The sequence below is a fragment of the Hymenobacter aerophilus DSM 13606 genome, from assembly GCF_000382225.1.
GTDB classification, from domain to species: domain Bacteria; phylum Bacteroidota; class Bacteroidia; order Cytophagales; family Hymenobacteraceae; genus Hymenobacter; species Hymenobacter aerophilus.
Genome location: NZ_KB907820.1, coordinates 1 through 57,671, shown reverse-complemented (window position 1 = coordinate 57,671; position 57,671 = coordinate 1). Strand labels below are relative to the sequence as shown.

General features: G+C 62.9%; 48 protein-coding genes (1 of these 48 running past the window's edge). 23 read left to right on the top strand and 25 right to left on the bottom strand.

Features of this window, described 5'->3' with window-relative positions; genetic code table 11:
• The 7 genes from H145_RS0114535 to H145_RS0114505 all read right to left on the bottom strand — a co-directional run.
• Positions 1–2,226: the 5' portion of a TonB-dependent receptor domain-containing protein gene (locus tag H145_RS0114535; RefSeq protein WP_019948893.1), read on the bottom strand. It extends 300 nt beyond the left edge of the window; 2,226 of the gene's 2,526 nt are visible here — the first part of the coding sequence; it begins with the start codon at positions 2,224–2,226; its stop codon lies off the left edge, out of view.
• 111 nt (positions 2,227–2,337) lie between these two features.
• Positions 2,338–4,380 (bottom strand): S9 family peptidase, encoded by a 2,043-nt coding sequence (locus H145_RS0114530; RefSeq protein ID WP_019948892.1) that lies wholly within the window; start codon positions 4,378–4,380, stop codon positions 2,338–2,340.
• 92 nt (positions 4,381–4,472) lie between these two features.
• Positions 4,473–4,652: an ATP-binding protein gene (locus tag H145_RS0114525; protein WP_019948891.1), complete on the bottom strand. Its 180-nt coding sequence runs from the start codon at positions 4,650–4,652 to the stop codon at positions 4,473–4,475.
• A gap of 192 nt (positions 4,653–4,844) precedes the next feature.
• Positions 4,845–6,017, bottom strand: coding sequence for a hypothetical protein (locus tag H145_RS0114520; protein ID WP_019948890.1), 1,173 nt, complete (start codon positions 6,015–6,017; stop codon positions 4,845–4,847).
• Positions 6,018–6,591: 574 nt separating this feature from the next.
• Positions 6,592–8,427, bottom strand: a complete 1,836-nt coding sequence (locus H145_RS0114515; RefSeq protein ID WP_019948889.1) for a tetratricopeptide repeat-containing sensor histidine kinase — start codon at positions 8,425–8,427, stop codon at positions 6,592–6,594.
• 131 nt (positions 8,428–8,558) lie between these two features.
• Positions 8,559–11,267: a valine--tRNA ligase gene (locus H145_RS0114510; RefSeq protein WP_019948888.1), complete on the bottom strand. Its 2,709-nt coding sequence runs from the start codon at positions 11,265–11,267 to the stop codon at positions 8,559–8,561.
• 233 nt (positions 11,268–11,500) lie between these two features.
• The gene (locus tag H145_RS0114505; protein WP_019948887.1) at positions 11,501–11,851 is read right to left on the bottom strand and encodes a 4Fe-4S binding protein; all 351 of its coding nucleotides are present in this window, start codon (positions 11,849–11,851) and stop codon (positions 11,501–11,503) included.
• Between the two features lie 198 nt (positions 11,852–12,049).
• Between H145_RS0114505 and H145_RS0114500 the strand changes: the two genes are divergently transcribed.
• On the top strand, positions 12,050–13,078 hold the full coding sequence (locus tag H145_RS0114500) for an acyl-CoA reductase (protein WP_019948886.1): 1,029 nt from the start codon (positions 12,050–12,052) through the stop codon (positions 13,076–13,078).
• Positions 13,079–13,200: 122 nt separating this feature from the next.
• Here H145_RS0114500 and H145_RS0114495 read toward each other — a convergent pair whose 3' ends face one another.
• From H145_RS0114495 to H145_RS23765, 7 genes are all read right to left on the bottom strand, one after another.
• Positions 13,201–14,073, bottom strand: a complete 873-nt coding sequence (locus H145_RS0114495; RefSeq protein ID WP_019948885.1) for a nucleoside phosphorylase — start codon at positions 14,071–14,073, stop codon at positions 13,201–13,203.
• Between the two features lie 101 nt (positions 14,074–14,174).
• Complete coding sequence (gene trhO / locus H145_RS0114490) at positions 14,175–15,143, bottom strand: oxygen-dependent tRNA uridine(34) hydroxylase TrhO (protein WP_019948884.1); 969 nt, start codon at positions 15,141–15,143, stop codon at positions 14,175–14,177.
• Positions 15,144–15,235: 92 nt separating this feature from the next.
• Positions 15,236–15,871, bottom strand: a complete 636-nt coding sequence (locus H145_RS0114485) for a NeuD/PglB/VioB family sugar acetyltransferase (RefSeq protein WP_019948883.1) — start codon at positions 15,869–15,871, stop codon at positions 15,236–15,238.
• 91 nt (positions 15,872–15,962) lie between these two features.
• Positions 15,963–17,216, bottom strand: a complete 1,254-nt coding sequence (locus H145_RS0114480; protein WP_019948882.1) for a hypothetical protein — start codon at positions 17,214–17,216, stop codon at positions 15,963–15,965.
• Positions 17,217–17,314: 98 nt separating this feature from the next.
• Complete coding sequence (locus H145_RS0114475) at positions 17,315–18,592, bottom strand: DUF2851 family protein (protein ID WP_019948881.1); 1,278 nt, start codon at positions 18,590–18,592, stop codon at positions 17,315–17,317.
• A 130-nt stretch (positions 18,593–18,722) separates the two neighbouring features.
• Complete coding sequence (locus H145_RS0114470; protein WP_019948880.1) at positions 18,723–19,367, bottom strand: LolA family protein; 645 nt, start codon at positions 19,365–19,367, stop codon at positions 18,723–18,725.
• A gap of 126 nt (positions 19,368–19,493) precedes the next feature.
• Positions 19,494–22,451, bottom strand: coding sequence for an FtsK/SpoIIIE family DNA translocase (locus H145_RS23765; RefSeq protein ID WP_019948879.1), 2,958 nt, complete (start codon positions 22,449–22,451; stop codon positions 19,494–19,496).
• A 347-nt stretch (positions 22,452–22,798) separates the two neighbouring features.
• Between H145_RS23765 and H145_RS22900 the strand changes: the two genes are divergently transcribed.
• Positions 22,799–23,212, top strand: a complete 414-nt coding sequence (locus tag H145_RS22900) for an STAS/SEC14 domain-containing protein (protein ID WP_157541612.1) — start codon at positions 22,799–22,801, stop codon at positions 23,210–23,212.
• 153 nt (positions 23,213–23,365) lie between these two features.
• Here H145_RS22900 and xerD read toward each other — a convergent pair whose 3' ends face one another.
• Positions 23,366–24,268 (bottom strand): site-specific tyrosine recombinase XerD, encoded by a 903-nt coding sequence (gene xerD, locus H145_RS0114455; RefSeq protein ID WP_019948877.1) that lies wholly within the window; start codon positions 24,266–24,268, stop codon positions 23,366–23,368.
• Positions 24,269–24,461: 193 nt separating this feature from the next.
• On the opposite strand from xerD, the gene aroQ reads away from it, so the two are divergent.
• The 3 genes from aroQ (at position 24,462) to H145_RS0114440 (ending at position 26,884) form a co-directional block, all read left to right on the top strand.
• On the top strand, positions 24,462–24,908 hold the full coding sequence (aroQ, locus tag H145_RS0114450; protein ID WP_019948876.1) for a type II 3-dehydroquinate dehydratase: 447 nt from the start codon (positions 24,462–24,464) through the stop codon (positions 24,906–24,908).
• A 199-nt stretch (positions 24,909–25,107) separates the two neighbouring features.
• Positions 25,108–26,175 (top strand): aminotransferase class V-fold PLP-dependent enzyme, encoded by a 1,068-nt coding sequence (locus H145_RS0114445; protein WP_019948875.1) that lies wholly within the window; start codon positions 25,108–25,110, stop codon positions 26,173–26,175.
• 148 nt (positions 26,176–26,323) lie between these two features.
• Positions 26,324–26,884 carry a MarC family protein gene (locus H145_RS0114440; RefSeq protein WP_019948874.1) on the top strand — a complete coding sequence of 187 codons (561 nt, stop codon included), beginning with the start codon at positions 26,324–26,326 and terminating at the stop codon, positions 26,882–26,884.
• 196 nt (positions 26,885–27,080) lie between these two features.
• Here the strand turns inward: H145_RS0114440 and H145_RS0114435 are convergent, their stop codons facing one another.
• Positions 27,081–28,268, bottom strand: coding sequence for a cation:proton antiporter domain-containing protein (locus H145_RS0114435; RefSeq protein WP_019948873.1), 1,188 nt, complete (start codon positions 28,266–28,268; stop codon positions 27,081–27,083).
• A 173-nt stretch (positions 28,269–28,441) separates the two neighbouring features.
• Between H145_RS0114435 and H145_RS0114430 the strand changes: the two genes are divergently transcribed.
• Positions 28,442–29,677 (top strand): BaiN/RdsA family NAD(P)/FAD-dependent oxidoreductase, encoded by a 1,236-nt coding sequence (locus H145_RS0114430; RefSeq protein ID WP_026351536.1) that lies wholly within the window; start codon positions 28,442–28,444, stop codon positions 29,675–29,677.
• A 136-nt stretch (positions 29,678–29,813) separates the two neighbouring features.
• Here the strand turns inward: H145_RS0114430 and H145_RS0114425 are convergent, their stop codons facing one another.
• Complete coding sequence (locus H145_RS0114425; protein ID WP_019948871.1) at positions 29,814–30,068, bottom strand: hypothetical protein; 255 nt, start codon at positions 30,066–30,068, stop codon at positions 29,814–29,816.
• Positions 30,069–30,293: 225 nt separating this feature from the next.
• Here H145_RS0114425 and H145_RS22895 point away from each other — a divergent pair, with 225 nt between their 5' ends.
• The 5 genes from H145_RS22895 to H145_RS0114400 all read left to right on the top strand — a co-directional run bounded on the left by H145_RS22895 (position 30,294) and on the right by H145_RS0114400 (position 33,909).
• Positions 30,294–31,748 carry a diadenylate cyclase gene (locus tag H145_RS22895; RefSeq protein WP_019948870.1) on the top strand — a complete coding sequence of 485 codons (1,455 nt, stop codon included), beginning with the start codon at positions 30,294–30,296 and terminating at the stop codon, positions 31,746–31,748.
• Between the two features lie 69 nt (positions 31,749–31,817).
• On the top strand, positions 31,818–32,303 hold the full coding sequence (locus H145_RS0114415) for a DUF4112 domain-containing protein (RefSeq protein WP_019948869.1): 486 nt from the start codon (positions 31,818–31,820) through the stop codon (positions 32,301–32,303).
• Positions 32,304–32,348: 45 nt separating this feature from the next.
• Entirely contained in the window at positions 32,349–32,789 is a 441-nt protein-coding gene (locus tag H145_RS0114410) for a hypothetical protein (protein ID WP_157541610.1), read from the top strand.
• An 11-nt stretch (positions 32,790–32,800) separates the two neighbouring features.
• Positions 32,801–33,484 carry an SCO family protein gene (locus tag H145_RS0114405; protein ID WP_019948867.1) on the top strand — a complete coding sequence of 228 codons (684 nt, stop codon included), beginning with the start codon at positions 32,801–32,803 and terminating at the stop codon, positions 33,482–33,484.
• Entirely contained in the window at positions 33,481–33,909 is a 429-nt protein-coding gene (locus H145_RS0114400) for a c-type cytochrome (RefSeq protein WP_157541608.1), read from the top strand. Before H145_RS0114405 ends, H145_RS0114400 begins: the two co-directional genes overlap by 4 nt.
• Before the next feature lie 189 nt (positions 33,910–34,098).
• On the opposite strand, the gene H145_RS0114395 is transcribed toward H145_RS0114400, so the two are convergent.
• A complete protein-coding gene (locus H145_RS0114395; RefSeq protein WP_019948865.1) occupies positions 34,099–35,499 on the bottom strand; it encodes an alpha/beta hydrolase family protein in 1,401 nt (466 codons plus the stop codon).
• Between the two features lie 252 nt (positions 35,500–35,751).
• Here H145_RS0114395 and H145_RS22890 point away from each other — a divergent pair, with 252 nt between their 5' ends.
• The 3 genes from H145_RS22890 to H145_RS0114380 all read left to right on the top strand — a co-directional run bounded on the left by H145_RS22890 (position 35,752) and on the right by H145_RS0114380 (position 38,634).
• The gene (locus H145_RS22890; protein WP_019948864.1) at positions 35,752–36,795 is read left to right on the top strand and encodes a sensor histidine kinase; all 1,044 of its coding nucleotides are present in this window, start codon (positions 35,752–35,754) and stop codon (positions 36,793–36,795) included.
• Complete coding sequence (locus tag H145_RS0114385; protein WP_019948863.1) at positions 36,792–37,538, top strand: LytR/AlgR family response regulator transcription factor; 747 nt, start codon at positions 36,792–36,794, stop codon at positions 37,536–37,538. The genes H145_RS22890 and H145_RS0114385 overlap by 4 nt, the downstream gene beginning before the upstream one ends.
• Positions 37,539–37,641: 103 nt before the next feature.
• Entirely contained in the window at positions 37,642–38,634 is a 993-nt protein-coding gene (locus H145_RS0114380; protein ID WP_019948862.1) for an enhanced serine sensitivity protein SseB, read from the top strand.
• A gap of 94 nt (positions 38,635–38,728) precedes the next feature.
• Here the strand turns inward: H145_RS0114380 and H145_RS21415 are convergent, their stop codons facing one another.
• Positions 38,729–39,256, bottom strand: coding sequence for a DUF2062 domain-containing protein (locus tag H145_RS21415; protein WP_169513197.1), 528 nt, complete (start codon positions 39,254–39,256; stop codon positions 38,729–38,731).
• Between the two features lie 525 nt (positions 39,257–39,781).
• Between H145_RS21415 and H145_RS0114370 the strand changes: the two genes are divergently transcribed.
• The 7 genes from H145_RS0114370 to H145_RS0114340 all read left to right on the top strand — a co-directional run bounded on the left by H145_RS0114370 (position 39,782) and on the right by H145_RS0114340 (position 48,111).
• Entirely contained in the window at positions 39,782–40,741 is a 960-nt protein-coding gene (locus H145_RS0114370; RefSeq protein ID WP_083937799.1) for a YihY/virulence factor BrkB family protein, read from the top strand.
• Positions 40,742–40,984: 243 nt separating this feature from the next.
• On the top strand, positions 40,985–42,403 hold the full coding sequence (locus H145_RS0114365; RefSeq protein WP_019948859.1) for a DEAD/DEAH box helicase: 1,419 nt from the start codon (positions 40,985–40,987) through the stop codon (positions 42,401–42,403).
• A gap of 256 nt (positions 42,404–42,659) precedes the next feature.
• Positions 42,660–43,964 (top strand): sugar MFS transporter, encoded by a 1,305-nt coding sequence (locus tag H145_RS0114360; RefSeq protein ID WP_019948858.1) that lies wholly within the window; start codon positions 42,660–42,662, stop codon positions 43,962–43,964.
• A complete protein-coding gene (locus tag H145_RS0114355) occupies positions 43,895–44,290 on the top strand; it encodes a low molecular weight protein tyrosine phosphatase family protein (protein ID WP_019948857.1) in 396 nt (131 codons plus the stop codon). The genes H145_RS0114360 and H145_RS0114355 overlap by 70 nt, the downstream gene beginning before the upstream one ends.
• Before the next feature lie 70 nt (positions 44,291–44,360).
• The gene (locus H145_RS0114350; protein WP_019948856.1) at positions 44,361–45,302 is read left to right on the top strand and encodes a M90 family metallopeptidase; all 942 of its coding nucleotides are present in this window, start codon (positions 44,361–44,363) and stop codon (positions 45,300–45,302) included.
• A gap of 66 nt (positions 45,303–45,368) precedes the next feature.
• Positions 45,369–47,213 (top strand): M2 family metallopeptidase, encoded by a 1,845-nt coding sequence (locus H145_RS0114345; protein WP_019948855.1) that lies wholly within the window; start codon positions 45,369–45,371, stop codon positions 47,211–47,213.
• Between the two features lie 43 nt (positions 47,214–47,256).
• A complete protein-coding gene (locus H145_RS0114340) occupies positions 47,257–48,111 on the top strand; it encodes an alpha/beta hydrolase (protein WP_026351532.1) in 855 nt (284 codons plus the stop codon).
• Between the two features lie 92 nt (positions 48,112–48,203).
• On the opposite strand, the gene H145_RS21410 is transcribed toward H145_RS0114340, so the two are convergent.
• The 4 genes from H145_RS21410 to recQ form a co-directional block, all read right to left on the bottom strand.
• Entirely contained in the window at positions 48,204–48,923 is a 720-nt protein-coding gene (locus tag H145_RS21410) for a GAF domain-containing protein (protein ID WP_019948853.1), read from the bottom strand.
• Between the two features lie 9 nt (positions 48,924–48,932).
• The gene (locus tag H145_RS0114330; protein WP_019948852.1) at positions 48,933–49,652 is read right to left on the bottom strand and encodes a pirin family protein; all 720 of its coding nucleotides are present in this window, start codon (positions 49,650–49,652) and stop codon (positions 48,933–48,935) included.
• A gap of 205 nt (positions 49,653–49,857) precedes the next feature.
• Positions 49,858–50,673, bottom strand: coding sequence for a LexA family transcriptional regulator (locus tag H145_RS0114325; RefSeq protein ID WP_019948851.1), 816 nt, complete (start codon positions 50,671–50,673; stop codon positions 49,858–49,860).
• A 308-nt stretch (positions 50,674–50,981) separates the two neighbouring features.
• A complete protein-coding gene (gene recQ, locus H145_RS0114320; RefSeq protein WP_019948850.1) occupies positions 50,982–53,243 on the bottom strand; it encodes a DNA helicase RecQ in 2,262 nt (753 codons plus the stop codon).
• 156 nt (positions 53,244–53,399) lie between these two features.
• On the opposite strand from recQ, the gene H145_RS0114315 reads away from it, so the two are divergent.
• Positions 53,400–53,744, top strand: coding sequence for a four-helix bundle copper-binding protein (locus H145_RS0114315; protein ID WP_019948849.1), 345 nt, complete (start codon positions 53,400–53,402; stop codon positions 53,742–53,744).
• Between the two features lie 131 nt (positions 53,745–53,875).
• On the opposite strand, the gene H145_RS0114310 is transcribed toward H145_RS0114315, so the two are convergent.
• The gene (locus H145_RS0114310; protein WP_019948848.1) at positions 53,876–55,744 is read right to left on the bottom strand and encodes a glycoside hydrolase family 13 protein; all 1,869 of its coding nucleotides are present in this window, start codon (positions 55,742–55,744) and stop codon (positions 53,876–53,878) included.
• A gap of 175 nt (positions 55,745–55,919) precedes the next feature.
• Positions 55,920–57,098 carry a THUMP domain-containing class I SAM-dependent RNA methyltransferase gene (locus H145_RS0114305; RefSeq protein WP_019948847.1) on the bottom strand — a complete coding sequence of 393 codons (1,179 nt, stop codon included), beginning with the start codon at positions 57,096–57,098 and terminating at the stop codon, positions 55,920–55,922.
• A gap of 311 nt (positions 57,099–57,409) precedes the next feature.
• Here H145_RS0114305 and H145_RS24190 point away from each other — a divergent pair.
• Positions 57,410–57,671, top strand: a 262-nt coding sequence (locus tag H145_RS24190) for an IS1-like element transposase (protein ID WP_033426122.1), incomplete at its 3' end; no start/stop codon positions are given.

Here is a 57,671-nt window from a genome sequence, read left to right as displayed (position 1 = left end):
CTGAGTGCCCTGCAGCTGCACCTGCCGCCCGCGGTAGAAGGCGAAGCTCTGGAAGCCCCAGCCGCTGTCGAAGGTGTAGCTGGCAATCAGGCGGCCGCTGGCTACCACGCCGGTATTGCGGGCCGCCAGCTCGGGGTTGGGCGAGTTGTTGTCGAGCACCGCATAGTACACGTCGGTGCCGCCGCTGAGCGTGAACTTCTTGTTGATGTTGACGTTGGCGCTCAGGCTGCCGCCATAGGCGTTTTCGGTGCCGATGTTGGCGTACGTGGTTTTAACGGTATCGAGGTTGGTGCTGCGTACCGACTGGATGGAGCCGGTGGTGTTGCGCGCGAAAACTGAAAAGTTAAGCGAGGTCTGCTTGATGAAGGTGTTATAAGCAAGCTCGTAGTTGTTGGTTTTCTCCGGCTTCAACTGGGGGTTACCAACCGTTACAAGCAGCGGGTTGGAAGCCTGGCGGTTGGGGTTGAGAAACTGGAGCGACGGCCGCTGAATCCGGCGGTTGTAGGCCGCCTTCACTAGGTTGCCGTTGGCCAGCTTGCGCGAGAGGTTCAGGCTGGGCACCAGCACACTGTACGAGGGGATAGAGGCTTCCTCGCCTTTTGCGAAGTTGGCATTGATGGTGGTGTACTCGTAGCGGACGCCGGGCTTGAAGGTGTAGTTTTTCAGCAGCGTGGCCGTGTAAGCGGCGTAAGCAGCGGCCACGTTCTGGTCGTAAGTGAAGACGTTCGAAAGCCCCCGGCCCGCCTGGGGCACCCCGTTTTCCAGCGTGGTATAGTCACTGTTCACGCGCCGGATGATGTCCTTGGCCCCGAATTCCAGCACCTGGTTTTCCTTGATGGGCGTTATGTAGTCAGCCTGCAGCGTGTACTCTTCGTTGTAGCTGTCGTTGATGTTGCGCAGGAAGTCGCCCGCCCCCTGTCCCTCCCGGATGGCGTTGGTGAAGTTGTTGGTGCGCACGTTGCGGCTGTACTGGCCCAGCACGCTGAACTCCTGGCGCGGCTTCTCGAAGGTGCGCGTGTAGCTGAGCGAGGCATCCAGTGTAATCGAGTTATCGAGCACCTTCACGTCGCGCAGGCTAGTAGTCGGGGTGCGGGCAGCGTCGAAAAACGTGGTCGTCGAGCGCAAATCGTCCTGGTAGCTGGTGCCGTCGCGCTGGCCAACCTGCACCGAGGCGGCCAGAAAGTTGTACTTGTTGATGTCGTAGTCCCAGCCCAGCGAGTAGCGTGCGAACACCCCGCTCTGGCGCGTATCGGCCTGCTGCACCGAGCGGCTGACGGCCGTGCGGTTGGCGGGGTCGTTGTTGGCGGGCAGCTCGTAGCTGAGCTGCTCGTTATCGAAGCGGCCGGGCGTGTTGTACTGACCGCGCCCCCCGGCATTGAACGAGAAGCCCATTTTGCCGGTGCGGTAGGCCGCGCTCAGGCCCAGGTTGCTGCTGCGCGAGCCGGCGCTGATGCGCGTATCGAGCGTGAAGCCGCGCAGGTTGTTTTGCTTGGTGACGATGTTGATGATGCCACCCGAGCCTTCGGCATCGTACTTGGCCGAGGGCGAGGTAATCACCTCCACGCTCTTAATCTGGTCGGCCGGAATCTGCTTGAGCGCGTCGGCGATGCTGCTGGCCGAGATGGTGCTGGGGCGGTTGTTGATGAGCACCCGGATGTTGCTGGAGCCGCGCAGGCTCACGTTGCCGTCGAGGTCGACGCTGAGCAGGGGCACGCGGCGCAGCACGTCGGTGGCGTCGCCGCCGCGGGTGGTTTCGTCCTTTTCGGCGTTGTACACCGTGCGGTCTACTTTCTCCTCAATCAGGGCGCGCTGGCCTTCCACCACCACTTCCTTCAGGGCCTGGGCCGTGCTTTCGATGCCGATGCTGCCCAGGTTGAGCACGTTGCCCGCCTCGGTAATCACCACGCCGGGCTTCTCAAAATTCTTGTAGCCGATGAAGCTGACCTGCAGCGTGTAAGTGCCGGCCCGCAGCCGCGGAATGCTGAATTTGCCGTTCTCATCGGCCGAAGTGCCATCGGCGGGCTTGCCGGTGGCGGGGCTCAGCAGCACCACCGTGGCGTAGGGCACGGGCTGTTTGGTGCCGGCGTCGAGGATGGTGCCGGTCACGCGGCCGTTGCCGGGCTCGGCCTGCATCTGGCCGGCGGGCCGGCCGGAGCCGGCGGGGGCCTGGGCTAGCCCCGTAACTGCCGAACCGCTCAGGGCCAGCAGCAATGCGTACTTCTTCATTCTGGAATTTAAATACGACCACCGCAAAATCCGGAGGCCTGAGACACAGACGCAACTTTGCGCCGCAAGTGGCACGCGCAAGCAAAAGTCAGCAAGAAAAAGCCCCCGCTCCTACCGCTCGCCCAGCAGCATGAGCAAAAAGGCGTAGTGGCGGGCTGTGTCGCGCAGGCTCTGGAAGCGGCCCGAGGCGCCGCCGTGGCCCGCGCTCAGGTCGGTGTGCAACAGCAACAGGTTGTGGTCGGTTTTGGTGGCCCGCAGCTTGGCTACCCACTTGGCGGGCTCGAAATACTGCACCTGCGAGTCGTGCAGGCCAGTGGTTACGAGCAGGTTGGGGTAGGCCTGAGCGCGCACGTTGTCGTAGGGCGAATACGAGAGCATGTAGTTGTAGAACTCCTGCTGGTTGGGGTTACCCCACTCGTCGTACTCGCCGGTGGTCAGCGGAATGGTTTCATCGAGCATGGTCGTCACCACGTCCACGAAGGGCACGGCGGCCACCACGCCTTTGTACAGCTCGGGCGCTTGGTTGAGCACGGCGCCCATCAGCAGGCCCCCGGCCGAGCCGCCCATGGCAAACAGCCGGTCGGCCGAGGTGTAGCGCTGGGCAATCAGGAACTTCGAGCAGTCGGTGAAATCGGTGAAGGTGTTCATCTTCTCCAGCTTCTTGCCGCCCTCGTACCACTGCCGGCCCAGCTCCTGCCCGCCCCGGATGTGGCAAATCACGTAGGCAAAGCCTCGGTCAAGCAGGCTCAGGCGGGTCGTGCTGAAGGTGGCGTCCATCGAGAGGCCGTACGAGCCGTAGGCGTACTGCAGCAGCGGCGCCTGCCCGTTTTTCTCGAAGCCTTTGCGGTACACAATCGACAGCGGAATCAGCGTGCCGTCGGCGGCCGGGGCGTATTGGCGCTCGGTTACGTAGTTTTCCTTGCTAAAGCCGCCCAGCACCGCCTGCTCCTTAAGCAGGGTTTTGGCGTGGGTGGCCATATCGTAATCGTACACCGAAGCGGGCGTGGTGAGCGAAGAGTAGGCGTAGCGCAGCACCGGCGTATCGAACTCGGGGTTGATGCTGATGGCGGCCGTGTAGGTGGGCTCGCCAAACGGCAGGTAGTGCTCCTGCCCATCGGCCCAGCGCATCACGCGCAGCCGAAGCAGCCCCTCCTGCCGCTCGCCCAGCACCAGGTACTCCCGAAACAGCTCCATGTTCTCCAGAAACACGTCGTCACGGTGCGGCACCACCACTTGCCAGGCCGATTTGGCCGTGTCATCAACGGGCGTTTTCAGCAACTGGAAATTAGGCGCGTGGTCGTTGGAAAGCACGTAGAAATCGGGCCCGAAGTGCTCGACTTCGTAGAGGTGGTCGTCCTCGCGGGCCAGCAATACCTGCAGCTCCGCCCGCGGCGCATCGGCCCGCAGGTAGCGCACCTCCGCCGACATGGTGCTCCCGATGCTCAAAAACACGTACTCGCGCGATTTGGAGCGGTGCACGTGCAGGTAAAAGGCCGCGTCGGTTTCCTCGTACACCAACTCGTCGGTGGCTTGGTCGGTGCCCAGCGTGTGGCGCCAGAGCTGGTAGTCGAGCAGCGTGTCGGGGTCTTTGCGGGTGTAGAAAACGGTCTGGTTGTCGGTAGCCCACACGGCGTTGCCGCTGGTATTGGCCAGGGCCTCGGGGTAGAGCTGGCCGGTTTGCAGGTTGCGGAAGCGCAGCGTGTACAGGCGCCGGCTCACGGTGTCCTCCGAGTAAGCCAGCGTTTGGTTGTCATCGCTCACCTCCAGGCCCCCGATGTGGTAGTAGTCGTGGCCCTCGCTGAGCGCGTTGCCATCAAGCAGCACTTCTTCCTCGGCTTCCAGACTGCCCGGCTTGCGGCAGTACACCGGGTATTCGCCGCCCTCCACAAAGCGCACGTAGTAGAAATAGCCATTGTCGCGGTAGGGCACCGACTCGTCCTGCTCCCGAATCCGGCCCTTCATCTCCTGAAACAGCCGCTCCTCCAGGTCTTTGGCCGGAGCCATCTGCGCATCGAAGTAAGCGTTTTCGGCCTTCAGATAGTCGAGCACCTCGGGGTTGTCGCGCTCATTGAGCCAGTAGTAATTGTCGGTGCGGGTGCCGAAGGGCGACACGAGGGCGTGGGCCTTAACGGCCGCAATAGGAGGCTGAGACATATGCAGGAAAGTCGGTTGTGATGAAGTACCCGGCCGCCCCTGGGGCAGCGCAAGGTGCCGGTCCGCAGTAAACTGCCGGGGCCGTCCGCAAGTTACGCCGCCGGCGTGGCGGCTGGCGCTTCCAGCGGTACGCGCAGCGTGAGCGTGGTGCCGCGGCCGGGCTCCGAATCAAGCTGCAGGTCGGCATTGAGGTAGCGGGCCCGCAGGCGGATGTTGTGCATGCCCAGGCCCTCAATTCGCTTCAGACCGAAGCTGCCGACGTCGCTCTCCACTATCAGCGTCAGGTCAGTTCTGTAACTTCGGCGTGGCACAGCATATTCTGCACGGCCTTCTGCTGAATGCGGGACACAAGGGTCTAAATTACCATTATTGGCCCTTTCCCCGGCAGGTCCGCCGTATGCAGGCGCATTTGCGGCCCACCCCGGATGTAGCAGATACGCAGGCAAATACCCGGTCCACCAAGCTCAGACGGACCGACGAAAACGTAAAGTTTGTATTGGTACCGGACTCGCTTGGGCGGTAGCCGCCAGATGCTGCTCGAAGGCAAGGGCCAGATAGTAGATAACGAAAGGGGTTACGAAATTGAAATAACTAATATCAAACGCCGACTCGTGAATAATGCTGTGAAAACCATTTTTCTGCCATGAAAACAAAAAAGCGAGCAGTACGGGAAGCAGAATCAATACAATACAACGCCGCGTTAGCATAAGTAGCGGTATATTTCTCTGGGAGAAAAACAAAGGCAGCAGCATCGTACCCGCGCTGACCAGCAGAGGCAACTGCCGGTTTTGCAACGTAAACGGATTGTTTTCCTTGAAAACGGCCAGGCTCGGGCAGTTTTTAAATACCACCAGCGTGAGCACAGTAATAACGCCCAAAGATGCAGTGATAAATGACAGTTTTTTGCGCAATGGTAGCTGCACAAAATCCTGAAATAAAAAAATTGCCAATGGAATAAACGAAATCAGCCGTGTGTAGAATATAAAGCCTGCAAGCCCTCCCACCAGAAATGACCGCTGCGCTATATGCCCGGCATTCTTTTTTTGCCATAACACGATGAAACCCAGCAGAACTATAAAATTACTCAGTAGGTCGCTCTTAGTCGCTACCTCCCACAGCCAGGCGCTCGAACCTGCCAGCAGCAACAACCCCAGGAGCCGGGCCTGATACGTTTCCAGGCTTTGAAGCAGAATATAGACAAAGAACGCAAAAGAAAACAATTGCAGGAAACCAACATCGCCCAACAAATAGCCCGGCAGTCCAAGCAACAAAAGCGCGGGTAAATTTGAGCTCCGCCCATTTAAATGATCTGTTGCCGAGTAAGGATACTCACCGTGCAACAGCGCCGCCAGCGAAACATCCATGGCCGACCAACGGTCTACATTCAAACTATTACCATCAACGGCAAGATTGATTAACAGGATTACTATAAAAACTAATACGGCAATCAAAAAGAAAGATACTTTTGGAAATTTTATCTTTTTTAAGAGGTATGGCAAAGCGCCTGTTACGCAACTATAAATTACCAAGACATAAAAAATATAAATACTTTCATAACGAAGTCCGTACTTATACAAGAATAGTGTATTTATCAGCAAATAAATTACTAAGAATGAGCAGAAAAACAATAATTTCATACGGTGGATCAGGGAATTAAATCATCGTTAAGACAACTATAGCGGTTTCGTGAAAGGTGTAACCCATCTGATGTATAGACGCGGATTTGCGTCTTGTTGGCCGCACTGCCTACACAGTTTCGTTAGATAATGAGACGTGAATACATGATGCTACTTCGGGTACCTACGGTTCGCGAAACCGCTACATGCACGCAAATTCAACAAGAAGACACAAAATGTTCTGTCTTTACGGCTTACCTACTGCGTACGCAACTGCCATATAACTAGCTCAAGTTGGGAACTACAGACTAAGGCGGGGGACAGTCAAAGATAGTAACGCGAAGCACTGCTTGGCGACCAGCGTGCAAAGCCAGATGGAGCCATGGTATCGTAGCCGACGTTTTCTGCGTCAAGGCGGCTGGCAACGGCCGGGTTTTCGCGCTCGTTGAGCCAGTAGTAATTATCGGTTCGGGTGCCGATGGGCGCGACGAAGGCATGGGCTTTGATGGCCGCAATGAGAGCAACAGAAATAGCAGAGAATCGGGGTGAGCCGTGGCAGCCGGCAGAATAGCTAGGCGTCGCGCCGGCCCGCAAGTTACGCCGCCGGCGTGGCGGCCGGGGTTTCCAGCGGTACGCGCAGCGTGAGCGTGGTGCCGCGGCCGGGCTCCGAATCGAGCTGCAGGTCGGCATTGAGGTAGCGGGCACGCAGGCGGATGTTGTGCATGCCCAGGCCCTCGGTTTTGTTCGCGAAGCCCCGGCCGTTGTCCTCCACCATCACCGTGAGGTCGGTGGCCGTGCCCAGCAGCTGCACCGTAAGCTCGGTGGCGTGGGCATGGCGCAACACGTTCTGCACAGCTTCCTGCAGAATGCGGTACACCAGCGCCTGCGCCGCCCCCGGCAGGCCCGGCGCGGGCAACCCCACCGTATGCAACTCCACGGCCAGCCCGGGCGCCGAGTAGCGCAGGCGGCCGAGCAGCTGCTGGGCCGCCGGCACCAGCCCGCGCTCCAGCAGCGCCACCGGCGCCAGCCCATGCGAAATGCTGCGGATTTCGCGCACCGACTCATCAATAGTAGCGACGGCCGTGGCGAGCAGCGACTGTTGCTGCGGCTCGCCGGGGACCAGCTGTTGCTGCAGCGCGGCCAGGTTCATGTGGGCCGCACACAGCAGCTGGCCCACGCCGTCGTGCAGGTCGGCGCCCACCCGGCGGCGCTCCTTTTCCTCAATCTGCAGAATTTCGGCGGCGTAGCGGCGCTCCAGCTGCTGGCGTTCCTGCACCAGGGCCACCTCGCGGCGCAAATGCTGCCGGCTGATGAGCAGGTAACCCACCCCCGAGCTAATAAACAGCAACAGCAGGCTACCCAACAGCAGATTCTGCCGCTGCTGGGCCTGCTGCTGACGTCGCTCGTCGCCCTGCTCCTGCCGCCGCAGCTGTTCCCCAAAATCGAGCGCCTGCACCTGCACCAGGCGGTTGAGGCTGAACAGCCGGCCGTTGGTCTGGCTGGCCCGGCGCAGGTGGGCAAAGGCGCGGGCCGTGTCGCCGCGGGCTTCATACTGATTGGCCAGCGCCTCGCTGGCAATAAGGATTCCGCGGGTGTAGCCGCCCTGCTGGCTGGCTTCGAGCGCCCGCTGCGCATTGGCCAGTGCCTGAACTGGCTGATTTTGCTGGCGGGCCAGCCGGGCCAGCCCCAGCCAGGCCTGGCACAGCGCGTACGAGATGGGCCGGCCCTCGGCCCGCTCGATGCAGCGCCGGTAGTAGGCGCGGGCCTGCTCCGGCTGGCCGCTCTGCATCGCTACGTCGCCCAGCAGGGCCAGGTCGCCGATTTCGCTGTGCCAGTCCTGCTGCTCCAAATCGAGCCGGTAGCCCCACTCTATGTAATGGCGGGCCGAGTCAGTCTTGTTTAGCTGCAGGTAGGCCTGGCCGATGTTGCCCGGAATAGGCGTCAGCAGCATCTTGTCGCCAATGGCTTCGGCCCGGCGCACGGCCCGGAAAAGGTAGCGCAGCGCCAGCCGGGGGCTGCCCTGCTCCAGGTGGGCGTAGCCCATGCCGTTGTCGGCGTGCACCTGGCCGCCGCGGTAGTTGATGCGCTCGGCCAGCCGCCGCGCCGCCTGCATCGACTGTATGGCCGTGGGGTAGTTGCCGGAGCGCAGGAAGGCCCAGCCCAGCATCAGCAGGGTACGGCACTCACCGCGCGAAAACCGGAGCTGGTGCGCCAGCTGGCGGCCCTGTTGCCCGTACCGGATGGCCGTTACGGGGCTGTCGTCGGTGCGGGCCCAGGCCAGCTGAATCAGCAGGTTTACCCGGCTGGTATCGGGGCGCGAGGCGTTGAGCAACCGCAGCAGGCTATCGGCCTGCGCCGTTGGGCCCAGCGCGCGGGCCGGCCCCGCCAGCCCCAGGCAACACAACGAGCAAATGAGGAGAAAGCGCTTCACTGCCCGAAGATATCGGACTATTACAATAGACCAATATTTTGCTCGCTCAATCCCCCGCAATACCGGTTGAAACAGGCCGGCCGGTCGTTCAATGAACAACCGGCCGGAATATCTCGCCGCAGCACCCGGGTTTACAGCCCTGTCAGCTGCTGCTGCAGGGCCGCAATCTGGGCTTCGGCGTCGGCCAGCTTCTGCCGCTCGCGCGCTACCAACTCGGGCTTGGCATTGGCCACGAACTTCTCGTTGCTCAGCTTCTTACCCACCGAGTCGCGGAAGCCCTGGGCGTACTCCAGCTCTTTGGTCAGGCGCTCCTTTTCGGCCCCGAGGTCAATCTGGCCTTCCAGGGGCACGAAGAATTCGGCCCCGCCCGCCACGAAGCCCACGGCCGCCGCCGGAGCCGCCTCAACCACCGAAATATCGGTGAGGGCGGCCAGCTTGCGGATGATGCCGGCGTAGTCGGTGAGCAGGATTTGCAGCGCGGATTCGGTGGTTTTGGCGGCCAGCGTGAGGGGCTTGTTGGGGCCCAGGCCTTTCTGGTTGCGGATGGTGCGCACGCCGCCTACGATTTCCAGCGCCTGGGCCATGCGGGCCAGCAGCGCGGGCGCGTCGGCTACGGGTTGGGGCTTGGGCCAGGCGGCCACGCACACGTACTCTTTGGGGCCGCGCTCGGCCAGCTCGTGCCAGATCTCCTCCGTGATGAAGGGCATGAACGGGTGCAGCAGCCGCAGCAGCGTTTCGAGGTAGGCGTTGGTGTGGCGCAGGGTTTCGGGGTCGATGGGGGCCTGGTAGGCGGGCTTGATCATCTCCAGGTAAACCGAGCAGAAGTCGTCCCAGACCAGCTTGTACACCGTCATCAGCGCATCCGAAATCCGGAACTTCTCGAAGTGCTCGTCCATCTCGGCCACGGCGGCCTGCAGGCGGGCGCCAAACCACTCCACGGCCCGGTCGTTCACGAAGGGCAGCGCGGCATCCACCTCCCAGCCTTTGGTCAGGCGGAAGGCGTTCCAGAGCTTGTTGGTGAAGTTGCGGCCCTGCTCCACGAGCTTCTCGTCGTAGAGCAAATCGTTGCCGGCCGGGGCCGAGAACAACATGCCGGTGCGCACGCCGTCGGCCCCGAACTGGGCAATGAGGTCGAGCGGGTCGGGCGAGTTGCCGAGCTGCTTGCTCATCTTGCGGCCCTGGGCGTCGCGCACGATACCGGTCAGGTACACGTGGCGAAACGGCACTTCCTTGCGGAATTCCAGGCCGGCCATAATCATGCGGGCCACCCAGAAAAACAGGATGTCGGGGCCGGTAACGAGGTCGTTGGTGGGGTAGAAATAGTTGACGTCGGCGTTGTCGGGGTCCTCAAACCCATCGAACACCGAAATCGGCCACAGCCACGACGAAAACCAGGTATCGAGCACGTCCTCATCCTGGCGCAAGTCGGCGGCCGTCAGGTTCTCGTTGCCGGTCTGGGTGCGCGCCTGCTCCAGGGCGGCCTCGGGCGTGAGGGCTACCACATAGGTGCCGTCGGGCAGGTACCAGGCCGGAATCTGCTGGCCCCACCACAGTTGCCGCGAGATGCACCAGTCGCGCACGTTCTCCATCCACACCCGATAGGTGTTCTTGAACTTGGCCGGATGCAGCTGCACGGTGTCATTCTCCACCACCTCCAGGGCCGGCTTGGCCAGATGCTCCATTTTCAGGAACCACTGCAAGCTCAGCCGGGGCTCAATAACGGCCTTGGTGCGCTCCGAGGTCTGCACGATGCTGGCGTACTCCTCCACCTTCACCAAATGGCCGGCCTCTTCCAGGTCCTTCACAATGTTGCGGCGGGCCGCGAAACGCTCCTGGCCCACGTAGAGCACGGCTTTGTCGTTGAGCGTGCCGTCGTTGTTCAGAATGTCGATAACGGGCAGGTTGTGCTTCACGCCCAGCTCGTAGTCGTTCAAGTCGTGGGCCGGCGTCACCTTCAGCGCCCCGGTGCCGAAATCCATCGTCACGTACTCGTCGCCAATCACCGGAATCTCGCGCCCCAACAGCGGAATCCGCACTTTCTGCCCAATCAGGTGCTGGTAGCGCGGGTCGTTCGGGTTCACCGCCACCGCCACGTCGGCCATAATGGTTTCCGGGCGGGAAGTAGCTATTATAAGCTGCAAGCTGTCAGCTTCAAGCGGCAAGCTTTCGTTCTGATCAGCAGCTTTTGCGCTTGCAGCTTGCGGCTTGAATCTTGCAGCTTCTACTATCTCGTACCGCAAATAGTACATCTTGGCCATCACGTCTTTCGGGATGACCTCCTCGTCGGACAGGGCGGTTTGGCCCAGCGGGTCCCAGTTGACCATGCGTACGCCGCGGTAAATGAGGCCTTTTTGGTGCAAATCCACGAACACGCGCAGCACCGCTTCGGTCAGTTTGGGCTCCATCGTGAAGCGGGTCCGGTCCCAGTCGCAGGAGGCGCCGAGCTGCTTGAGCTGCTCCAGAATGATGCCGCCATATTTTTCCTTCCAGGCGAAGGCGTGCTCCAGGAATTGCTCGCGGGTCAGGTCTTTTTTCTCGATGCCCTGCTCTTTCAACAGCGCCACTACTTTGGCCTCGGTGGCAATGGAGGCGTGGTCGGTGCCGGGCACCCAGCAGGCCTCGAAGCCCTGCATCCGGGCCCGGCGCACCAGCACATCCTGAATGGTATTGTTGAGCATATGGCCCATGTGCAGCACGCCCGTCACGTTGGGCGGCGGAATCACGACCGAGTAGGGCTGCTTGCGAGGGTTGGCCTTGGCTTTGAAAAAGCCCTGCTCCTGCCAGCGCTGGTACCATTTGGCTTCAACGTCGGCGGGGGTATAGGTTTTGGCGATGGTCATCGGTCGGGGAAAATTCGGGGGCGGATACGGGCGCAAAAGTAGCTATTTCGGGCCGGGGCCGAAAGTGGGGCCGGCGCACCGCTCCAAAATGGAGCTACCGACATAAACCGGTTGTCTCCATAAGCAGCAAGCCCCCGGCACCAACGCGGATGCCAGGGGCTTGCTGAGAAAAGCGGCGCAACGGCAATAACCGCCACAATGCCGCAAAAGGCCTTTTCGCTACGCTAAGTAGGCTAAGCTTCCTGATGGAGCCACTCTTTCTTGGCAATCAGTTTCTCCTGCGATTCGCGGTAATCGGGGTCATCTACGCAGCAATCCACGGGGCAAACTGCGGCGCACTGGGGCTCTTCGTGGAAGCCCACGCACTCGGTGCATTTATCCGATACGATGTAGTAGTACTCGTCGGAAACCGGCGTCTGGGGCGCTACGCCCGACACGGTTTGGCCGCCGTCGAGCTGCACGTCTTTCAGGCTGGTGCCGTCGGCCCAGCGCCAGGCGGCGCCGCCCTCGTAAATAGCGGTGTTGGGGCATTCCGGTTCGCAGGCACCACAGTTGATGCACTCGTCGGTTATCATGATGGCCATAGCCTCGGGAGTCTTGAAGGGAAAGTAAATCGGGTACGTAGGGTACGTAAGCGGCCGCAGGCAGGATACGAAAAGGCAAAAGTAGGCATTCGCCGCACACCCCTACGTATATGCTATGTAATTTCGGGCCACCGATATTGTTTTCATCCGGCGGCGGCTCCGGCTGCCCCTCTCCTTCGCCTTTTCAGCTTGCTATATATGATGCACGCCGACCGCCTGGCCGCTTTTGTGGCCCTGGGCCAGCGCCTCACCGCTTTGCTTTCCCCGGCTCAGGCCGACGAACTGGCCGACCTTTGTGCCCGCGCCCGCAACAACAATCCCTGGTTTGATGCGCCCAATGTGCGGGCTGCAATTGAAGGCATTGCCCAGATGCTGCAGCAGGAGCCCCTGCGCCTTTGGGCTGGCCGCTACCGCCCCGAGCCCGACCCAACCCCGCGGCTGGTAGGCGTGGTGATGGCCGGCAATATCCCGCTGGTCGGCTTTCACGATGCGCTGTGCGTGCTGCTTAGCGGCCACCAGCTGCTGGCCAAGCTCAGCTCCGACGATACCGTGCTCATGCGCTGGATTCTGAATGAGCTGACCACCCTGGAGCCCCGCTTCGCGGAAGCCGTGCAGCTGGTGGAGCGCCTGAACGCCGCCGACGCTTTCATTGCCACCGGCTCCGACAACACGGCCCGCTATTTCGAGTATTATTTCAGCAAGAAGCCCCACATCATCCGGCGCAACCGCACCAGCTTGGCCGTGCTCACGGGCCGCGAAACGCCGCATGAGCTGGGCTTGCTGGGCGAGGATATTTTCCGCTATTACGGCCTGGGCTGCCGCAACGTAAGCAAAGTGTACGCGCCCGTCGGCTACGATTTTCCGCTGCTGCTCGATGCCCTGCAGCCCTGGCAGCACGTGCTGCAGCACAACCGCTATCAGAACAACTACGACTACAACAAGAGCATTCTGCTGGTAAACGCGGCGCCCCACCTCGATTCGGGCTTTCTGCTGCTCACTGAAAGCGCCCGGCTCGTGTCGCCCATCTCGGTGCTGCACTTCGGCACCTACGCCACCGAAGTCGACCTCGTCGACCAGCTCACCGACGTGGCGGCCCAGACCCAGTGCATCGTCTCGGGCGGCGGGCAGTACGCGGGCTCCTTCGCCTTCGGGCAGGCCCAGCACCCCGGCCTCGCCGACTACGCCGACGGCATCGACACCATGGCCTTCCTGGCCGATTTAGGCTGATTCAACCCTAATAGAGCTAAAGCAGACTCACCGAAAAGGCCAGTAGGGCGAAGCAGCTGCTTCGCCCTACTGGCTTTAAAAGAAATCAGCGAAATCACCGTTAATCAGCGAGAATCAGTGATTTAGAGGCGGTCGAGGGTTTTGGCAATCAAGTCGCCCACAATCTGGTCGGAGTTGGTGGCAAACTCGCCGGTAGCGCGATTGGCCACGATGGCGTTGAGCGAGAGCACCTCGTGGCCCAGCATGCGGCCCAGCGAGTAGTAGCCGGCCGTTTCCATCTCGAAGTTGGTAAGCCGGAACTCGCCCTCGGCGCTCTGGTAGCGGTAGTTCTGGTAAGCCTCAATCAGGTTGGGCAGGCGCAGATCGAGGCGCAGCACCCGGCCCTGGGGGCCGTAGAAACCGGGGCAGGTGAGCGTGTTGCCCATCACCATATCGTGGCCGATCTGCTCGCGCAGCAGGTCGGAGCCGCGCACGCAGTACGGGCGGTAGGGCAGTTGCAGGGCCTGCTGAATGCCCTGGGCCACCTCCACTTCGAGGCCGGTTTCAACCAGCGGGTAGAATTGCATGAGCGAATCGAGGCCCACGGCGTGCTCGGAGGCCAGCAACGAGCCCACCGGAATATCGGCCTGCAGCGAGCCGCTGGTGCCCACCCGCACAATGCGCAGGCTGATGTGCTCGGCCTGGGGCCGCACCTCGCGGGTCATGAAGTCGATGTTAACCAGCGCATCGAGTTCATTCATCAGAATGTCAATGTTGTCGGTGCCCATGCCGGTGCTGATAACGGCGATGCGCTTGCCTTTGTAGTAGCCCACGTGGGTCACGAATTCGCGCTTGTGAATCTTGGTTTCGATGGAATCGAAATGTTCACTCACGCTGGGCACCCGCTCGGGGTCGCCGACGGTAATAATGGTGTCGGAAATATGGTCGGGCAGCAGGTTGAGGTGGTAAACGCTACCGTCTTTGTTGAGAATGAATTCTGAATCAGCGATGGGCATAATTTAGGGTCAAGGAGAAAAAGTCAGAAGGAAATTTGAACCGAAAAAACAGAGAATCCGAAAATTAAAACCAGCAAAAAGTAAGCGCCTTTTTCTGGTCGTTAATTCTTGACTTTCTCTTTTTGGCTTCCTGCATAGGAGACCAACCCTTGTTCGGGACTGTAGTGGTTGCTGAGCTTGGGGTAGGTGCCAGTGCCGTCGTAGGGGCGCTTGGCGGGGTGGGTTTGGCAGGCGGGCGAGCAGGCGCCGGCCAGCTGCCCGGCGCAGGTTTCGCAGAGCGGCACATGGGCGTTGCATTCGGGGTTGGCGCAGTTCACCATCCGGTCGGAGGGCGTGCGGCAGTGGTGGCACTGGCTGACGATGCTGGGGTTGACGGTGTTTACATCGACGGCCACGCGGCCATCGAACACGTAGCACTTGCCCTCAAAATCCTCACCCCCGGCCTCCAGACCATACTTGATGATGCCGCCGTGGAGCTGGTACACGTTGTCGAAACCCTGGTCGAGCAGAAAGGCGCTGGCCTTTTCGCACTTGATGCCGCCGGTGCAGTAGGTCAGGATTTTCTTGTCCTTGTACTGCGCCAGCTCGGCCACCTTCTCCGGAAACTCGCGGAAGTTCTCAATGTCGAGCGTCACGGCGTTCTTGAAGCGGCCGAGGCGGTGCTCGTAGTCGGAGCGCACGTCGAGCACCACCACGTCGGGCTGGTCTTTCAAGTCGCGGAACTGTTCGGGCGAGAGGTGAATGCCGGTGCGCTCATAGGGCCGGATGGCGGGCAGGCCCACGTGCACGATTTCGGGCTTCACGCGCACGTGCAGCTTGCGAAAGGTGTGCTCCGGCGACTCTTCCACCTTGAACTCCAGGGCCGCAAAGCGCGGATCGGCCTTCACCAGCCGCATGTACTCCGCACAATCGGCCCGACGGCCCGACACGGTGCCGTTGAGGCCCTCGGGGGCCACGATGATGCGGCCCAGCAGGTTCAGCTGCAGGCACAGGCGGTGGTGCTCGTCGCGAAATTGCTCGGGGTTTTCGAGCGGCGTGTAGCAGTAGTAAAGCAGAACGAGGTAATCCATTTCTTTAATTAATAATTAAAAATTAGTAATCAAGAATTAACAAACTTACCAGAACACCATGCTCAAGCTTACTAATTCTTAATTATTAATTACTAATTAATTTTAGCCGCCGGGTTGCCGAACACTGTCTGGCCCGCGGCCACATCGGCCACTACCACCGAGCCGGCCCCCACCCGGGCTTTGGCGCCTATTTTAACGCCCGCCACCACCACCGCGCCGGCCCCGATGAAAACCTGCTCGCCCACCGTAACGCCGGCGTTGAGAATGGCCCCGGCCCCCAGCTGGGCGTAGTCGCCCACTTCGGCCTTTACATCGACCACGGCGTTGGCGCCCAGAATGCAGCCGTCGCCGAGGCGGGCGGTGCTGGCTACCACAGCATTGGCCCCCACCAGGTTGCCGTGGCCCAGCCAGGCGTGGGCCGATACGCTGGCCCGCTCGTGAATGGCGTTGACGGGCGCCACGCTGTATTCTTCGCGCAGCATACTGGTGAGGCTGCGGCGGCTGGCCGCGTCCTCGGTGGCTACAAACACCTCGCACTTTTTACCCAGCAGCTTGAGCAGTTCCTTGTCGTCGGTGTTGCCCATTACGGGTACGTCGTTGAGCTCAGTTTCCTGCAGGGTCGCGTCGTCGTCGAGCAGGCAGTACACCACTACATCGTTGCTCTGGAAGGCATCGAGGGCGGCGGTGCCCACGGCCTGGGCGCCCAGAATGATTACCGGATTTTCCATACTATTAAAAAACGGCCGCGGGGCGGCCGGTAAAGGTTCAGGGAAGAAAGAGCAAAGATACGGGATGAGTTGTCAGTCGCCAGCTGGCAACTCACTTCAGCCAGCGGCGCACGTAATCGTTTTGCAGCAATAGCAGCAGTAGGAACGGCAGGAACGTGATGCGGTAGCGGCTGAGCGTGCCCAGGTTGGGCGTGGTGAGGCCCAGCAGCGCGGCCAGCAGCAGGCAATAGAGCAGCAGCGCCGCGACCAGCGCAAAGGGCAGCCGGCCGGCGCGGCCCCGCACGATGGCCAGCAACGCCACACCCAGCAGCGCCAGAAGCAGCAGGTTTTCGAGGCCGGCGGCCACGTAGCGCACCGAGTCGCCCTCCCAGGGCCAGGGCCGCGCCAGTGAGTTGAAAGCGGCCAGCGGCGCGTGGCGTACCACACTGGCGGTGGTGGGCTGCAGGTTGGGGTAGCGCAGGTGGGGCCGGTCGGCAGAGGCGCGGAGCAGAACGGTGTAGTTGCGTTGAAGCTGGGAGGTGAACTTGTTGGGCCGGAAAAGCGTGCTCATCTCCCCCGCCGCCCAGCCCGCGCCCAGCAGAAGCCCCAGCAGCAGCAGCGTCTGCACCAGCCGGCGGCGGGCCATCCCCAGCGCCTGAAAAACCCGAATCAGCCCCAGCCCGGCCAGCACCCCAAACAGCACCACGGCAAAGAAGTAGCGCATCTTGAAGTGCAGCAGCGCCGCCGCCAGCAGCCCCGCCGCCACCCACCCCCGGCCGGCCGGCGGCCCGTAGGCCAGCCGCAGCACGGCGGCCAGCACCAGCGCCCCGCTGCCCACCAGCAGGCTTTCCTTGGTCAGGCCCGAACTCCAGTATACCACTGTGGGCCAGAGCAGGAAAGCGCCCATACCCGCCAGCGGCACTGCCTCAGGCCACAGCCGCCGCAGCTGCCGCACCAGCTCCCAGCTGCCTACAAAGCTGAACACCGACAGGTACAGCGCATTCAGCCCGGCACTGCCCAGGCTGGCAAGGTTCAGCACCGACAGCAGCTTGACCAGAAACAACGTGTTGGAAAACCCGTGGAATACCAGACTAGCGCCCTGCCAGTGGAACTCATCGGTCGGCAGCATCTGCAGCCATTGGCCGGGCGCCTGCCACAGCTGCTCGCTCATGCGGCGGCTCCAAACCAGAAAATAGGTAGCGTCCTCCGTTAGGGACAGCACGGTGAAGGCCGTGGCCAGCAGCTTCAGCCCCAGCGTGGGCAGCACCCAGCGGCCCACCTGCGGCAGCTGCCGCACCCGGGGCAGCCACCGCCACAGCAGCCACAGCAGGCCGGTATTGAGCAGCAAGGCGAGGAGAATCTGCATTTGGGCTGCAAGCTACGTGCTATCTGAGCTACAAGCCGCAAGCTACAAGCCACAAGCTTCCCGAACTGGCTTGCAGCTTGTGGCTTGTGGCTTGCCGCTCATTTGCGAAGCAGACTGGCCCCGATGCCGCAGTGCACGCAGCGGCGGGGGGCGCAGTAGCCGCGCTGCAGGGCCAGCAGCGCCTGCGAGTCGGCGGCGCAGGTATGGCGGAAACCGGCGGCTTCGTAGGCGTCGGTGAGGTGGTTGCGTTCGGGCGGGAGTTGGTCGAGCAAGCTCAGAGCGGCTTCTACCTGGTCGGGGTTGCCGATGGAGCGGGCGTAGGCTACGCGCAGCGGCACGACGGTGTTGGTTATCAGTAGGTGCACGCTGCCGCGGCCCAGCTCGGCCACTTTGCCGGGGCGGCCGGGGCGCGTGTGGGTTTGCCAGTACGCGGGCAGCGGGGCGCGGAAGAACTGCTCCAGCGCCCGGCCGTCGCGAGCCGTTAGCAGGGCGTCGAAGAGTGTAGGGCGGGCGTGCAGCAGGGCCACCAGTTGGGCCAGCCGCACCGTGGGGAAGTTGGCAGGCCGCAGGCGCAGGAAATTCCACTCGTGGGCCGCCAGCGCCGTGCCGTGCAGGTTGTGCTTGTGGCGCAGAAATTGGAATTCAGCCTGCAAGTCGCGGCTAAAATCGTCCAGTGGCTCCTCTTCCAAAAACCCGGCCTGCCCGAATACCAGCGCGGCCAGCTGGCGGGCATCGGCGCGGTAGCGGCGCAGCAGCGCCAGCGGCAGGGCTTTGGCGAGGCGGGCCAGCGGCTCGCTGTTTTTCTGGAAGCCGAACGCCGCCGCCAGCGCGTGCCAGGTGGTGGCTTCCCAGTCCTGGCCCAACTGTTCGTGCAGCTCGGCTACGCGGTCGGCCTTCTGCTCCATGCGCTCCAAAAGGGTGCGGCCCAGCATCATGGTGCGCGTCAGCTCCGCTACCCGGGGCAGCAGCGGGGCGCAGGGCAGCAGGGTTTCGGGCGGCTGGCCGCGCAACTGCTCGTAGGCCACCAGGGCCTCGGCCGGCAACCGGGCGGCCATGGCCAGCACCGGAATTTCGGAGCCGTTGGTACGCTGAACCGGCACGTCGGCCACGTTCACTACGTGTAGTACCACCTGGTCGTATTTGGGGTCGGACTGGTGCTGGTGGCGGTGCCAGTCGGAGGCGCGCAGATGGATTTCCACGGCTCCGCTCCACTCCACTTCTCCCAACTGCAGGCGGGCCTGCAGGAAATCGGGGCCGGCGTCGGGGTTGCGGTGGCCGGGGCGCAGCACGGTTATCGGCTGGCCGTCGTCGGTGCGCAGGTCGGTTTTATCGAAGTACTGGTGCTGCCAGACGTAGTGGAGAAAGTCTTCCTGCATAATGGGCTTTCCTAACTTAGTAGCTCTCAGACCTGAAAGAGAACTGAAAGTAGGAAAAAGCCACCCAACAAAAAACCGACCCGCCCCTGCTGATGCAGAAGCGGGCCGGCTAGGATTTCAGGCGAAACGACTAGCGCAGATCAATCACCTTCACGCCTTTGTACTTGGTCTTGTCGAAGTTGAAGGTGGTAGCATCCACCGGCGCGTTGGGCACGAACTTGCTGATGCGGTAGGTGTAGCGGTTGCCGTTTTTCTTGTACATCTGCCAGCTTTTCACGGCCTTGTCGTTACGGCCGATTTTCAGGCGCACTTTGTACATGGGGTTGCTACGGTCTTCGGGCGAAAGCTCGATAACGTCGACCACTTCGCCGCCTTCCTTGGCCTCACCAGCGTAGCTGTACTTATAGCCTTTCTTGTAGAGCGTGTAAATCTGCGAGGGCAATACTTCCTGCTCGTCGGGCTCATAGTCGGACACGTTCACCTCGTTTTCCGACTTCATGTAGGTCCACATGGTCTGGCCGTTGTTGATGACCTCCTGGCCGCTCATCTTCAGCCGGAACTTCGGGCCGCTCACCGTAATGTCGCCGCTCAGGTTCTCTTTTACCTTGGCCGCGTCGTTTTCGAGGGTCTGGGTGAAGGTGGCTTTAAAGGCCTTCATGGCCTTGTATTTCGCGCTCATCTGGTCCAGAATCTTCCCCGCTTTGGGGTCCTGCTGGGCCGAGGCTACCGAGGAAAACGAAACGGATAAGGCGAGTAGGGCAAGGTACTTTTTCATTGCAGATTTTTAGTATTGAGTACAAAGACGTGCGTATCGAGACTTTGTTCGATATAAAGCAGAGAAGTAGTGTCAATTCGACCACTATTGTTTCACTGCTCAATACCGACTACTCCATACTACGTGCTATTTAGGCAGCGTATTCAACAACTGTTCCAAACTGTACTCATCCGGAATTAATACCTCCCGGGCCTTGCTGCCCTCAAACGGCCCCACAATGCCGGCGTGCTCCAGCTGGTCAATCAGGCGGCCGGCGCGGTTGTAGCCCAGCTTGAGGCGGCGCTGAATAAGCGAGGTGCTGCCCTGCTGGTGCGTGACGATGACGCGGGCTGCTTCCTCGAACATGGAGTCGCGGTCGGCGGGGTTGAAATCGTCGCTGTCGCCGTTGCCGCCGCCGCTTTCGCCCACCACTTCGGGCAGGTGGTAGGCGTCGGGGTAGCCCTGCTGCTCGCCCACGAAGTCGCAAAGCCGGTCCACTTCGGGGGTATCGATGAACGCGCACTGCACCCGGATAATATCAGAGCCCTGCGAAATGAGCATGTCGCCCTGGCCGATAAGCTGGTCGGCGCCGCCGGCATCGAGGATGGTGCGCGAGTCGATTTTGCTGGTCACCTTGAAGGAAATCCGGCAGGGGAAGTTGGCCTTGATGATACCGGTAATCACGTTCACGGAGGGGCGCTGCGTGGCCACAATCAGGTGGATACCGATGGCGCGGGCCAGCTGGGCGAGGCGGGCAATGGGCGTTTCGACCTCCTTGCCGGCCGTCATCATCAGGTCGGCCAGCTCGTCAATCACCAGCACAATGAAGGGCATGTAGCGGTGGCCCTTCTTGGGGTTGAGGCGGCGCTCCACAAACTTGCGGTTGTACTCCTTGAGGTTGCGGCAGCCGGCATCCTTGAGCAAATCGTAGCGCTTGTCCATCTCCATGCACAGCGAGTTGAGCGTATTCACCACCTTTTTGGTGTCAGTGATGATGGGCTCTTCGGTGTCGGGCAGCTTGGCTAGGAAGTGGCGCTCAATCTTGTTGAAGATACTCAGTTCCACCTTTTTGGGGTCGACGAGCACGAACTTGAGCTGACTGGGGTGACGCTTGTAAATCAGCGAGGCCAGAATCACGTTCAGGCCCACCGACTTACCCTGGCCGGTGGCGCCGGCCATCAGCAGGTGGGGCATCTTGGCCAAATCGACCACGAATACCTCGTTGGTAATTGTGCGGCCGAAAGCAATGGGCAGGTCCATTTCCGTGGAAATGAACTTGTCGGTGTTGAACACCGAGCGGATGCTCACCATCTCCTTTTTGGCGTTCGGCACCTCGATGCCGATGGTGCCCTTGCCCGGAATGGGCGCAATAATACGGATACCCAACGCGGCCAGACTCAGCGCAATATCGTCTTCCAGACTCTTGATTTTGCTGATACGCACCCCGGCGTCGGGCACGATTTCGTAGAGCGTGACGGTGGGGCCGATGGTGGCCTTGATGCTGGCGATATTGATGCCGTAGTGGCCCAGCGTCTCCACGATGCGGTCCTTGTTGGCTTCCAGTTCCTCCTTGGTTACCTGGGCTTTGGCCTGACCGTAGTCGTTGAGCAGTTCCAGCGTGGGGTACTGGTAGCGGGGCAGGTCGAGGGTGGGGTCATACTCGCCGCTGGGCATCACCTGGGCTTCCTCATCCTCCTCGGCAATTACGGCCATATCGGGGCCGGCCGAGGGGTCGAGCTCGGGCTTGCCGGTGGCGTCTTCCACCTCGAACGAGAGGCCGGCCGGACTGGCCGGGGCCACAACTGGCAGCGGCAGCGTGGCCGGCAGCGGGGCATCGTCATCGGCCAGATCAGCCATGGAAAGCGGGGTGGGTACGCTGGCGGCCAAGGGCGCGGTCGGAGCAGCCGGGGCGCGGGCAGGCTCGGGGTCGGCTACTTCAATCGAGAAGCTGGGGCCGCTGGATTTGGTGGTTGCTGCCGCGGCGGCGGCTACCGGCGCCACGCTCAGGGGCAGTGCCGCCGCGCCGGCGGCCAGCCCCCCTCCTGCTGCCGTGGCGGCGGCCAGCGCCGGCGACGCAATGGCTCCGGTGCGCAATGGGGCAGCAGCCGACTCGGTTTCGGTGGGCTCCTCGTCAGCCGCGGCGGCGGCGGTGGGGCGCGGGTTGCGGGTGTCGCGCAACGTCAGGCCCAGCGGGTTGTCGTCGGCGTCCAGGGCCGACGGGGCGTCCACGGCCCAGGGGGCGGGCTCGTTGGCAGCGGGGCGGCGGCCGGAAGTCGGCTCAGAATCTTCGGCCAGTTCGTCGGCGCCGGTGCTCAGGTTGAGGCTGGTGATGTTGAAGAAGAACACCACGAACGAAATCAGCAGAAAGGCCAGCAGCAGCACCGTGCCCCAGCCGATGAGGCTATCGAGCCAGAAGGCCGTTTCGTAGCCCACGCCGCCGCACAAAAAGTCGAGGCTATGGGCCAGCGTGGGGTCGATGCCGGGGGTTTGCAGCGAGAGCACTACGTAGCCCAGCAGCACACTCAGCCAGAGCGTGGTGAACAGACACAGCGCCAGCACATAGCTGAACGACACGGCCCCGCGCCGAAACACGATTTTGTACCCCAGAAAGAACACAATCGGAATCAGGGCAAACGCCGCCACCCCGAATCCGGCCTGAATCAGCCACTCGGCCAGCAGCGCGCCCACCACGCCCAGCCAGTTGCCGGTTTCCTGGCCGGCGTCGCGCAACGTGGTGCGGCCCACGCTTTCGGTTACGCTCTGGTCGGCGTGGCCGGTGAACAGGAACGAGACGAAGGCAATGGTGAGGTAGATGGAGCTGAAGAGCAGAAAGAAGCCCAGAAACAGCTGAAAACGCCGGTCGCGCAGAAAGCTGAACAGGCCGCCCAGCTGAAACGTGGGCAGCTTGAGGGGTTTGCGCTCCTTCCGGGGCCGGGCCGCCGCGGCCGACTTCGGCTCGTTGCGCCGGTTTTCGCGCGGGGCCGCCTCGGCGGCGGGGGCCGCGGGCCGGGGTTGGTTGCGGGCCGGCCGCGGTTCTGCCGGCCGGGGCTCGTTGCCACGACGGGTAGGGGTTTCAGCCGGTTGCTTGTAGGTATTTTTAGCCATTGGAAAGTACGCCAGAAACCAAATCTAGGCATAAATGAGGTGAAATAAGGAGGCAGCCGGATGGCGGGGCGGCGTTTAGGAAACCCGATGCCGAGGCCGGCGCAGCTTAGCCCCCTGAGCGCGAACAGTTCCACCACGCCGCCACTTCGCCCGAGCCCCGCGTCCCCTACGCCAAGCCGACTCCAGCCAGGGCCGGCCAATTACCCTAAAGCCGGCGGCAGACAGAACAGCAGGCGGCTACCGGCCAAACCCGCAGCCACCCGTGCCAAGGCATTTTTGCGCGCGAAAAGCATCCGGACCGGCTAACGCTGCGTTAACACTATATCCGCATTAATTTGCCTTATTTTATGATAGAGCGCTTACTGACAACCCCCGAAAGTCCGCACTATTGCCGGTTGCGCTATCTGATAAAGCCCCGGCAACTGACCGTCACCTGGCAGGGACACGTTACGGCCCCGCTGGCCTACGAAGGCGCCCAGGCGGCGCTCGATATCCTGCGCCAGCACCCATGCTGCTGCCTGCTCAACGACAACACCGCCCTGGAAGGCCCCTGGTTTGATTCGCTGCTGTGGCTGGCGCAGCGTTGGGCGCCGGCCGCCGCGCAGGCTGGCGTCCGCTTCGTGGCGCACGTGGTTCGGGCGGGCACGCTGGCTACTACCTTCGTTGCCAGCCCAACTCACCTGCTGTTCACCGAGTTTGAAATCCAGATTTTCGATTCGCTGGCCGAGGCCGAGGACTGGCTGGCCAGCTGCCGCGGCTGATCCGTTGAGCTGCCAGCCACAAGCCGCCCGTCATTCAGAGCGCAGCGAAGAATCTCGCGTGCTACCGTTGAACAATGACCATTCAGCGTGTTCAAGCGAGATTCTTCGCTGCGCTCTGAATGACGGGCGGCTTGTAGCTTGTAGCTCAACGACTCAGCTGCGCGGATGAAACTGGGTGATTACCTGGCGCAGGTAGTCGCGGTCGAGGTGGGTGTAGATTTCGGTGGTCGTGATGCTTTCGTGGCCCAGCATTTCCTGCACGGCCCGCAGGTCGGCGCCACCCTCGATTAAATGGGTGGCGAAGCTGTGGCGAAACGTGTGCGGGCTGATGCTTTTACTGATTCCGGCTTTCTCGGCGGCGGCCTTGATGATGTGGAAAATCATCACCCGCGAGAGGCCCGCCCCGCGCTTGTTGAGGAACACCGTGTCTTCGTGGCCGGGCTTGATGTCGAGGTGGGCGCGGATGCCCTGCAGGTAGAAGCCCAGGTGCTTAAGCGCGTCGCGGCCGATGGGCACCAGTCGCTCCTTGTTGCCTTTGCCCGTCACGCGCACAAAACCCTGGTCGGCGTAGAGGTTCGACAGGCGCAGGCCGGTCAGCTCGCTCACGCGCAGGCCCGAGCTGTAGAGCACCTCCAGCATGGCGCGGTTGCGGGTGCCCTCGGGCGTGCTCAAATCGATGGCGGCCAGCAGCTGCTCGACTTCGGGGTAGCTGAGCGTGTCGGGCAGCTTGCGGCCGGTTTTGGGCGCTTCCAGCGTGTCGGTGGGGTCGATGGAGAGCATGTCTTCCATGATCAGGAAGCGGTAGAAGGCCTTGATGCCCGAGAGCGTGCGGGCCTGCGAGGTAGCCTCCAGACCCAGGCCGCCCAGCCAGGTCAGAAAGTCGCGCAGCAGCCGGGTGGTTACCTGCTGGGGCGAGGCCTTCAGCCCTTCCAGCTCCAGGTACTGGCGCAGCTTGTGCACGTCGCGCGCATACGCCTCCACCGAGTTGGCCGACAACGACTTCTCCAGCTGCAGGTAGCCCTCGAACTGTTTGATAGCAAGATTCCAGGGCGACATGGGCGGTGAGGGGCTGGTAACTGAGGCACAAAAGAACGTCATTCTGAGCGGAGCGAAGAATCTCGCGTGTAGTGGTAACTCCAAACAGTAGAAATTACTTCGGCACGCGAGATTCTTCGCTCCGCTCAGAATGACGTTCTTTTGTGCCTTAAAACATAAAATACCTCAGTCTCTCCAAGAGCCCCTACTTCCCATGCAAATCCTGCTGCTCAACGGCCCCAACCTCAACCTGCTGGGCCGGCGCGAACCCGGCATCTACGGCACCCGTTCGTTCGAAGACTACCTGCCCGAGCTGGTGGAGGCCTTTCCGCAGTTCGAGCTGGAATATGCGCAGAGCAACCACGAGGGCGGCCTCATCGACAAGCTGCACGAAGTCGGTTTCAGCTACCACGGCATCGTGCTGAACGCCGGCGGCTTCACCCACACCAGCGTGGCGCTGGCCGACGCGGTGGCCGCCATCGGCGCGCCGGTTATCGAGGTGCACCTGAGCAACCTGCACGCCCGCGAGGAGTTCCGGCAGCGCAGCCTGCTGGGCCGCCACTGCGCCGGCAGCATCAGCGGCTTCGGGCTGGAAAGCTACCGGCTGGCCCTGCATTACCTCGACAGCCAGCGCCCCAAGCGGGTCGGGTTTCGGGTGTAGCGGTGGGTTTGAGCGATGAGGTGAACCCGTCTGTCATCCTGAGCGGCGCGAAGGACCTATACAGAAGCTAACATCTGAGATTAGTATTGCTGTATAGGTCCTTCGCTCCGCTCAGGATGACAGACAGGTTCACGCTTTCGCCGAGTCACTCATTCCCTGTTTCCTACCTTTGCCGCCTACTTCCAATCGGCCTTCTCTTATGTATACGTTCAATCCCGGCCCCTCGCAGGTGTATCCGCAGGTGCGCCACTATCTACAGGATGCCTTCGATGAAGGCTGGCTTTCGGCGCCGCACCGGGGCGAGAAGTTCGTGCAGATGGTGCGCCAGACGGTGCAGGAACTCAAAGCCAAGCTCAACATCCCGCAGGACTACACCATCTTCTTCCTCAGCTCGGCCACCGAGTGCTGGGAGGTGCTGGCCCAGAGCCTGACGCCCACCAAAAGCTTCCATCTCTACAACGGCGCCTTCGGCCAGAAATGGTTTGAAACCGCCAAAGCCCTGCGCCCGGCCTCGGTGGGCCAGAAATTCGGGCTTGATGAGGTGCCCGACACCGACAAGCTGCCCGGCCTTGACGAGCAGACCGACCTGGTGTGCATCACCCAGAACGAAACCAGCACCACCACCCAGCTGCGCGACGGCGTGGTGCTCAACCTCTTCAACCGCCTGCCTTCCAAGGCCTTGCTGGCTGTCGATGCCACCTCGTCAATGGCCGGCGTGCAGCTCAAGTTCATCAAGGGCGACATCTGGTACGCGTCGGTGCAGAAGTGCTTCGGGCTGCCGGCGGGCCTGGCCGTGATGGTACTGTCGCCGCGGGCCATCGAGCGGATGCGCCAGCTCAATGAGCGCGCCCACTACAACTCGCTGGTGCACCAGTACGACAAGATGCTCAACTTCCAGACCACCCACACGCCCAACGTGCTGGGAATCTACCTGCTGAGCCGCGCCATCCACGACAACCCGCCCATCAAAACCATCCACCAGCACGTGGTCGGGCGGGCCACCAAGCTCTACGATTACTTCGACCAGGCCACCCAGCTGCGGCCGCTGGTTTCCAACCCCGAAACCCGCTCCTCCACCGTAGTCGGCCTGCAGGCCGCGCCGGCGCTCATCGAGGAAGTAAGGCGCCGCGCCCTGGACCAGGGCCTGTTCATCGGCAGCGGCTACGGCGACCTGAAGGCCACCAGCCTGCGCATCGCCAACTTCCCGGCCATCCCCGACGCCGCCTTCGAGCAGCTCGTGCAGTTCTTCGCCAAGGAATTCGCCTAAATCAATCACTGATTTTCGCTGATTAGTCGTGATTACACTGATTTTTAAGTGAAGTCACGGCTAACCAGCGAGGGCTAATGCAAACGAGCGTAATCAAAGAACATAAAAATCAGCGAAATCACGACTAATCAGCGAAAATCAGCGATTCATGTTTAGCCTCAAAGAAATAGCCTCCGTCACGCTCACGCTGTTTGCCATCATCGATATTCTGGGCTCGGTGCCCATTATCATCCAGATTCGGCAGCGCGAGGGCAGCGTAAACGCCGAGAAGGCCACCTTCGTGGCGGGTGTGCTCATGGTGAGCTTTCTGTTTGTGGGCCAGAGTATTCTGTCGCTTTTCGGCGTTGATTTCCAGTCGTTTGCCCTGGCCGGCGCCATCATCATTTTCCTCATCGGCATGGAGATGATTCTGGGCATCGAGCTGTTCCGGCACGACCCGGCGGCGGGCACGGGTTCCATCGTGCCGCTGGCCTTCCCGCTCATCGTGGGCGCCGGCACCATGACCACGCTGCTCTCGTTGCGAGCCGCTTACGAGCTGCCCAACGTGCTGGCCGGCGTGCTGGTAAATCTGGTGTTCGTGTATCTGGTCATCAAAAGCTCGGCCTGGATTGAGCGCAAGCTCGGCAAGGCCGGCGAGGATATTCTGCGCCGCGTGTTTGGCGTCATCCTGCTGGCCATTGCCATCAAGCTCTTCAAAACGAACTTTTAAGGAGCTGGTAGTCAGAGGTTAGAAGCTAGCCTCACACCTGTCATCCTGAGCATGTTGCGCTTGGAGCAAGGACGAAGGACCTATACAGAAGCTAACATCTGAGTTTAGCATTGCTGTATAGGTCCTTCGTCCTTGCTCCAAGCGCAACATGCTCAGGATGACAGGTTTTCTGCCAGTTACTGGCTTCTCAAAAAACTCAGTACTCCCCGATAGCCGGTTCCTCGCGGCTCATGAGCAGGCCCACCATCATCAGGATGCCGGTGAGCAGGATAACGATGAAGAGGATGTTTTCGGAGACTTCGCCAATGAGGTGCTGCTGCGGAATGCTGTAGAACAGGAGCACCGTAATCAGGCCTTTCGGGGCAATGAACAGCTCCGGAATCAGGTCGGTTTTGGCAATAAAGCGTAGGTACAGGTAGCGGATAACTGTGAGGGCCACCACGATGATAAAGCCCTGAATCAGCAGCTGGGGACTGACGAGCTTGCTGACGGTGATGCTGTAGCCGAAGAGCAGAAAGAAGAACGTACGGATCAGGAAGGCCGATTCGGCCGTGATGCTGCGCAGCTGGTGCAGCTCTTCGGTGAGGCGCGCGGCGTTGAACCACCGCTGCATCGGGCCCACCATAAACTGCTCGGCGTTGTTGACGGCCAGCCCGAACACGAGCACCAGCACCAGCGACGAAAGGTGCAGCTGCTTGGCCACGCTGTAGAGCAGAATCAGGAAGGCCAGCACCAGAAAGAACTTGACGTGCAGCCGGATGCGGTCGAGCAGGAAGATAAGCGCGGCGGTACTCACCACGGCCACCACCATCACGGCCACCACGTCGCGCCCAAACGTGACGACCGACATGCCCTGGGCAAAGTTTTCCTGCAGGGCAAAGTTGAAGAGCATGATGCCCAGAATATCGGAAAACGTGCTTTCGTAGATGATGAACTCCTGCTTTTCGCCCGTCAGGCCGGCCACGCTCGGGATGGCAATGGCCGAGCTGATAACGGCCAGCGGAATGGCATTGACGAGGCAGCTCTGGAAATTCACCCCCAGCCAGTAGTGCAGAATCAGGGCAATTACCACCGACTGCACTACCAGCATGAGCACCGCCGCGAAGAAGGAGCGCCGAATAAGCGGGGCCTTTTCGCGGGTTATCTTCAGATCCAGCGCGCCCTCCAACACAATCATAATCAAGCCAATAATTCCGAATATCTCCAGAATTACTTTGGGCGTGGCGAAGTTGAAATCGAAGTAGTCGGCGGCCTGGCGCAGGGCAATACCCGAGAGCAGCAACATGAGCACCGACGGCACTTTGGTGGCCCGCGCAATCAGGTCGAACAGGTAGGACAGGATGACGGCCAAGCTCAGGCCGATAAGAATGGTATAAGAACCCATAGAGTGCAGTTAGGCCGAACGTAATTCCGGCTATACGAGCCGAAATGGGGGCGGTTGGCCGAAGTTTCGGCAAAGCGGAACGGCGAAGATACGGTTTCGGCGGCAGCGGCGGCGGCCGGGCAGTGAGCCGGCGGGGCCCGCCACCGCTCGGGGGCGCGGCGTACCTTTGCGCCATGCAACAGCTTTTGGGCAACGATGTGGCCGTGGTGGGCGGCGGCCCGGCGGGCCTGCTGGCCGCCCAGCGCCTGGCCGAAGCGGGCTGCCGGGTGCACCTCTACGAGGCCCAGGCCACGGTGGGCCGCAAGTTTCTGGTGGCCGGCCACGGCGGCTTCAACCTGAGCAACGCCGAAGACGCCACTGCCTTTAGTGCCCGCTACGCCGCCCGCCGCGCCGACTTCACGGGTTTTCTGAGTCACTTCTCCCCCACCGACCTGCGCGCCTGGGCCGCCGACCTGGGCATTGCCACCTTCGTGGGCACCAGCGGCCGCGTGTTTCCGGAGGCCCGGCACAAGCCCGCCGATTTGCTGCGGGCCTGGGTGGCGCGGCTGCAGAGGCTGGGCGTGCAGCTGCACGTGCGCCACCGCTGGCTGGGCTTCGGCCCAGGCGGCGCCCTGCACCTGCGCAACGAGGCCACCGGCGAGCAAACTACCGTGCGGCCCGCCGCCGCGCTGCTGGCCCTGGGCGGCGCCAGCTGGGCCAAAACCGGCTCCGATGGCGCCTGGCGGCCCGAGCTGGAGCGCATTGGCGTGCCGGTGGTGCCCTTTGCGGCCAGCAACTGCGGGGCCGAGGTAGCGTGGTCGGAGTTTTTTCGGGCGAAAGTGGGCCGGCAGCCGCTCAAGAACGTGGCCTTCAGCTGCGGCCCGGCCACGGTGCGCGGCGAAATCATGCTCACCGACTACGGCCTCGAAGGCACGCCCGTGTACGCCCTCACGCCCCAGCTGCGGGCCCGGCTGGCGGCCGGCGGCCCGGCCACGCTGCACCTGCACCTCAAGCCCGACCTGAGCCCGGCGCAACTGCTGGAGAAGCTGGCGCGGCGCAAAACTGGCAAGTCGGTGGCGTCGTTTTTACAGGAAGCGTTGCGCCTGGGGCCGCCGGTGCCCACGCTGTTGCGCGAGCTGGGCCCCGCCACGTTTCCGGCCACGGCGGCCGAAGCAGCGGCGCTGCTGTCGGCCCTGCCCATACCCGTAACCAGTTTGCGCCCGCTCGATGAGGCCATCAGTACGGCCGGCGGCGTGGCCTGGGAGGCGCTGGATGAGCACCTGATGCTACGGGCGCGGCCCGGCACTTTCGTGGCGGGCGAAATGCTCGATTGGGAAGCGCCCACCGGCGGCTATCTGCTGCAGGGCTGCTTTAGTACCGGCGCCTGGGCCGCCCGCGGCCTGCTGCAATGGCTGGCGGCGAATGGGTGATTTGGTGGTTTGGTGAACCGTTTTGTCATCCTGAGCGCAGCGAAGGACCTATACAGAAGCTAACAACTGGGATTAGCATTTGCTGTATAGGTCCTTCGCTATGCTCAGGATGACAGGACTTCACCGACTCACCGCTCTACTCCTTTTTTGCGCGCTCGGCTCTTTCGGCTTCGGCCAGCACGGCTTTGGCGTCGTTGAGCAGGCGCTGGCCGTGGTCGAGCTGGTGGCGCAGGATGAGGGCGAAGAGCACGAAGTAAGACACGATGGGCAGCACCATCCCCAGCGCAAACCACAGCCAGAACGAGCGGCCGTAGCTGTAGGCGCAGTAGCCCGTGGTGAGCGGCACCAGCGACATGGCAAACACCGCGGCAACAACTAAATCGACGAACATGCGGTGGGGCCTGAGCGGTGGGTAGAAAATCTTTCCATGCGGAAGATACAGTTTTATTAGCGGGCGCACAAGGTCCGGCCGGCAGCCTGCAAACCGGCCCGGCGCCCGAAAGTTGCGGTCGGCCGGGCTGGTTTGCAGACTGCCGGCTGGCGGGCAAACTTATCTTTCGGGCCGCTTTTTGCGTACCTGCCCCTTTCTGCCCTTCCCATTCTGCCCGCTGCCCCTATGTGGGAAAACCAAAGCCTGTTTCGCGTATCCGCCCAGCTCTTTGCCGATGGCGTGTTCAACCTGCTCGATCGGGCGCTGAAACCGGAAGTTTTCCTGCTCGGCATTGCCTCGGCCCGCGAAACCGACGAGCCCCAGGCCGTGGTCATCGAGCCCGCCAGCCACCGCTACGCCCCGCCCGACTTTGCCTCCGTGAAGGCCCACGCCGTCGCCCTCGAACCCGACGGCCCCCGCGAAGTGGTGTACCACCTGCACCCGCTCGACCACGACCGCTACGAAAAGCAGCGCTGGTACGAGCTGCTGCGCCGCGCCACCGAGCACACCCTGCACGAGCTGGTGGCTCACAAGCAGGAAGACCGCATCAGCTTCTGCTCGCTGCCCGTGAGCACCGGCGGCTACCAGGTGCTGATTGTGCTGCAGCTCTCGGCCGAAGCCTACCACAGCTACTACGCCCTGCCCGGCCCGGCCGTGCCCAACCGGCCGGCCTCGCTGCTGGCCGCCACCGTCGAGGAGCTGCTGCTCGATGCCTCGCGGGCCCTGCGCGAGTCCGACCACGCCGACGACGACCGGCTGGTGCTCAACCGCGACTACAATGAGGTGCTGCGCGCCGCCGGCCGCCGGTTTATGCTGCGCGCCGCCGCCGGCAGCCACGGCCTCTACGACGCCTGCAACGGCGTGGCCGCCCTGCGCCACGAAGGCGACGAGGGCGTGGGTACCATGCTGGTTTCCAGGCGCAACCACCCGGCCGTGGTGCCCGTGCTGATGCTCGATTCGCCGGTGCCGCTGCGCGACTACCGCCGTATCCGCAAGCTGCTGGAGCTGAGCGAAGACCGCCACGCGCTCATCACCGATGCCACCGACGTGTTCGGGCTGGGCTACCTCGTCGAGCCCGACGACGCGCAGTATGAGCCGGTGTTCACGGTTCATTTCACCAAGCACTACAGCTGGGAGCTGAGCCACGACGGCCAGCGCATGATGAAAGTGGTGTCGAATACGCCGCGCCTGCCACAGGGTACCATCGATGAAAACAACTTCACCCGCGCCGTGCGCCGCATTTTTCCGGTGCTCGATGCCGCCGGCATTGCCTACCTCTGGGAGCTGACGCTGAGCGCCGCCAAGCAGGAGCACGGCACCATCCTGCTCATTTCGGATGGCGCAGCCCAGGAGGCCGTCCGACTTTCGCCCCAGTGCTTCCGCGTTACGCCGCGCCTGATGACGCCCTCGGTGCTGCGGCTGGTAACCAATATTGACGGGGCCGTGCTCATCGGGCCCGGCGGCGTCTGCCACGCCATCGGGGCCATTCTGGACGGGCTGGCCACCGAAAAGGGCGACTCCAGCCGCGGCTCGCGCTACAACTCGGTGCTGCGCTACGTAGAAAGCAGCCGCTACCCGGTGCTGGCCGTAGTGGTGAGCGAAGACGGCTGGATTGATCTGCTGCCCCCCGTTGCGCGCTAACGACCCACCGACGGCCAGCGCCCGCCTCCACAGCTCGGCCCACCTTTTCACCTCCTTTCTGAACCCGCCATGCCCGTACCTGCTTTCGAACAAGACGACCGCCTGCGGTGGGTAGAGCGCGTTTCGCGCCTGCTCGACAGCCAGTTCCGGGTGCCCGGCACCAACTGGCGCTTCGGCCTCGACCCGCTTATGGGCCTGCTGCCGGTGGTGGGCGGGCTGCCGTCGCTGGCCATTTCGGGTTTGCTGATTCTGACCATGATGCGCCACGGCGCCAGCGGCAACCTGGTGGTGCGCATGGTGTTCAACGTGGTGCTCGACACGCTCATCGGCGCCATTCCGATAGTGGGCAACATCTTCGACTTCGCCTATAAAGCCAACGACCGCAACGTGGCGCTGCTGCGGGCGCACTACGCCGAGGGCCGGTATCAGGGCTCGGGCAAGGGCCTGCTGCTGGTGCTACTCTTGGTGCTGCTGGCCGTGGGCGGCCTGTTCGTGTGGGCCGCCTGGATGCTGGGCGCCGCCCTGTGGCACTGGGGCGAGTCGGTGCAGTGGTGAGTTGCTGAAACGCCGCACTCATTCCCGCCTGCCTACCTTTGGGGCATGATAACCCTTCGTTTCGCTCCGTTGCTGCTGGTGCTGGCCGCCTGCCAGCCCTCCACTTCCCAACCCGAAACCGGCTCGCAGCTGGCCGCGGCCGAGCAGACCGTGCTGGCCCGCCACGACACGCTGATGGCCCAGATGGACCAGCTCTACGAGCTGCGCCAGCAGCTGGCCAAAGCGCCGCCCGCCGCCGACACCGTGGCCGTCGGGCAGGCCCGCCGCGCGCTGGTGGGCGCCGAAAACGGCATGATGGACTGGATGCACCGTTACCGCCGCCCGGCCGACACCGTGGCCGACGCCCGCCGGCTGGCCTATTATGCCCGCCAGCAGGAACGCATCGATTCGGTGGGTCGTTTGTTTGAAAGCAGTCAGGCCGCCGCCCGCCAGCTGCTGGGCACTGCCCCGGCGGCCGCCGCGCCTTCGTCTTCTGTTATCCAATAAGCTGTTTTGTCATGACTACTTCGCTTCGCCGCGCCGGCCTGCTGCTGGCCGCTGCCGGGGCTGCCCTGAGCTTCTCGCTCGGCAGCTGCTCCGCTCCCGCCGATAAGCCGGCTGAACGCCTGTCAATCTACGGCATCAAGCACTCGGAGCCCACCTCGCCCGCCGACACGCTGCCCGACCCTATTCCGGCCTTCCGCCTCACCGATCAGGACCGGCAGGTGATTACCAACCAGACGTTTGCCGGCAAGATTTACGTCACCGACTTCTTCTTTGCCACCTGCCCCAGCATCTGCCCCAAAATGCAGAGCGAGCTGTTGCGGGTGTACAAAGCCTTCGAAGACAACCCCAAGGTGCTGTTTCTGAGCCACACCATCGACCCGGCGCACGACTCGATTCCGGTGCTGCGCGACTATGCCGAGCGCCTGGGCATCCAGAACGCCTCGCGCTGGCACTTCGCCACGGCCGGCCGCGACTCGATTTTCGCGCTGGCCAAAGCCTATATGACCGGCGCCGAGGCCGATGCCAGCGTGCCCGGTGGCTACGCCCACAGCGGCACCTTCGCCCTCATCGACTCGCAGCGGCGGGTGCGGGGCCTGTACGACGGCATGGTGCCCGAGCAGGTCGACCAGCTGATTAAGGACATTCCGGTGCTGCTGAAGGAAGAGGCCGAAACGCAACCCGTAGCCGCCAAATGAGGAGCCGTTCGTTGCGGCTGGCCGGAGCGGGCGCCCTGCTCCTGACGCTGGCCTTCTCGCTGGAAAGCTGCTTTACCGAGCGCCAGAACGAGGGCGCCCAGCTCTACGCCGCCCACTGCAGCAGCTGCCACGGCGACCAGGGCCAGGGGCTGGAGCGCCTCATTCCGCCCGTGGCCGCCGCCGACTACATCGCGCAGCACCGCACCGAGCTGCCCTGCCTCGTTCGCAAGGGCATGCAGGGCGACATCGTGGTCAACGGCATTCACTACAACCAGGTAATGCCCGGCCACGAGGACCTGACCGACTCGCAAATCACCAACCTGCTCAACTTCCTGCAAACCAACTGGGGCAACACCAACCAGTCCTACACCATCCGCGAAACCTCCGAGCTGCTCGGCCGCTGCAACGGCTCCGACGGGCAGTAGCGGTGAAATAGTGAGGTGGTGAGTAGTGAGTAGTGAGTAGTGAGTAGTGAGTAGTGAGTAGTGAAAGAACGTCATTCAGAGCGGAGCGAAGAATCTCGCGTGCCACAGTAATTCCTGACGACGGGGTTACCATTGCACGCGAGATTCTTCGCTTCGCTCTGAATGACGTTCTGTTCTAAAATTTAACCACTATCTCACCGCTGTCGCCAGCCAGTCGCCGACTACTTGGAGCGCGGATGGGGCGAAGGTTTCCTCGATGTCGGCGTAATGGCTGGTGGCTTGAGGGTCGGTTTGGAAGAGGTGGTTGAGGCCGGGCAGGGCGCGCACGGTGGCGTGGGAGTTGCGCGCCGCTTTCAGGCCCCGCTCGATGGCGGGCAGGTTCTCATCGGCGGCTACCTGCAGGTCGGTGGTGCCGTTGAGGGCCAGTACGGGCACTTTTACCTTGGCCAGGTACGTGGCCGGGTCGGTGAGCAGGAAGCTGCGCAGCCAGGGCGCGGTGAGCCCGGCAGCCTGTTTTTGCGCTTCCTCGGAACTCATAGCCGGAACTTGCTGCTGCATGACGGCGGCCAGTTGCTGCGTAGCCTCGGTGGTGGAAGCCGTAGCCGGCAGCCGGCGTAGAGCGGCAAAAAGAGCCTTATGCAGCCGGCGGTTGGCCCCGATGGCGGCCGAATCGGCGCCGGCGGCGTGGCCCAGGTCGGCCTGCTGGCGCAGCAGCACAGCGTCGCCGGGCACGCCCGGGCCGGCCAGACTCACCACAAAATCGGGGCCTTTAGGCTGGGCGGCGGCCTGCCAGGCAATCAGGCCACCTTCGCTGTGGCCGATGAGGCCTACTTGGCGGGGCTTGATGTCGGGGCGGGTGCGCAGGTAAGCCAGCGCCGCCTGGGCGTCGGCGGTGAAATCAGCCGTGAGCGCATCCTTGTAGATACCGCCCGATTGGGCCGTGCCCCGGTCGTCGTAGCGCAGCACCGCAAAGCCCCGGCGCGTCAGGTAATCGGCCAGCACCAGGAAGGGCTTGTGGCCGAACACGGTTTCGTCGCGGTCTTCGGGGCCCGAGCCCGATACCAGCACCACGGCCGGAAACGGCCCCTTGCCCTGGGGCAGCGTGAGCGTGCCGGCCAGCTTGAAACCGCCTTTGGGGTTAGGGAACGTGAGGTCGAGGGCGCGGTAGGGCAGCGGGCCCTTGGGCTCCTGGGGGCGGTTGGGGGCGGGAGCCGCGGCGCCGGTCGTGTTGCGCGTCAGGGTCAGCGGGAACTGGCCGCCGCCCTGGCTCCAGACGCCCGCGGCCTGCTGCCCATCGGCGGCGAAGCGGCCGGCAAAGCGCCCGCCAATTTTGTCGGCCCCAATCAGCAGGCTGTCGTGGCGCACCACTACGCTCGACAGCGGCAGGCCCGTGGCTCCCTGCTGGGGCACGGCCATCGTGCCGCTGAGCTGGTTGGCGGCACCTTGCAGGTCGAAGATTACGCGCAGACTTTGGCCGGGCAGCGTAATCTGGCCCTGCCAGCTGCCCGCGGCATCGGGGGTCGATTGGGCAAAGGCGGCGGGCGCAAGCAGCAGCAATTGGGCAGCAAGGAGGTGGCGGAGCGTTTTCATGCGGCAGGAAAGTTAAGGAAGGTAGATGGGAGAAGATACGTTTATTGCTTCAGCGTTTGGCGGCGGTGGAACTAAGGCAAAAGTGCAGCGCGCCAATGGCCACCGAAAAACTTTCGGACAACCCGATGCCCCGGCCGGACCAACGCCCGCACCGAGCGGATGAACCGCGTTCATCCTGCCGCGTTGCCGGGGGTCGGATGGGCGCATATCTTTGTTTAGGTGGTTTTCTGCCGCTTTCTATCCTTTTTTCCGATGCCCAAACACCCTTTGCCCGCACCGGCTGCGCCTGCGCTGGTACTGCCCGCCCGGCGGGTGTGGCCCCTGTTGCTGCTGCGCGATGCGCTGATCTGGACCAGCCTGCTGCTGTTTATGCGCTTCCTGATGGCGCAGCTGCCGCCGGGCATACAGTACGATCGGGAGGCGACGCTGCAGGAGTTTACGCTGGTTACGATGGGGGCGGCGTACGGCAACAATCTGGTTCTGGTACCGCGCCTTTTCGACAAGGGCCGCTACGGCTGGTATGCCTTGGCGCTGCTGGGCTGGGCATTGGTGCTGGAGCTGGCTTCGGAGCTCTTGTGGCCGGGCCTGCATCCGGGCACCTTCAAAACGGCCACCAACGCGGTATTCACCATGCTGTTGTCGTTGGGCCTGCTGATGGTGTGGCGCACCGTGGCCCAGCGGCGCAATCTGCTGCGGCGGAATCTGCTGGAGCGCGAGCAGCAGTTGCGGCTGCTGGAAGCCCAGGTGAACCCGCACTTTCTGTTCAACACCCTCAACAGCCTCTACGCGCTCAGCCTCACCCAAAGCCCCCAAACGCCCGACATGCTGCTGGCCCTGGCCGGGCTGATGCGCTACCAGCTCGAAAGCACCAAGCACGCCCAGGTGCCGCTCGCCGACGAGCTGGCTTACCTGCGCGACTACGCCCGCCTGCAGGAGCTGCGCCTCGGGGCCCGCTGCCCGGTTACGCTGGTGCTGCCCGCCGAGGAGGAAGTGGCCGGCCTCACGGTGCCGCCGCTGCTGTTTCTGGCCCTCGTCGAAAACGCCTTTACCTACGGTACCCGCCGGGCCGTGGGTAGCTTTGTGGCGCTGGAACTCACCGTGCAGGAGCGCCACCTGACACTAACCCTGCGCAACGCCCTGCCCCCGCCCACCGACCAACAAGGCGGCACCGGCACGGGCCTCAGCAACACCCGCCAGCGCCTGGCCCTGCTCTACCCCCACCGCCACCGGCTGCTGGCCGCCCCCAACCCCGCCGCGCCCGACCAGTTTCTCACCCAACTCACGCTCGACCTATGACAACCACGCCCCTGACGACCGTGCTGATTGTGGACGACGAGCCGCTGGCCCACGACGTGCTGCGCACCTACGTGGAGCGCGTGGCGCACCTGCGCGTGGCCGGCCACTGCTACACGGCCGCCGAGGCGCTGTCGTTTCTGCACCGCCAGCCCGTCGATGTGGTGTTGCTCGATATTCAGATGCCCGAAATGAGCGGTCTGGAGCTGCTGGCGGCCCTGCCCCACCCGCCCCACGTCATCCTCACCACGGCCCACGCCGAGTTTGCGCTCGAAGGCTACGAGTTTGGCGTGGTCGATTATCTGCTGAAGCCGGTGCCGTTTCCGCGCTTTCTGAAGGCCGTGGGCCGCTTGCCCACCGTGCCTGCGCCAGCTGTTGCGGCTGCCACAGCAGCGGCTTTGCCCGCACCACCTGCCACCGCGCCGGCCGCCCTGCTGCTGCGCGACGGGACCAGCACCCACCGCGTGCCGCTGGCCAATATCCGCTGGCTCGAAGCCTACGGCAACTACGTGAAGGTGCACACCGCCGCCGGCCGCATCGTGGTAACCGACACGCTGCGCCGGCTGCTGGCCGACGAGCTGCCGGCCCCCGATTTCCTGCGGGTGCATAAGTCCTACGTGGTGCCGCTGCGGCAAATCGAGCGGCTCGAAGGCAACCAGCCGACGGTGCGCGGCGGGCAGGTGCTGCCGCTGGGGGCCGCCTTTCGGCAGGAGTTTCTGCGCCACTGGCCGGGAACTGCGGGCTGAGCCGGGCGGTTGTTTTTGGGTAGGCGTTTGGCTGCCGGCCGGTTTTGGCCGTGCATCTTCGCCCAAACCTGCTTAGCTTGCAGCCTCATTTCCTTGCTTGAATATGGCCCTGTTTGACTTTCTAAAGAAGAAGCCCGAAGACAACGCTTCGGCCCCCGCAACTCCCGCCAAGGCTCCCGAATCGGGTGCTGCGCCCGCCGCTCCGGCCGAGCCGGCCGGCCCGCGCTACAAGGGTGCCAACTACCAGATGCCCGCCCCGGAGGCCCCCGCGCCCCTGCCCATGATTCCGCCGGCCCCGCCCATTGCCATGCCCGGCATGATGGGCGGCCAGCCCGAGGGCGAGATGCCTGAGCAGCCCGCGTTCGAGCCCACCAACATTCTGGAGCAATTGCTGCTCCAGGCTTCCTACGAGCCGCAGTTCCGTGCCCCCTTCTACCAGGCCCTGCTGGGGGAGGAAATTGCCGTGGTGCTGGCGGCCAGGGAAGACCAGGAGCCCGGCGAGGTGACGCCCACCGAAGGCATGGAGATTCAGCTGCAGGCGTTGCACGACGGCAAAATCGCCATTTTCACGTCTGTGGAGCGCATCTTCGACAATGGTGCCGTGCCCGAGGGCAGCGTCACCTACATGCGCCTGCGGGGCCACGACTTCTTCTCCATGGTGCAGGATGCCGACTGCGCCCTTAACCCGTTCTCGGCCATAGGCAAGCTGCTTCCCGCCGACGAAATTAAGGCCCTGATGGCTGGTCAGCTGTTCGAGGGCGCCCCGCAGCAGGACGTGCAGGTAACGCTGCACCAGCCCGAGCCCGAGCCCACCGCCCTGCTCGCCGCCCTGCGCGAGTACAGCGCCACGCAGCCCGCCATCCGCAACGTGTACCTGGCCGAAATGCGCCTGCAGAACGCGCCCGAGCAGTCGCGCCTGCTCGTGGCCTTCGATACCGAGGGAACCGACCCGGCCTTCATGCAGGACCTGGGCCCGGTTATCCAGGGCAACATCAACGAGGCCCAGTTCGTGGACCTGATGCTGATTGACCCCACCTCCGAAGAGCCCTTGGTGCAGTACCTGCGCACTACCGAGCCGGTATACGCCCGCGCTTAGAGCTTAGAGCTTAGAGCTTAGATCTTAGATCTTAGAGAGGAACGTCATTCCGCAAGGGGTGGCGTTCTTTTTTTGGCCTTTCTGGCGAGGCCGTTCAGGCTGTTTCGCTTTGTTCGGGCTGATTGGTTTTTTGCATGAAGCGGGCCAGCAGCGGGCGCAGGGCGAAGTACAGCACCGGCCCCAGCACCAGAAACGCGCCAGCCCAGAGCAGCAACGCGCCCAGGATGGCGTGCCAGAGCAGTTGCAGCGCCGCCAACCAGTCGTGGGCCAGCAGGTAGCGCAGTTTGTCGAGGGTGAGTTCGGGCGCATCGTCGCCCCAGAGCAGCGCGCCCTGGCGCAGCAGCGGAATGATGAGCAGCAGCTGCACCGGGCTCCAGAGGTGGGCAATGAGCAGGGCGGCGGCCACGTTCAGGCGCAGGCGCAATGCCGCCGCCGTGGCCGTGAGCGTGGTCAGGCCCAGCACCGGAATGGTGCCGCAGGCCGTGCCCAGCACCACCGTCAGGGCCAGCTGGTGTGGCGTAAGGCCCTGGCGCAGCAGCCCCAGCAGCGGGTCGAGGAGGCGGCGCTGCCACCAGCTACGGGGCGCAGGTGTGGCGGGCGGCGGCAAAGAGGGTTCAGACACGGCAGTCAACGTAAAGGCAACCGGGCCTGGCGGCTTGCTCGCCGATGGCCCGGTTGGCAAAGATAAGCCGAGTCGGAGCCGAACCTGACAGGCTCGTCACGCAGTTATAATTCGCTCTGCCCATCAACCCCAAACGGCACCCGACTCCGTCGAAACACCCTCCGACCAAGGCGAAACACCTCCCAACCAACGCAAGACACCCTCCGGCTAATCTAAAACACCTCCCGACTGAGGCGAAACACGTCCCGCCCAAAGCAAAACACCTCGCGACCAAAGCAAAACACTTCCCGACTAATCGAAAACACGTCCCGACTGTTGCAAAACACCTCCTGACCAGGATGAAACACGTCCTGACTAAAGCGAAACACGTCCCGCGCTTTTCTCTTTCATACCGGGCTTTCGTCTCTACCCAACGGAACTACTGCCTGACAACGGTTTACCAGCGCGCCATTCGCCGGCCGTAGTGCGCGTATCTTCGCGCCGCAGCCGGCGCCGTCCGGACTGCCTTTCGCCCCGGCGCCCTCCATGACCCCTCCTCCTGTTCCGTTGCGCCTGGCCCGTCGGCCGCTCGTGGTTTTTGGGCTGCTGCTGCGCCGGGCGGCCCGCGAGTTCAGCTACCACGACCCGCTGCGGCTGGGCGCGGCCACGGCTTTCTTCGCCACGTTTGCCCTGCCGCCCATCGTCATTATCCTCATCCAGGGGCTGGGTTCCCTGTATTCGGCCTCGCAGGTGCGGGTGCTGCTGCTCACCAAACTCTCGCACCTGCTGGGCGCCTCGGCGGCCGGGCTGGTCGAGCAGATTCTGCGCAACGTGACCGATGTGCAGCGCAGCCGGCTGGTTACGTGGCTGGGCTTTGCGTTTCTGCTGTTCATCGCCACCACCCTGTTCGGCGTTATTCAGCACTCGCTCAACCAGATATGGCAGGTGCGGGTGCGGCGCAGCAGCGGCCAGTTGCGCACCGTGCTCAAGGAACGGACCCGCTCGCTGGGCCTGCTGCTGGCCACGGGCCTGCTCTCGATGCTGGCCTTCCTGTCGGATGCTGCCCTGGGCTTCGCGGCCCACTACGCCGAGTATTTCGACGCCAGCTTCAGCCAGCTGGTGCTCGAAGCGGGCAACAAGTTCTTCTCACTGCTGATTATTGTGGGCTGGTGCGGCGTTACGTTTCGCAACCTGAGCTCGGCCAAAGTGCCCCGCAAGGCCGTGTGGCGGGGCGCCCTGCTCACCGGCAGCCTCATCAGCCTGGGCGAAAGCGTGCTGGGCCTGCTGCTGGTGCCGCGCAACCTGGGCCCCATCTACGGGCCGGCCTCCAGCATTGTGCTGGTGCTGCTGTTCGTGTTCTATTCGGCCATGATTTTCTACTTCGGCGCCTGCTTCACCAAAGCCTACACCCACCACGCCGGCCTCGACATCCGCCCCAAAAAATCGGCCGTCCGCTACAAGCTGGTCGATGTGGTGGAGGAAGATGAAGTGAGAAGTGAGAAGTGAGAAGTGAGAAGTGAGAAGTGAGAAGTGAGAAACGGTACGGAGCCCGTTGATAATAGAAGTGTCATTCTGAGCGAAGGCGCAGCCGTAGTCGAAGAATCTCGCGTGCAACGCTAATCCAGTCGTTAGAAGTTACTATGGCACGCGAGATTCCTCGTCCCTGGCTCCATGCGCCACATGCTCAGAATAACGCTTCTGGTTGTTCCCTCTCGTAAAGCCGTACCTTTGTCGGCTGAATCCCCGACCATGACTCCGACCGAACCGATTACCCCCGCCCCCACTACCGCCACCTTCGCCGACCTGGGCCTGGCGCCCGAGCTGCTGCAGGCGCTGGCCGAGCTGCAGTTTGAGGCCCCCACGCCCGTGCAGGAGCAGGTAGTGCCCATGGCCCTGGCCGGGCAGGATGTGGCCGGGCAGGCGCCCACCGGCTCGGGCAAAACCGCCGCCTACGGCCTCTCGGTGCTGCAGTTGCTCGATTTAAAGCAGGACGCCGTGCAGGTAATCGTGCTGGTACCCGCCCGCGAGCTGGCCCTGCAGGTGCGCGATGCCCTCAAAAAGCTGGGCAAGTACCTGCCCAACCTGCGGGTGGCAGCCTTCTACGGCGGCCACGCGTTCCGCGAAGAAACCGCCTCGCTTACCCAGGCCCCGCACATCGTGGTGGCGACGCCCGGCCGTCTGCTCGACCACTTCGAGCGGCGCTCCATCATCCCCAATCAGCTGAAAACCCTGATTCTGGACGAAGCCGACAAGCTGCTGGAGCTGGGCTTTCAGGACGAGCTGGTGGAAATTATCAAGCGCCTGCCCCGCCGCCGCCAGACGCTGCTGTTCTCGGCCACGATGTCGGACAAAGTGGTGGAGCTGATTCGCAAGAACCTGACCCGCCCGCGGGTGGTAAATGCCGGCCAGGACACCGACGAGCTGCCCGAAAACCTGACGCTGCTCGGCCACGTGGGCCCCATCGAGCAGAAACCCGCCGCGCTGCTGCACCTGCTGAACCTGCCCGAAACCGGCCGCGCCCTCATCTTCTGCAACACCCGCGACCGGTGCATGGAGCTGACGCGCTTTCTGGTGGGCCGCGGCGTGGCGGCCGAGGTGCTGCACGGCAAAATGCCCCAGCCCGAGCGCGACAAAGCCCTGCTCAAACTCCGCAACGGCTCCAGCCAAGTGCTGGTGGCCACCGACGTAGCCGCCCGCGGCATCGACGTAACGCAGCTCGATACGGTGGTGCAGTACGACGCGCCCGACAAGGCCGACGGTTTCCAGCACCGCGCCGGCCGCACGGCGCGCGCCGGGGCCGCCGGCACGGCTCACCTGCTGGCCACCGAGAAAGAGAAGACCCACGTAAGCAAATGGCCGGTGGCCGCGGGCATCAAGTGGAAGCCCCTGCACGCGCCCAAGCTGCCACCCGCCGCCCCCAAGGCCCCGCGCCCCGAGAACGTCACGCTGCACGTTTCGGCCGGTAAAAAGGATAAAGTAAGCGCCCACGACCTAGTTGGCGCCTTCGTGAACGTGGGCGGCGTGGCCCGCGACGAGGTGGGCCACATTGAGGTATTCGACTACTACAGCTACGTGGCCGTGCCCCGCGAGCAGGCCCAGCTGGTGGCCGAGCGCCTGGCCGGCACCAAGGTGAAAGGCCGCAAAGTGCGCGTATCGGTGGTGGCTTAGCGCTCCTACCGCACTTTCCGCCGCGCTTCGCCCGCGCTGGCAGCCACCCCGGCTGCCGGCGCGGGCGAAGTCGTTTTCAGGGTTGCCGACTGGTTGCCGGGCGGTGCAATGATGCTGCTTTTGCCAATACTGATGCAAACAAGTATAGCATAGGCACATGTAGCCGGTATCCGGCCGAAATCTGCTACTTTGGCAGGCGGAGCCGTGCGTGCGGTTCTGCTGCTTAACTGCCCACCGTTTCTCACCCTCGCCGCATATGGCCGCTCCTGTTACGTCTGCCCCGCTGCCCGCCGCGGCCTCCCCAAACGCACCCGGCACCGAAACACCCAACTACACCCCGGCTCTGGCCTCGCTGACGGTGCTGTTCTTCATGATGGGCTTTATCACCTGTCTCAACGACATCCTGATTCCCTACCTGAAGGCCATTTTCAGCCTCAGCTACACCCAGGCCAACCTGATTAACCTGTGCTTTTTCGGGGCCTACTTCGTGATGGGCATTCCGGCCGGGCGGCTGGTGCAGCGCATCGGCTACAAGGGCGGCATGCTGGCGGGCTTTCTGATTGCCGCGCTCGGGGCGTTCCTGTTCTACCCGGCCGCCGACAGCCGCAGCTACGGCCTGTTTCTGGGCGCGCTGTTCGTGCTGGCCACGGGCGTGGTGCTGCTGCAGGTGGCGGGCAACCCCTACGTGGCCATTCTGGGCCCGGCCCCGTCGGCCCCGGCCCGGCTCACGCTCACGCAGGCCTTCAACTCGCTGGGCACTACGGTGGCCCCGCTGCTGGGCTCGGCCCTCATCCTCAAGCACCTGCCCGACCTCGACACGGCCGCCTCGGCCGCGGCCATCGATGTGAAGGCGGTGCAGACGCCCTACCTGGCTATCGGGGCCGTGCTGGTGCTCATCAGCCTGCTGCTGGCCCTGCTCCGGCTGCCTAAAATCACGCATGCCGAATCGGCAACCGAGGACCTGAGCCGCCGCGCCTACCACTACCGCCACCTCGTGTTCGGCGTGCTGGGCATTTTCGCCTACGTGGGCGGCGAGGTGGCCATCGGCTCGCACATCGTCTCGTACCTGCACCTGCCCGACGTGATGAACCTGACGCCCAAAGTGGCGGGCGACAAGGTGGCCTGGTACTGGGGCGGAGCGATGGTGGGCCGGTTTCTGGGCGCCTACCTGCTCAACAAGTTCAACCCGGGCCGGCTGCTGGCCGGCAACGCGCTGGGCGCGGTGGCGCTGGTGCTGCTGTCGGTGAGCTCGACCGGCGCGCTGGCCATGTGGAGCCTGCTGGCCGTGGGGCTGATGAACTCCATCATGTTCGCCACCATTTTCACGCTGGCCGTGCGCGATTTGGGCCGCCACACCGAGGAGGCCTCGGGCCTGCTGAACGTGGGCATTGTGGGCGGGGCCATCATTCCGCTGCTGTTTGGCATGGTGGCCGATGGCAGCAGCCTGCGCTGGGCCTTCGTGCTGCCGGTGCTTTGCTACGCCTACATTGTGTGGTACGGCCTCAAAGGCCACCGGCCGGCAGCGGTAGCCCCGGCTCCGGCAGTGCCCGTTTTCACCTGAAGCTGCTGTTTATCTGCAGCCAGAACCGCTGGCGCAGCCTGACGGCCGAACGGCTGCTGGACAACCATCCTACCTGTCAGGCCCGCTCGGCCGGCACCGAGCCGGGCGCCCGCGTGCGCGTTACGGCCGGCCACCTGGGCTGGGCCGAGGTGGTGCTGGTGATGGAGCGCCGCCACGCCGATATCCTGCGCCAGAAGTTCCCGGAGGAGCTGGCCGGCAAGCGCGTCATCAACCTGCGCATCCCTGATAAATTTCAGTTTATGAGCCACCTACTGGTCGACTTGCTGCGTGAGCGGCTGCGCGAACAGCTGGCCGTGGATGTGTAGGTGCGGGCTGCACGCCGTGGCGACCATCGTGGCGGCCAACCCGGACCGGCTCGCGCCCGTTTAGCGGGCCATGTCTTACGTCTTGTTTTTTGCCCTGGTGGCCCTGGTGGGCTTCTTTTTCTATAGGTACCTCACCCAGGATGCGCGTCTGAAAAAAGCCGCCCTAGCCGAGGAATTCCCGGCGGCCTGGCGGCAGGTGCTCAGCGAGCGGGTGGCCTTCTACCTCTCCTTGACTGAAGTCGACCGCACCCGCTTTGAGAAGCGCGTGCAGCTGTTTCTGGCCCAGACCCGCGTAACGGGCGTGCAAACCGAGCTGGACGACACCACCCGGCTGCTGGTGGCGGCCTCGGCCATCATTCCGGTGTTCGGCTTTCCCGATTGGGAGTACTGCAACCTGAGCGAAGTGCTGGTGGTGCCCGACGCCTGGACGCTGCAGCGCGACCCCAACAAGGAGTACGTAGGCCTCGAAGGCACGCTGCTCGGCAGCGTGCAGGGCTTTCAGACTTCGCACTACATGCGCCTGTCGAAAACGTCGCTGGAGCGCGGCTTCCAGGATGCGCTGGACAAGCAGAACGTGGGCATCCACGAGTTTGCCCACCTGCTCGATGAGGCCGACGGCGTGATTGACGGGGTGCCCGGCCTGGCGCTGCCCGCCGCCCTGCGTCCCGAGTGGGAAGCCGTGATGAAGCGCGAAATTGAGGCCATCCGGGCCGGCAACTCCGAAATCAATGACTACGCGGGCACCAACGAGGCCGAGTTTTTCGCCGTCGTGACGGAGTATTTTTTCGAGAAGCCCGAGAAGCTGCAGGAGCATCATCCTGAGCTGTACGGCCTGTTGCTGCTGGCCTTCCGCCAGAACCCGCGGAGCCGCTTCCTGCGCCGCGCCGTCGACCCGCGCGAGTGGCTGAAGACGCTGCGCAGCCGCCGCAAATTCGGCCGCAACTCGCCCTGCCCCTGCGGCAGCGGCAAGAAGTACAAGGACTGCCACCTGGGACAGGAAGCGGCGGTATAGGGCTTTTCGGGAGGTTGCGTACCTTGGCCAATCAACCGTACCCCTTCCGCCACTTCCAGCCCGCCCGTGAAAAAGTCCTTTATTCCCGTTCTGACCGCCGCCGCCCTGCTGGCGGCCTGCGCCCCCACTGCCCAGGTTCCGGTAGCCACAACTCCGCCCGAAGCCCAGCCCGAAGCCGCTGCGCCCCACTGGCCTTCGCTGGCCGAAACCTACCTGAACTACTACTCGGGCCAGTACCAGCAGCTTTACACGGCTTCGGCGGAGGCCGAGTGGCGCTCCAACACCCACATCGTGCCCGGCGACACGGCCAACGCCGGCGCCACGGCCCGCGCCAACGAGAGGCTGGCGGCCTTCACGGGCTCCAGCGCCAACATTGCCCGCCTGCGCGAGCTGCTGGAGCACAAGGCCGAACTAACCGAGCTGCAGGTGAAGCAGCTCGAAACGGCCCTCTACAACGCCGCCAACTCGCCCCAGACCATTGCCGACGTGGTGAAGGCCCGCATCAAGGCCGAAGCCCAGCAGACTGAGAAGCTTTACGGTTTCGACTACAAGTATCAGGGCAAATCGGTGACGACCAACGACCTCGACGACCTGCTGCGCAAGGAGAAAAATCCGGCCCGGCGGGAGCAGATCTGGGTCGCCAGCAAGGAAATCGGGCCCACGCTGAAACCCGGCCTGCTGAACCTGCGCGACCTGCGCAACCAGACCGTGCAGGCCCTGGGCTACCCCGACTACTTCACCTACCAGGCCTCCGACTACGGTTTGAACCGGGAGGAAATGATGACGCTGGTGCGCCAGCTCAACCAGGAGTTGCGCCCGCTCTACCGCGAGCTGCACACCTACGCCCGCTACGAGCTTGCCAAGCAGTACGGCGTGAAGCAGGTGCCCGACTACCTGCCCGCCTCGTGGCTGCCTAACCGCTGGGGCCAAGACTGGAGCAGCATGGTGGACGTAAAAGGCCTCGACCTCGACCCGGTGCTGGCCAAAAAGGGCGCCGAGTGGGAAGTGCAGCAGGCCGAGCGCTTCTACCAGAGCCTGGGCTTCCCGGCCCTGCCGGCCTCGTTCTACCAGAAATCCAGCCTGTACCCGCTGCCCAAGGGGGCCGACTACAAGAAGAACAACCACGCCTCGGCCTGGCACATGAACCTGGAGCAGGACGTGCGCAGCCTGATGAGCGTGGAACCCAACACCGAGTGGTACGAAACCACCCACCACGAGCTGGGCCACATCTACTACTACCTCAGCTACTCCAACCCCGAGGTGCCGGTGCTGCTGCGCAGCGGCGCCAACCGCGCCTACCACGAGGCCATGGGTTCCCTGATGGGCCTGGCGGCCCGCCAGAAGCCCTTTCTGGCCGGGCTGGGGCTGATTGACCCCAAGGTGAAAACCGACGAGATGCAGGCTTTGCTGAAAGAGGCGCTGGGCTCGGTGGTGTTTATTCCGTTTGCTTCGGGGGTGATGAGCGAGTGGGAAAACAGCTTCTACGCCGACAACCTGCCCGCCGACCAGCTTAACGCCCGCTGGTGGGAGCTGACCAAGCAGTACCAGGGCATCGTGCCGGCTACGGCCCGCGGCGAGCAGTACCTCGACCCGGCCACCAAAACCCACATCAACGACGACCCGGCCCAGTACTACGACTACGCCCTGAGCTACGTCATCCTGTTCCAGCTCCACGACCACATCGCCAAACAGATTCTGCACCAGGACCCGCACGCCACCAACTACTACGGCAGCAAGGAAGTGGGCGCATTTCTGGCCGACATCATGCGGCCCGGCGCCAGCAAGGACTGGCGCAGGGTGCTGAAGGAGAAAACCGGCGAAGACCTCTCGGCCCGCGCTATGGTCGAGTATTTTCAGCCGCTGATGGCCTACCTCAAGGAGAAAAACAAAGGCCGCAAATACACCATGTAACCCCACGGTCCGGCAGCAGTGCCGGACCGCTTTTTTCCTGCTCATGCTACTTCCTCGCTTTTTTAGAATTGGTGCGCTGGCGCTGCTGGGGTTGGGGTGCGCCCGGCCCGCCACGGCCCAGCAGGCCACGCCTGCTGCTCCGCTCGTTATTGGCCAGACGTTTACGCTGCCTTCGCGGGTGCTGGGCGAAACCCGGCGCATTAATGTGTACCGGCCGGCCGGCGCCCCCGATTCGGCCGGGGCGGCGCTGCCGGTGCTGTACATGCCCGATGGCGGCATGGCCGAGGATTTCCTGCACGTGGCCGGGCTGGTGCAGGTGCTGGTGGGCAATGGCACGATGCGGCCGTTTCTGCTGGTGGGCATCGAAAACACCGAGCGCCGCCGCGACCTGACCGGCCCCACCACCGACCCCCAGGACCGCAAGATTGCCCCGCGGGTGAGCGGCTCGGCCGCTTTCCGGCAGTTTCTGCGGCAGGAGCTGATGCCCGAAGTGCAGAAGCGCTACCGCGTAACGCCCGAAAAAGCCATTATCGGCGAGTCGCTGGCCGGGCTGTTTGTGGTGGAAACCTTTCTGACCGAGCCCGATCTGTTTGATACCTACCTGGCTTTCGACCCCAGCCTGTGGTGGAATAAGGAGCACCTGCTGCAGATGGCGCCGGCCGTGGCCCGCCAGTACCAGGGCCCGCCCAAAACGCTGTACATGGCCGCCAGCAGCCAGCCCGATATTGCCCGCGAAACCCGCGAGCTGGGCGTTATCCTGCAGAAGGCCGCCAATCCGCGCCTGAGCACTACCGCCCTCTCGCTGCCCAACGAAACGCACGCCACCATTTACCACCCGGCCGCCCTCCGGGGCCTGCGGACCGTGCTGGCGCCCGCCGTCGGACCCGTCAAAAAGTAACCCGAGCCCGGGCACTTCCGGCAACGCAAAGGGCCATAAAAAAAGGGCTGCCCGCTGGGGCAGCCCTTTTTAGGGTTGATATGTCAGGAGGCTTACTTCGGCTGACGACTTTCGTTTATACGGTCGTCCAGCACCTTTTGCAGCCCCGCAAAGCGCTGCAGCACCAGGCTATGGATGTCGGCGTCGTTGAGGTTGAGGCCATTGCTGCGGGCCGACAGGTAGCGGATTAGCGTCGCGTTGTCGTCGAGCGTGTGCATCAGTTCGCGCTGGGCGGCCTCCCATTCGTGGGGCTGGTTGGCCTGCAGATAGATAATCCGGAGCTCGATGGTATGGCTGACGAGCCCGGCCAGCAGCACCAGCACCTGTTGCTCGGCTTCCGACAGCGCCCGTTCTTCCCGGCCAATAACGGCCAGCATTCCGATGCGCGAACCGTCGGGCGTGCGCAGGGCCGAGCCGGCGTAAAAGTTCAGCCCCATCTGCCGGGCCACATCGGGCTTGATGAGCTGGCAGCTGTCGGGCGAATAGTTGGAGGTGATGATGGGAACGTCAACCAGAATGGCCGCCGAGCACAGGCTGGCGTTGCGCGGCAGCTCGCTAAGGCCCTCTACCCCGGCCACCGCCTTAAACCAAACCTGCTCCTCATCGACCAGCGAAATAACGGCGATGGGCGTGCTGAACAGCTGCGTGGCCAACTCGACATAATCGTTGAAAATGGGCTCGGGCGGCGTGTTGGCAATCTGGTATAGGTGCAGGGCCCGCAGCCGGTCGGCATCGGAGGCCGGAATCAGGCTTTCGGGAAAGGAAACACTCATGGAAAAAGGTTAGTAATTGGCCGGAGTGGCCGGCAGGTCGAGCAGCACAAAGCGGGCATCGGCCGTTGCCTTAATTTCGAGCACATGCTCGTCGGTAGCCCGCAACTGGTCGCTGGTGCCAATATCGACGCCGTTCACGAAAAGCTGCCCTTCCATCACATAAATGAAAGTGTTGCGGATAGGAAATGTTTTGAAACGCACGGTTTCGTCGGCATCCAGGTTGCACCAGTACACCGTGCTGTTGGAGTTGATGTAGAGCAGGTCTTCGAGCACTTTCTGGCCCGAAGCCACCGGAATCAGCTCGTTGCTGGCCCCGAACAGGTCCACGTCCTTCTGCTCGTAGCTGGGCGCCAGGCCCTGCTGGCTGGGCAGCAGCCACATCTGAAAAATATGCGTGGGCGTGTCGGTGGCGTTCATTTCGGCGTGCGCCAGGCCCGTACCGGCCGTGATGCGCTGCGCATCGCCTTTCTTCACTACGCCGCGGTTGCCCATCGTGTCGTCGTGCTGCAGCTCGCCATCGAGCACCAGCGTCAGAATCTCCATCTCGGAGCGCGGCTGTTGCGGGTAGCCGCCCTTGCCCTGAATGGTGGCATCGTTGAACGCCCGCAACGGACCGAAATGCTCGTTGTCGGGGTCGTTGTAGTCAGCGAAGCTCAGCAGGTAGTAGCTGCTGAGCCAGTTGGTGGGCGTGGCGTGGTAGCGGTCGGTGGCAGGAATGAGTTTCAGCATCAGGAAAGAGTAGACAAGTGAGTACTGGGCAGATTTACGCAACCGGCCCCCGGAAGTTAGGCGCCCCGCCCGCCCGGCTGCGGCCCCAGCCCGATAAAGCCCACACGGCCCTCCTACTTCCCGCAGCGGCGTGCAAACAACGGCCCCCGCAAACCGAGGTCTGCGGGGGCCGTTGAGCTATTGCTGATGCGCTGTCTATTGGTTGCTACACCTTTTTCATGGTCGAAACCTGCTGCTGCAGGTCGAGCACGATGCTGGCCAGCCGCGTCAGCGAGAGGTCGGCAATCGGGAAAGTGCTGCTGATATAGGCCTTGGCTTCCCAGATTTCCACCACATCCTCCACGTCGATTTCGTAGGGCGAGTACAGCGGGTTATCGGAGTGCAGGGCCAGCATGGCGTTGTTTTTCAGGCGGTTGAACACGCGCTTGAACACAATACCCTCCTTGCTGCTGACGATGATGCAGGGCGTACCGTCCTTCAGGTTCAGCCAGTCATCCACGTAGCGGCCCACAATCACGGTGCCGCTGGCAATGGGCAGCATCGAGTCGCCGGCAATTTCGAAGGCCCGGAACGTGCCCGAGCTGCCCAGCATAGGCAGCCGGAACTTGGGCAGCTCCTCCAGGTACTCGGGGTCGGCGTAGCCGTTGAGGTAGCCGGCGGCCGCTTTCTGGGGCACCAGCTCGATGTTTTCGTTCTGCTCGCGGTCCACGGTCAGGGCCAGGATGCGCAACTTGCCGCCCGCGTGCATGGCGCTGGTGTCGGTAGCGGCCATCTGGGCGTTCTGGGCTTGGAGCTGAGCGGCGGCCTTGGCGTTCTTCTTTTTGCTGAAGTCGGTGGTTACCAGCGCGTCGAGGGTGATGCCGAACAGGCGGGCCATGTTCACGAGGGTGGCCAGCTTGGGTTCGGCCCGGCCCTCCTCGTAGGCGCCCACCAACGAGCGTTTGATGCCCAGTTTTTCGGCCATCTGCGCCTGGGTGAGGCTCAGCTCGCGCCGCCAGAATTTAAGGTTGGTGTTAATCATAACGCAGAAGGAGCCGGGAAAACAGGTCGACAAGGGCAAGTACGGGCCGGCTCACGAAGATAGGAACTCCATTACGATAATACTAATTCAATTAGCTGAAAAATTTACTAATATTTTTGCGATAGGGCCAGCAGGCTGATTTAGCCAACCTGAACGGTAGCGTTCAGCCGAGGTCTATAGAAAAACGGTCATTCAGAGCGCAGCGAAGAATCCCGCGTGCATTGGTAACTCCTGATAGCAGGATTACTTTGGCACGCAAGATTCTTCGCTGCGCTCTGAATGACCGTTTCTATTCAGTTAACTTCCTACTACCCTTCTCCGCGCAAGCGGCGGAAATACTGCTGGGCCAGCCGCAGCCGGAAATAGTCGTAGTCCTCGCGCAGGTGGTCGAACAGGTCGCGCAGCAGGGGCTGGCCGCCGAGCTGGGCCACGGCGGTCTGGATGTTGGCCAGGTCCTGCGAAGTCAGGAAGTCCTCCAGCCGCAGCTCGGCGCCGTTGGTGTAGAGCGTGGTCAGGTGGGTTTGCACGGTGCCCAGCGTCAGGCCGCGACGCTCGGCAATGGCTTCGGAACTCAGGCCCATGCGGTGCAGCTGAAAGGTGGTGTCGATGGTGGAGCCGGATTCGGTGTTTGCCTCCTTCTTGCGCGGGGCGCGGGGCGCACCCGGGTCGTCAGGGTCGAGATTGGCGGGCAGCTCGTCGCCAAACTCGGCCTGGGCGGCGGGGTTGCCGCCGTGGGCCAGCACCTCGCGGATAAACGCCTCGCCGTAGGTGTCGAACTTCTTCATGCCCACGCCCGAAATTCCCAGCATGGCCACCCGGTTCACGGGCCGCTCGGCCGCCATTTCCGTCAGCGTGGCATCGGTGAAAATCACGTAGGGCGGCACTCCCTGCTCGTCGGCAATGCGCTTGCGCAGGCTCCGCAGGGCCTCAAACAACTGGGCCTCGCGCGAAGTGGGGGCGGCAGTCGAAGCGGCGGCCGCGGCAGCTTTGCGGCCCCGCGGCTTCTTCTCGGCCTTCTCGGCGGGCTGAAACTTCTTCATCGACACCGGCCGCTGGCCCTGCAGCACCTCACGACCCAAATCCGTGATTTTCAGCGCGTAACCTTCCTCATAGGCAATGTAAACCAGCCCGTCATTCAGCATCTGGTGCACGTAGCTGTACCAGTCGAGGTAGGGCAGGTCGCGGCCGGCGCCGTAGGTTTTTATCTGGTCGTAGCCGCCGCTGATAACGGCCTGGTTGCGCATGCCGCGTAGCACGTCAATCAGCAGGCTGATGCTGAGCCGCTCGCGGCCCCGCACCAGCGCCGAGAGGGCCTTCTGGGCTATTTCGGTGCCGTCGAAGGTGGTGGGCGGGTTGCGGCAGATGTCGCAGTTGCCGCAGTCGTGGGCCAGGGTTTCGCCGAAATAGTTGAGCAGGATGCGGCGGCGGCAGCCGGCGGCCTCGGCAAACTGCTGCATCCGCTCCAGCTTGGTGAGGTTGAGCTGGTTGAGCTGCGGGTTTTCCTTGGTGAGCATGTCGCGCAAACTCATCACGTCGCCGAACGAGTAGAACAGCAGCGCCGTGGCGGGCGAGCCGTCACGACCGGCGCGGCCGATTTCCTGGTAGTAGCCCTCGATGTTTTTGGGTAGGTTGTAATGAATCACCCAGCGCACGTTGCTCTTGTCGATGCCCATGCCGAAGGCGATGGTGGCCACAATCACCTGCAAATCGTCCTTGAGAAACCCTTCCTGCACCGCGGCCCGCTGGTTGGGCGTGAGACCGGCGTGGTAGTAGCCGGCCTTAATGCCCTTGGCCTGGATTTTCTGGGCCAGCGTTTCGCACTGCTTGCGGCTCAGGCAGTAAATGATGCCCGCCTCGCCCTGGTGGCGCTCCAGAAACTCCAGAATGCCCCCTACCCGGTCTTGCCCCGGCCGCACGATGAGGTTGAGGTTGGGCCGGTCGAAGCTCGATAGAAACACCTTGGGCTTGCTCAGGCGCAGCTGCTGCTGGATGTCGCGGCGGGTGAGGCGGTCGGCGGTGGCGGTGAGGGCGATGATGGGCACCTGCGGAAACTGGTCGCGCAGCACCCGTAGCTGGGTGTACTCGGGCCGGAAATCGTGGCCCCAGGAGCTGATGCAGTGGGCCTCGTCGATGGCAAACATACTCACGCGCAGCCGCTTCAGAAACGACATAAAGCCGTCGGAGAGCAGCTTTTCGGGGCTGACGTAGAGCAGCTTGAGGTGGCCGTTGAGGCAGTCGGCGGCAATGTTGTTGGCCTCGCTGCTGCCGATGCTGGAGTTGATGTAGGCGGCCGGGATACCGTTGGCCTTTAGCGCCTCCACCTGGTCTTTCATGAGGGCAATCAGCGGCGAGACGACGATGCAGACGCCCTCCTGCACCACGGCCGGCACCTGGAAACAGATGCTTTTGCCGCCGCCGGTGGGCATGAGCACCACCGTGTCCTGCCCGCCCATGATGTTGCTGATAATGTCCTCCTGCATCGGCCGGAACGCGTCATAGCCGTAGTATTTCTTGAGGACTTTACGGGCGGATTCGATGGTTGGGGCGAGGGGTTCGGCAGCAAATAACATAGCGTAAAGATACGGCAAATGGCGGCGGGGAGAAAGCAGGAAGATAACCCGCCCAAAGCGGGAATCGTGCACCAAGCCCGCCGAATCGTGCACGGCCGGCCGTAGCTGGCTCCCGTACAAGAGCCTATCAATTCATTTATTATATCCTTTGCCCACATGAATCAACCCACCACTTCCGCCACCCAAAACCAGCAGGTTCTCGACGCCCTCAGCCGCTGCATTGCCGCCTGCGAAATGTGCGCCGACGCCTGCCTGCACGAAGACGACATCAAGATGATGGTTCCCTGCATCCGCCTCGACCGCGACTGCGCCGACATCTGCCGCCTCACCCACGCCTTCATCGCCCGCGGCTCCGACCACGCCCAGCACGTGCTCAAGGAGTGCCTCGAAATCTGCCAGAAGTGCGCCGACGAGTGCGGCAAGCATAAGCACGAGCACTGCCAGAAATGCGCCGAAGCCTGCCGCGCCTGCATCGAGGCCTGCAAGGCTTACCAGAAGTAAGGCCGGATAAGCCAAAGTCGCTTGTCATCCTGAGCTTGCGAAGGACCTATACAGAAGCCATATCCATTGATTAGCTTCTGTATAGGTCCTTCGCAAGCTCAGGATGACAAGCGGCTTGGGCTTGTTTCAGTTCATTTGCCCAACTCCAGCACCACGGCCGTTTTGGCGGGCAGCTGCAAGGTGCTCAAGTCGGTAAGCGCCTCCCCCGTTAGTACGTTCTTGGCCCGCGTGAAGCCGCTCATGCGCTCGGCGAAGCGGGCGGTGGGCAGGGTGGCGGGCTTGTCGGTGGTGTTGGTGGCGACCATTACGGTGCCGTTGGCATCGTAGCGGAAGTACACGTAGAGGCCGTTTTCGGGCAGGTATTGCATCAGCTGGCCCGAGCTGAGCGCGGGGTGCGTGCGGCGGTAGGTGGCCAGGGTGCGCACGAAATTGAAGGCGTCGTTTTCGGCGGTGCGGCCGGCGGCGGTAAACTTGTTCTGCTTATCACCGGGAAAACCGCCCGGAAAGTCGCGCCGCACTTCGGCATCCGAGGGGTCCTTGAAGTTCTTCATCAGGATTTCGGTGCCGTAGTACAGGCTGGGGATGCCGCGGGTGGTCAGCAGCCAGGTGAGGCCCAGCTTGAATTTGGCCACGTCTTCGCCCATTTCCGAGAGGAAACGGTTGTGGTCGTGGTTGTCGAGGAAGGTGACGAGCTTGGTGGGGTCCTGGTACACGGCATCCTGGGCCAGGGCCTGGTACACACGCTGGGCGCCGTTGTCCCAGCCCAGGGCGGCAGGCGTACCCACTTCCTTCAGGCCGGCCAGCATGCCGCCTTCGAGCACGAAATCGAGGCCGCCGGGCTGGTTGGACTTGAAGGGAAAGTCAATCTTGTTGCGCACATAGTAGGCCTGGTCGACCACGTTGTTCACCGACGATTCGCCGAAGATGTGGATGCGCGGGTATTCCGCCAGCAGCGCCGCATTGCAGCGGTTCATGAAGGGCTGGTCGTTGTACATATAGGTGTCGATGCGCCAAGCATCCACCCCGAACGTTTCCACGGTCCAGAGCGCGTGCTGAATCAGGAAGTTGGCTACGTAGGGGTTCTGCTGGTTGAGGTCGGGCAGGAAGGGCACAAACCAGCCGTCGGTAGTTACCAGCCGGTCAATCTGGGCCGCGTGCGGGTCGGTGATGGGTTGCTGGCGGTAGCTGGTGTTGGTGTAGCTGGGCCACTGGTGCAACCAGTCCTTGGAGGGCAAATCCTTTACAAACCAGTGGTTGATGCCCACATGGTTGTACACGGCATCCTGCACCACTTTCAGGCCTTTGGCGTGGGCCTGCTGCACGAAACTGAGGTAAGCCGCATTGCCGCCCAGCCGCCTATCAACGGTATAGTGGTCGGTGAAACCGTAGCCGTGGTAGGCCGAGCGCATGTTGCCGCCCTCGTCGGTCAGGGGCTGGTCGTTTTCGATGACGGGCGTAAACCACACGGCCGTTATGCCCAGGTCCTGGAGGTAATCGAGCTTCTGGGCCGCGCCCTGCAGGTCGCCGCCGTGCCGGAAGAACGGGTTGGCACGGTCGGCGTTGGGATCGGCCAGGTCCTTGAATTTGTCGTTTTTCGGGTCGCCATTCACGAACCGGTCGGGCATGGCCAGGTAAATCAGGTCGGCGTCTGTTACGCCCTGGCCTTTGGGGCGGTTGTCGCGGGCTTTGAGCTCCCATTTCTGGGTGACGAGCGTGCGGCCCTTACGGCCCACCAGCCGCACGGTGCCGGGCTTAGCCTCGGGCGCAATCGTGAGGTCGAGGAAGGCGTAGTTGGGGTTTTCGGTGGTGTGGGTTGCGGTGAGCGTGACGCCCGGGTACTCGACGGTGTAGGCCAGCGTGCCGGCCTGCGGGCCGTACACGAGCAGCTGCACCTTCGGCTCCTGCATGCCCACCCACCAGTTGGTCGGGTTCACGCGGGTGATGGACTGGGCCACCGTGAGCAGCGGCAGCAGGAGCAGCAGGAGCAGGAGTTTTTTCATAAGGGTAAGATGGGATATTTTGCGCCTGATAGCGTTTCCCGCAGAGGTCACAGAGCTGCTCTGGTTAGAACGATGTAGAGACGCATAGTTGCGTCTCGTCGTTGCTGACGTTGCCCGTCCGGTGTTGCCGTTCAACATCAGCAACGACGAGAGGCAAAGACGCAAATATGCGTCTCTACACCACCTTGCGCGTCCCGCGGTACAGTTCGTACTTCAGCAACCGGCAGTCAATGGGGCCATTATAGAGCGGGATGCGGCGCGAGGCTTTCAGGCCCACGCGCTTGGCGGCTTGCAGGTTGCCGGTGAACAGGTAGGCATCGTAGCCCTGAAAGTTGGTTTTGAGCGTGTCGCCGATGGTTTTGTAGAGGTCGTCCATCTCGGTTTCCTCCCCGATTCGCTCGCCATAGGGCGGGTTGGTGAGCACGATGCCGGCCGGCTCGCGGGGCGGGGCCACGGCATCCTTCACGTCGCGCACGCCCAACCGAATAAAGTCTTCGAGGTCGGCGGCGGCCACGTTTTCGCGGGCCAGCTCAATGAACTCGCGGCTCAAATCAGAGCCGCCGATGTAGCACTGGGGTTCCTCCAGCCGCATCTGCCGCGCATCCAGCTGCACCGATTCCCAGAGCGCGGCATCGAAATCGGCCCAGTGCTCGAAGCCGAACTTGCCCTGGTGGTATAGCCCTGGCGCGATGCGCTGGGCAATCAGGGCGGCCTCGGTAAGGATGGTGCCCGAGCCGCACATGGGGTCAACAAGGGTCGTTTTGCCGTCCCAGCCGGCCAGCAGCAGCAGACCGGCGGCCAAGGCCTCGTTGAGCGGGGCCACGTTGGTTTGCTGGCGGTAGCCGCGCTTGTGCAGCGACTCGCCCGAGGCATCGAGACTGAGCACCACCTCGTTTTCCAGCATGTGCAGATGCAAGCGGATATCGGGGTTCTTCACATCGACGCTGGGCCGCTCGCCGGTGCGGTTGCGGAACTGATCCACAATGGCGTCTTTGGTGAGCTGGGCCACGAACAGCGAGTGTTCCAGGTTGGACTTGTTGACGACGGCTGTGATGGCAAACGTCTGGTCCTGGCGCAGGTACTTGCTCCAGTCGAGGCGGCCGACTTCGCGATAAAGGGATTTTTCATCGGGGGCCGCGAAGCCGGCGAAGGGCCGCAGGATACGCACGGCCGTGCGGCACCACAGGCAGGCTTCGTAGAGCAGCTGCTGGTTGCCGCTGAACTCGATGGCCCGCTGCCCCACCTTCTCAATTTTGGCACCCAGCGCCCGCAACTCGTCGGCCAGCACTTCTTCGAGCCCGAACTGGGTGGTGGCGGTCATGTAAAACGGCTGGTCGCGGCGGTTAGTGGACATAGGGTAGCGTCAGGTGAAGCCGCAAAGGTCGGGAATTCGGGCCAAGCGTGTATATTGGAGCGGCGGATGGTCACAGCAGTTGAATTGTGTGAGCCATTCGATATTATGTCTTACAATTACCACCTTAATAATGGGGGCATTTTTTTTGAGAATCAGGGACAATAGACAGAATTAAATTAGTGTATCTAGTAATACACTTGATAAATTAAATACGTTCACACCTAAAATTCCATAACGTGAATAAATTTTTCAAGGATTCAATTAAATGCTTTGGTCGTGTGTTAGATAAGTAGAAAGTACTATCTTGGGGTATGATCTACGAAGCTGTTGTTTGTCCGCATTGCCACCAGCCTGAACACGTGTACCGGCATGGGCGTACAGCCGATGGACGACAGGGCTACCGCTGCACGAGGTGTCGCCGCCGCTTTCAGCTACACTATCAGCACAAAGGCGCGGCGCCTGGCACGGCCGACAAAATTGAGCAGTTGGCCCTGAACGGCAGCGGCATTCGCGACACGGCCCGCGTACTGGGCATCAGCGCGCAAACCGTGATGGCGCAGCTAAAAAAAAGAT

Bases quoted from the DNA above. Each gene is read 5' to 3' on its own strand.
- H145_RS0114530 (WP_019948892.1), bottom strand. From the start codon at position 4,380: ATGTCTCAGCCTCCTATTGCGGCCGTTAAGGCCCACGCCCTCGTGTCG.
- H145_RS0114520 (WP_019948890.1), bottom strand. From the start codon at position 6,017: ATGAAATTATTGTTTTTCTGCTCATTCTTAGTAATTTATTTGCTGATA.
- H145_RS0114510 (WP_019948888.1), bottom strand. From the start codon at position 11,267: ATGACCATCGCCAAAACCTATACCCCCGCCGACGTTGAAGCCAAATGG.
- H145_RS0114505 (WP_019948887.1), bottom strand. From the start codon at position 11,851: ATGGCCATCATGATAACCGACGAGTGCATCAACTGTGGTGCCTGCGAA.
- H145_RS0114500 (WP_019948886.1), top strand. From the start codon at position 12,050: ATGATGCACGCCGACCGCCTGGCCGCTTTTGTGGCCCTGGGCCAGCGC.
- H145_RS0114495 (WP_019948885.1), bottom strand. From the start codon at position 14,073: ATGCCCATCGCTGATTCAGAATTCATTCTCAACAAAGACGGTAGCGTT.
- trhO (WP_019948884.1), bottom strand. From the start codon at position 15,143: ATGGATTACCTCGTTCTGCTTTACTACTGCTACACGCCGCTCGAAAAC.
- H145_RS0114485 (WP_019948883.1), bottom strand. From the start codon at position 15,871: ATGGAAAATCCGGTAATCATTCTGGGCGCCCAGGCCGTGGGCACCGCC.
- H145_RS0114480 (WP_019948882.1), bottom strand. From the start codon at position 17,216: ATGCAGATTCTCCTCGCCTTGCTGCTCAATACCGGCCTGCTGTGGCTG.
- H145_RS0114475 (WP_019948881.1), bottom strand. From the start codon at position 18,592: ATGCAGGAAGACTTTCTCCACTACGTCTGGCAGCACCAGTACTTCGAT.
- H145_RS0114470 (WP_019948880.1), bottom strand. From the start codon at position 19,367: ATGAAAAAGTACCTTGCCCTACTCGCCTTATCCGTTTCGTTTTCCTCG.
- H145_RS23765 (WP_019948879.1), bottom strand. From the start codon at position 22,451: ATGGCTAAAAATACCTACAAGCAACCGGCTGAAACCCCTACCCGTCGT.
- H145_RS22900 (WP_157541612.1), top strand. From the start codon at position 22,799: ATGATAGAGCGCTTACTGACAACCCCCGAAAGTCCGCACTATTGCCGG.
- xerD (WP_019948877.1), bottom strand. From the start codon at position 24,268: ATGTCGCCCTGGAATCTTGCTATCAAACAGTTCGAGGGCTACCTGCAG.
- aroQ (WP_019948876.1), top strand. From the start codon at position 24,462: ATGCAAATCCTGCTGCTCAACGGCCCCAACCTCAACCTGCTGGGCCGG.
- H145_RS0114445 (WP_019948875.1), top strand. From the start codon at position 25,108: ATGTATACGTTCAATCCCGGCCCCTCGCAGGTGTATCCGCAGGTGCGC.
- H145_RS0114440 (WP_019948874.1), top strand. From the start codon at position 26,324: ATGTTTAGCCTCAAAGAAATAGCCTCCGTCACGCTCACGCTGTTTGCC.
- H145_RS0114435 (WP_019948873.1), bottom strand. From the start codon at position 28,268: ATGGGTTCTTATACCATTCTTATCGGCCTGAGCTTGGCCGTCATCCTG.
- H145_RS0114430 (WP_026351536.1), top strand. From the start codon at position 28,442: ATGCAACAGCTTTTGGGCAACGATGTGGCCGTGGTGGGCGGCGGCCCG.
- H145_RS0114425 (WP_019948871.1), bottom strand. From the start codon at position 30,068: ATGTTCGTCGATTTAGTTGTTGCCGCGGTGTTTGCCATGTCGCTGGTG.
- H145_RS22895 (WP_019948870.1), top strand. From the start codon at position 30,294: ATGTGGGAAAACCAAAGCCTGTTTCGCGTATCCGCCCAGCTCTTTGCC.
- H145_RS0114415 (WP_019948869.1), top strand. From the start codon at position 31,818: ATGCCCGTACCTGCTTTCGAACAAGACGACCGCCTGCGGTGGGTAGAG.
- H145_RS0114410 (WP_157541610.1), top strand. From the start codon at position 32,349: ATGATAACCCTTCGTTTCGCTCCGTTGCTGCTGGTGCTGGCCGCCTGC.
- H145_RS0114405 (WP_019948867.1), top strand. From the start codon at position 32,801: ATGACTACTTCGCTTCGCCGCGCCGGCCTGCTGCTGGCCGCTGCCGGG.
- H145_RS0114400 (WP_157541608.1), top strand. From the start codon at position 33,481: ATGAGGAGCCGTTCGTTGCGGCTGGCCGGAGCGGGCGCCCTGCTCCTG.
- H145_RS0114395 (WP_019948865.1), bottom strand. From the start codon at position 35,499: ATGAAAACGCTCCGCCACCTCCTTGCTGCCCAATTGCTGCTGCTTGCG.
- H145_RS22890 (WP_019948864.1), top strand. From the start codon at position 35,752: ATGCCCAAACACCCTTTGCCCGCACCGGCTGCGCCTGCGCTGGTACTG.
- H145_RS0114385 (WP_019948863.1), top strand. From the start codon at position 36,792: ATGACAACCACGCCCCTGACGACCGTGCTGATTGTGGACGACGAGCCG.
- H145_RS0114380 (WP_019948862.1), top strand. From the start codon at position 37,642: ATGGCCCTGTTTGACTTTCTAAAGAAGAAGCCCGAAGACAACGCTTCG.
- H145_RS0114370 (WP_083937799.1), top strand. From the start codon at position 39,782: ATGACCCCTCCTCCTGTTCCGTTGCGCCTGGCCCGTCGGCCGCTCGTG.
- H145_RS0114365 (WP_019948859.1), top strand. From the start codon at position 40,985: ATGACTCCGACCGAACCGATTACCCCCGCCCCCACTACCGCCACCTTC.
- H145_RS0114360 (WP_019948858.1), top strand. From the start codon at position 42,660: ATGGCCGCTCCTGTTACGTCTGCCCCGCTGCCCGCCGCGGCCTCCCCA.
- H145_RS0114350 (WP_019948856.1), top strand. From the start codon at position 44,361: ATGTCTTACGTCTTGTTTTTTGCCCTGGTGGCCCTGGTGGGCTTCTTT.
- H145_RS0114340 (WP_026351532.1), top strand. From the start codon at position 47,257: ATGCTACTTCCTCGCTTTTTTAGAATTGGTGCGCTGGCGCTGCTGGGG.
- H145_RS21410 (WP_019948853.1), bottom strand. From the start codon at position 48,923: ATGAGTGTTTCCTTTCCCGAAAGCCTGATTCCGGCCTCCGATGCCGAC.
- H145_RS0114330 (WP_019948852.1), bottom strand. From the start codon at position 49,652: ATGCTGAAACTCATTCCTGCCACCGACCGCTACCACGCCACGCCCACC.
- H145_RS0114325 (WP_019948851.1), bottom strand. From the start codon at position 50,673: ATGATTAACACCAACCTTAAATTCTGGCGGCGCGAGCTGAGCCTCACC.
- recQ (WP_019948850.1), bottom strand. From the start codon at position 53,243: ATGTTATTTGCTGCCGAACCCCTCGCCCCAACCATCGAATCCGCCCGT.
- H145_RS0114315 (WP_019948849.1), top strand. From the start codon at position 53,400: ATGAATCAACCCACCACTTCCGCCACCCAAAACCAGCAGGTTCTCGAC.
- H145_RS0114310 (WP_019948848.1), bottom strand. From the start codon at position 55,744: ATGAAAAAACTCCTGCTCCTGCTGCTCCTGCTGCCGCTGCTCACGGTG.
- H145_RS0114305 (WP_019948847.1), bottom strand. From the start codon at position 57,098: ATGTCCACTAACCGCCGCGACCAGCCGTTTTACATGACCGCCACCACC.